We start from the raw sequence: 57671 nt of genomic DNA on the forward strand, positions 1-57671 counted from the left end.
AACGCACTGGTTACAGTATCTGTACCTGCTACTAATGCAACAAAAAAAGTAGGAATAGCTACCCTTAATGCCTGTAATGCTAAACCTGAGAAATGGCACAATTCAATGCCTCTGAAATTTGCTTCTTTGGCAAAATCATCTGCTTTATGTTGTAAGAAAATCGTGATTGTTCGCACAAAAATAGTTAGCACCTGCCCTGCCGCTGCCACTGGAATTGCAATGGCAATGGCTGTGCCTTTATCTTGTCCACCTTTTATCACCAAAATAGCAGCAATCACAGAAGCTAATGCAGCGTCTGGTGCCATTGCAGCCCCTACATTCATCCAACCAAGCGCCAACATCTCAAGTGTTCCACCAATAATCACGCCAGAGGTAATATCTCCTAGCACTAAACCGATCAAGGTACAAGCGACTAATGGGCGATGAGTTTGTCTTTCATCTAATACGCTCCCCATACCGCAAATAGCAGCAACGAGGGTAACGAGGATAATTTCCATAGTTGTCATAAATAAGTCCTCTTAATTAAAATTTTAATGCATCAAGTTTTTGTTTAGTTAATGGCTCTTTTGGACTACTTGCCACCTGCTGCAAGCTAAGCTCAACCCCTAAATCTAATAATTTGTAAAATGCGTCCACATCTTGTTGGTTTACTGTCACTGCTTGTGAAAGCTGTTGATTGCCTTCTTTGTAGGTCATCCCCCCCACATTCACTTTATCCACTTTTACACCACCTTCAATTAAGCGAACAATATCTGTCGGATTAGTAACAAGCCACAGGATATTTTTCCCAGCATATTTAGGGTTGTGGTAAACCTTAATGGCTTTTTCTACAGGAATCACATAGGATTTCAAATGTTCTGGTGCAACTTGCAAGAGCAAATCACGACGGATAGGATCATCAGCAACCTCATCACTCACTGCAAAAATTGCCTCACACTTCACTGATTTTGCCCAAGAAGTTGCCACCTGACCGTGAATTAAGCGACTATCAATACGCAATAATGAAATATTCATATTGCCAGAAAGTGCGGTGCTTTTTTCTGCTGTTTTTGTTGCCTCAGCCGTTACAGCCTGCGGTGATTCAGCCTGTTTTTTCGTTGTTTTTTCAGGCTGGAAGGATCGTACAGCGGCCACGCCCACTTCTTTTGCGGTATTTACCAGTTCATCAAGCGCAACAGAATCTTTAGCATCTAGCACTTCAAGAAGCATTGGTAAATTCACCCCTGTTACAATATCCGTATTTTCTCCACGTGTTGTGGCAACACGGCTTGCCGCGTTATACGGGCTACCACCAAATAAATCCACCAAAAATAAAACAGGTTCATTTTCTGGTAATTGCGCAATAATCGTTTGGTATTTCTCGATTAAATGCTCACCACCCTCACCCGGTAAAAAGGTTACAACGTGGGTATTTTCATCTTCTCCGTAAACCATTGCCGCTGAATTTACCAGTTCTTCTGAAAATTTACCGTGCGTTGCAACAATAATATGGGTCATATAACCTCCAAATTTAATTGAAAAAACGTTTCAGCAAAATAAAAAAAACAATGCAACCGTTTGCAATGCCTTGAAAGTGTAATCCTAATTTTTAGTAGATTAAATGTCTTTTTGCTGGAAATATGATCTACATCACAAAAAGAAACAAAGAAGAAATAAGCTATTTATTGAGCCTTTACTTTTTAATGAGGGATTTTTAGAATGGAAACGCAATTTGTCTGGAAAAGGAGTAATCGCAATGGCATATAAAATGGTTTTCTCGGATATGGACGGCACCTTGCTCAATAGCAAACATCAGATTAGTCCAACAACCTCCCAAGCCATACAAAATATTATGCGAAAAAACATTCCCTTTATTCCTGTATCAGCCCGTCCACCTTATGCCATTTTGCCCTATATGGAGCAGCTTTGTAATGATAATGAGATCATTTGTTATAGTGGCGCATTAATTTTAGATAAAAATCTCACCGCACTTTATTCTATTACCTTAGAAAATACGCTTTTACCCCAGCTAGAACGTATCTTAGACCATAATCCCGCTCTTTCGGTGAGCTATTACTCTCATCTTGATTGGTTTAGCACAAACCTAAACAGCAGTTGGATTAAGCAAGAAAGCGAAATTACCGGGCTAATAGCAAAAGAAAAACCGCAACATTTAAGCAATATACATAAAATACTATTAATGGGAGACGCAGCCTATATTGAGCGAATTGAACCCTTACTCAAACAACAATTTCCACAGCTTGCTATCCACCGTTCTAAGAAAGAATATTTAGAGATAATGAATAAGGCTGCAACCAAGGCCAATGCCATTCAATTTATGGCACAAAGAGCAGCGGTAGATAAAGCTGATATTATTGCATTTGGTGATAATTTTAATGATCTTGATATGCTGCAATATGTAGGATTAGGAATCGCAATGGGAAATTCACCAGATGAAATTAAACGTCTTGCCAAACAAATCACCGCAACCAATGACGAAGACGGTATTGCGTTAAGTCTCAAGCAAATTTTTTCGCTTTCGTCTTAACGCCATAAAATGGCTCTCCATATTAAAGCACAAAAAAATCTAATTCTAACGATAAATTAATATCTTAGATCCCTTTTACACAATGTGATCCAGCTCAATTTTTGCGTCTAATGAAATCACTATAATGGTTTCACAAACAACCTCACATAAGGAAATTATGATGCAAAATACACGTATTGAAATAGATTTATTAGGTGAACGTGAAGTACCCAATGAGGCTTACTGGGGCATTCATACTTTGCGTGCAATGGAAAATTTCAACATTTCAGACAAAACGATTTCTGATGTACCCGAATTTATCCGCGGAATGGTTATGGTGAAAAAAGCCACCGCACTTGCTAATGGTGAGTTAGGTGCGATTCCGAAAAAAATTGCTAATGCCATTGTTAAAGCCTGCGATGAAGTGCTAGAAAATGGACGTTGTATGGATCAATTCCCAACTGATGTATATCAAGGTGGTGCTGGGACTTCTGTCAATATGAATACGAATGAAGTCATTGCCAACCTTGCGTTGGAATTATTAGGGCATAAAAAAGGGGAATACGATATTATCAACCCAATGGATCACGTTAATGCCAGCCAATCCACCAACGATGCCTACCCGACAGGTTTCCGTATTGCGGTATATAACAGCATTATGCACTTGCTGAAAAATATCCGTTATCTACAAAAAGGGTTTGATGCAAAAGCAAAAGCTTTTTCTCATGTACTTAAAATGGGGCGTACTCAGTTACAAGATGCTGTTCCAATGACTGTAGGGCAAGAATTTAAAGCCTTCTCCGTGTTATTGGAAGAAGAAGTACGCAATCTAAAACGCACCGCAAAGTTATTACTTGAAGTCAATCTCGGTGCAACAGCAATCGGCACGGGTTTAAATACACCTGAAGGCTATGCAGAATTAGCAGTGAAATATCTCGCTGAAGTGAGCCAATTACCTTGCGTACCTTCGGAAAACTTGATTGAAGCCACTTCTGACTGTGGGGCTTATGTAATGGTTCACAGTGCTTTAAAACGTACTGCAGTGAAATTATCCAAAGTATGTAATGACTTACGTCTTCTCTCTTCTGGTCCACGAGCAGGTTTAAATGAAATCAATCTACCTGAATTACAAGCGGGTTCATCCATTATGCCAGCGAAAGTAAACCCTGTTGTACCAGAAGTGGTAAACCAAGTCTGTTTTAAAGTGATCGGTAACGATACCACTGTAACCTTCGCTGCCGAAGCAGGCCAATTACAGCTTAATGTAATGGAACCTGTCATTGGTCAAGCAATGTTTGAATCCATTGAGCTTCTTAACAATGCGTGTGTGAACTTACGTGATAAATGTGTGAATGGTATAACTGTCAATGCAGATGTGTGCCAAAACTATGTCTTAAATTCCATTGGCATTGTGACTTATCTCAATCCATTTATTGGTCATCATAATGGGGATATCGTCGGTAAGATTTGTGCTGAGACAGGGAAAAGTGTACGCGAAGTAGTACTAGAACGTGGCTTGCTGACAGAAGCGCAACTTGATGATATTTTATCGCTAGAAAACCTAATGAATCCACGTTATAAAGCAATGCGCTTTACTGAAGAGAAATAAGCGCATTAAATTAAATCATCAAGTGCGGTGAAAAATGACCAAATTTTTCACCGCACTTATTTTTTTAATGAATGAAAAGGTTTGGTTACTAAAAATATCGCTAAGGCAATAATATTTGCCATTTGAAGAACTTTTCAAAATTTCCAATCTGCTTATTTCTTTGAATAAAGGTTTTTTATTATACAAATAAGTCTTTATGTCAAAAGAAATGACGTATAGGTATGCATATTAAGTTGTCTCTATATTGCCTTATTTTGATTGAAAAAAGATAAAGAGAAAATAATAGAAAATTTAGGTAAAGAAAAAGCCCTCTTCTTTAAGAGGGCTTTTTCAAAAATTTGGCGGAGGAAGTGAGATTCGAACTCACGGAGGGCGTAAACCCTCGCCGGTTTTCAAGACCGGTGCCTTCAACCACTCGACCATTCCTCCGTGATTTAAGCGAGGTGAATAATACGAATTTTGCTATACCAAGTCAAGCAGGAAAATAAAAAATTAATTTGATTGCTTTTTTTTACAGCAACTTGTTTAGCACTTAAACAAAAAACCGAGCATTAAAACAATTAATGCTCGGTTTTATTTCTACCAAAAGAAGAATTATTCTTCCGCTACTGCTTTAGTTGGCTCGGAATAAACGTGGCTAATCGCACTATGATGACCAGCCGAACCACGCCCATAAAAATAATAGCGCGACTCTTTCCATTCAACGATTGGGTAAGCCGTATTTTCACTTTCAATCGCTTTCGCTAATGTCATTTGTGCTTTAGTATGCTGAACGGCAGATACCGTACCTAAACGCCCAGTAAATTCATAAGTGCGGTCAGTTTTTTCCTCAATTTTTTCTGATTGAGGTAAATTTTCTACTGCATTTGCCGTTGGCTCCGCACTCGCTGAATTCAAACGTTGTAAAGAGGCTTGTACTTTTTTCTCCACAGATTCATTTGCCGGCTGAGTAACAAATCCCGCTAAGGGTTTAGGCTCGTCAGCACTGCTTTGCACGATTAATTTCGTTGCAGGCGTGATCACTTCTGCTTCTGATTCTGCTTTATTATTTTGTTGTTCAAGCAATTCATCGACAGACAAAAATGCGTTGCCTTTATTATTGGTGAAGGCACTACTATCAATCCACACTTTACCACTTGCTAATTCAGGCGATGCCACGGCGGAAAATAAGGGCATTGGTGATTTTTCTTCACCTTGCGATTGACGGCGACGACGAGGGTTATTCACACGTAAATGGCGTGGTAAACGGCGGCGATTATCACGCTGTTTTTCACCGTTATCTGTATTCACCTCAATATCAACAACAGGGGCGATCACATTTTCTACGGGGTTTAGTTCAACCACATCTTTAGTAGCAGTTTCCACTGCCACTGGATGTGTTTCCACCGTATCTGTCATTTCTGTTATTGGTGCAATAGGGGCTTGAACGTCGGCAACACGCACTTTTTTACGTAAATCACGGCGCTGACGACGTGGCTGAACCTGTTCAACCACTTCCTCAATTACCTTCGTTTCTGCAAGGTTAGTTTGGTAGTTGTCATCAATCTGTGCTTTTTTTGCCTTACGAGAGGAACGGGTTTCTTGGTCTAGCGCTTTATCTTGACGCTTATCTTCCACATTACGCCCGCTTTCATTACGATTACGTCGCGTGTTACGACGGTCTTGATTGCGGCGGCGGTTATTTTTATTGGAACGATTTGTCGTTTTCTTTGTTTCTTTTTCTTCCACAAAGAGCGCTTTAATTTTTGCTAAAATGCGAGAAATAAGTGAAGGTTTATTTTCCTTCTTCGCCACAGGCATTGGTGCCGGCGTTTCTATCGCGAGAGAAACTGCAGCATTTTCCAACACACTTTCTGTGGTTACTGCTGCCGTTTCAATATTACGCGTAACTAAAGATTCTTCTGCAATAAAGCTATCCTCTTTGTCTTGATGCAATTTGGCTAAATTATAACTTAGCTCATTCACATCCTCCCCTTCGCGTACTCGGAACACGCTGAAATGTGGGGTTTCCATTGCTTCATTTGGGGCAACCACAATATCTACATTATGGCGTTTTTCAATGCTACTAATGGCTTTACGTTTTTCATTTAATAGGTAAGATGCAATCTGAACAGGCACAATGGTATGTACCTGTTTGGTATTTTCTTTGATTGCCTCTTCTTCCAATAAACGCAAAATAGATAACGAAAGTGATTCATTATCACGAATTTTCCCCGTACCTTGACAACGTGGACAAATGTGGTGAGAAGATTCCCCTAAAGACGGGCTTAAGCGCTGACGGCTCATTTCCAATAGACCGAAACGAGAAATACGGCTAATTTGGATTCGCGCACGATCTTGGCGTACCGCATCACGTATGCGATTTTCCACTTCACGTTGATGACGAATTGGGGTCATATCAATAAAGTCAATCACAATTAGCCCACCTAAATCGCGCAAGCGTAATTGGCGCGCAATTTCATCTGCGGCTTCAAGATTGGTGTTGAGTGCGGTTTCTTCAATATCACCACCACGGGTTGAACGGGCCGAGTTAATATCGATCGCCGTGAGTGCTTCTGTCACATCAATGACAATAGAGCCGCCCGATGGTAAGCGCACTTCTCGTTGAAATGCAGATTCAATTTGCGATTCAATTTGATAGTGGCTGAATAGTGGCACTTCCCCCTGATAGAGTTTGACACGATTGATAAAATCAGGGCGGACTAACTTAATATGGGCTTTTGCTTTTTCGTAAATTTTTTGGTTATCAATCAAAATTTCGCCAATATCACGGCGTAAGTAATCACGAATCGCACGTACAATCACATCACTTTCTTGGTGAATTAAGAAAGGGGCAGGACGGCTTTCAGAGGCTTGCTTAATGGCTTCCCAGTGGTGTAAAAGCACTTTTAAATCCCACTGTAATTCCTCAGGGGATTTGCCCACACCAGCCGTGCGTACGATTAACCCTACGCCTTCAGGCACATCAAGAGAGCTTAAGGCTTCTTTTAATTCTAAACGTTCTTCCCCTTCAATGCGGCGAGAAATTCCTCCCGCTCTGGGGTTATTTGGCATAATCACCAAATAGCTACCTGCCAAGGAAACGAAGGTGGTCAGCGCAGCGCCTTTATTACCACGTTCTTCTTTGTTTACTTGAACGATGACTTCTTGTCCCTCGTGCAAAATATCACGAATATTTGGACGACCTTGATACACATAATCAGCAGGGAAGTATTCACGGGCAATTTCTTTTAAAGGTAGGAAACCGTGGCGTTCTGCACCGTAATCCACAAAGGCAGCTTCTAGGCTAGGTTCAACGCGGGTGATACGGCCTTTATAGATATTGGCTTTTTTTTGTTCGTGACCCGGATTTTCGATATCCAAGTCAAATAGGCGTTGTCCATCAACGAGGGCAACACGCAACTCCTCTTTTTGGGTTGCGTTAATTAACATTCTTTTCATTCGATTTTCTCTTATATTTTCATTTTAAATTTGTCATAAAAAACCACCGCACTTTGGCTTCGCAATCGACCTCGTGTCTGTCGCAAAATGTCATTCTCTCGACTGTCAGTTGCTGGGTGCATTGATTGCGTTATCGAAACATAATTTTCGATACAAACAAAATGATTGAAATATTATTTTGCAAGCGTGGATGATTTTTATCACTCTTAATTGTCCATTTTTCTGTTATCGCTGTAACAAAATCAAATTGGACAAATTTATTTTATAAAACAACGTCTTATGCCGTTTGCTGCGTTATTTCTAAGGTTATCTCATTTTTCCCAGTAAACTGGCAAAAATTCGCTCTATTATCTAACGATAGGGATTTTTTAGCAAGGTAAATCCGCGTATTTATGCTATAATCCGCTCAATTTAGCAAACGATAAAATGAAACCAATGTTTAACAAAACTGATGAAAAAATTGTAAATCCTCGCGTAACAATGTTGCAGATTAGTGAAGATGAAGCAGGGCAACGCATTGATAACTATCTATTAGCTAAGCTCAAAGGCGTGCCAAAAAGTTTAATCTATCGCATTTTACGCAAGGGTGAAGTGCGGGTGAATAAAGGGCGAATTAAGCCTGAATACAAACTTCAATATGGTGATATTGTACGCGTACCGCCAGTTCGTGTGAGTGAGAAAGCCCAAGCCCCCGTATCAAAAAAACTGAATAAAGTCGCCCAATTAGAGCAACAAATTATTTTTGAAGATGAGGCTTTATTGGTGCTGAATAAACCTTCTGGCATTGCAGTACACGGTGGAAGTGGATTAGATTTTGGCGTGATTGAAGCCTTAAGAGCGTTGCGCCCTGAAGCCCGTTTTTTAGAATTAGTACACCGTTTGGATCGTGATACCTCGGGCATTTTATTAGTGGCGAAAAAGCGTTCTGCGCTACGTCATTTGCACGAGCAACTGCGTAATAAAACCGTGCGTAAAGACTATCTTGCTTTAGTGCGTGGGCAGTGGCAATCTCATTGCAAAGCCATTAAAGCCCCGTTACTGAAAAATGAATTAGCGGGTGGAGAACGAATTGTGCGCGTCAGCGAACAAGGAAAGCCCTCAGAAACCTTATTTAGTATTGAAGAACGCTATGACAACGCCACGTTAGTGAAAGCCTCTCCTGTGACAGGACGAACGCATCAAATTCGTGTGCATACGCAATATGCAGGTCATCCCATTGCCTTGGACAGCAAATATGGGGATAAGCAGTTTGACAGTCAAATGGCGGAATTAGGATTAGAGCGGTTATTTTTACACGCCTACTCGATCCGCCTAGAACACCCAAAAACTCAAGAGACATTAACGATCACCGCACCACTTGAGAATACGCTCAAAGCGATCTTAAAACGCTTACGCCAACAAAAATTTAGCTAAAAATAAGTGCGGTAGAAAAAATTGAAAAATTTCTACCGCACTTTGTTTTAAGCTAATCTCACTTAAGATTTATAAATCATTTTCGGGGGTTCGTTAGCCACGACTGTATTTTCATCAATAACTACTTTTTCAAGGTTTTCGATTGATGGCAAGTCATACATTGTGTCAAGCAACAACCCTTCCACAATAGCGCGTAAACCACGCGCGCCTGTTTTACGTTCAATGGCTTTCTTCGCCATTGCGACTAAGGCTTCGTGAGTGAATTCAAGGGTTACTTCTTCAAAACCAAATAAGGCTTGATATTGCTTAGTGAGTGCGTTTTTCGGCTCGGTGAGAATTTGGATCAAGGCGTCTTCATCCAATTCTGCCAGCGGTGCAATGACAGGCAAACGTCCGATAAATTCTGGAATTAAGCCAAATTTCATTAAATCATCTGGCTCAACTTGGGTGAATAATTCCGTTAGGGTGGCTTTGTTATCCTGCCCTTTCACTTCTGCCCCAAAACCAATACTACTTCCAACGTGAACACGTTTTTCTACGATTTTCTCTAAGCCTGCAAATGCCCCTCCACAAATGAACAAGATTTTAGAGGTATCAAGGCGTAGCATTTCTTGCTGTGGATGTTTACGTCCGCCTTGTGGTGGAATAGACGCAACGGTACCTTCAATTAATTTAAGCAAGGCTTGTTGCACGCCTTCGCCAGATACGTCGCGGGTGATTGAGGCATTTTCTGATTTACGGGTGATTTTATCAATTTCATCAATGTAAATGATGCCTTTTTCTGCTTTTTCGATGTCATAATCACAGTTTTGCAATAATTTTTGCAACACGTTTTCGACATCTTCTCCCACATATCCAGCCTCAGTTAAGGTGGTGGCATCAGCCATTGCAAAAGGCACATTCAAGGTTCTTGCCAAGGTTTCCGCGAGCAACGTTTTGCCGCTTCCTGTTGGTCCAATCAGCAAAATGTTACTTTTACCTAATTCAACTTCATCAGATTTATACCCAACTTGTTGGCGTTTATAATGATTATATACCGCTACCGCAAGCACTTTTTTCGCATAATCTTGCCCGATTACATAATCGTCTAAGTGTGCGCGAATTTGGTGTGGAGTTGGTAATTCCGTGGTTTTATTCGCCTCTGCTTGCTCTTGCTTTTCTGCATCAACAAGCAAATTATGACAAAGCTCAATACATTCATTACAAATTGCGCCGTCTTCTCCTGCGATCAATTTTTGTACTTCACTGCGTTCTTTGCCACACATTGAGCAATGTGGCTGTTTTTCTGTTGTCATCGCTTATTCCGTTTCTCTTTTTACTAGTACTTCATCAATTAAACCGTATAATTTAGCCTGTTCTGCTGACATAAAATTATCACGATCCGTATCTTGTTCTACTTTCTCAAAAGGCTGTCCTGTGTGGAATGCTAATCTTTCATTCAACGTACGCTTAATTTTTAAGATTTCTTGTGCGTGGATGTGAATGTCAGAAGCTTGTCCACGGTATCCGCCTAAAGGTTGGTGAATCATCACGCGGGCATTTGGCAATGCGGCACGTTTCCCCGGTGCGCCCCCAGCTAATAAAAATGCGCCCATTGAGCAAGCTTGTCCAATACATAGGGTACGCACATCTGGTTTAATAAATTGCATAGTGTCATAAATTGCCATTCCTGCCGTCACTACGCCGCCGGGTGAGTTGATATAAAGACTAATATCTTTATCTGGATTTTCTGATTCTAAAAACAGCAGTTGAGCCACGATTAAATTAGCCATATTGTCTTCAACTTGACCGCTTAGAAAAATAATACGCTCTTTTAATAAACGTGAGTAAATATCGTAAGAACGTTCGCCACGTGCGGTTTGTTCAACCACCATAGGAATTAAAGCCATCGTATTCTCCATCGGTTTTCCTTTTGTATCAAAGAGTTATAAAAATTATAGTAAATTGAATTTAACCCATTGCCTTACACTGAATTAAGTTCAATCCACTTGATGTGGTGAATTATATAACAAAAGTGCGGTCATTTTTGTGAAAAAAACGACCGCACTTTGAAATCAATGAGTTACAGCAAATTATGCTTGTGGATTCATTACTTCATCAAATGATGCTGGTTTTTCAGTTACCTGTGCTTTCGCTAATACGGCATCAATTGCTTGATCTTCTAAAACAACGTTACGAATATTGTTCATTAATTCTTTGTTGTTTTTATAATATTCCACCACTTCTGATGGTTGTTCGTAAGCAGATGCAATATCTTGAATCATTGCGTCAGCGCGCGCTTCGTCTGCTTTTAATTCATTTGATGCAATCACTTCAGAAAGTAATAAACCAACTTGAACGCGACGTTTTGCTTGCTCTTCAAATAATTCACGTGGTAATTGTGCCGCTTGTTGCTGATTTCCACCAAAACGTTGTGCCGCTTGCTGACGTAAAACCTCAATCTCTTGCTCAACCGCAGCCGCAGGAACATCAATTGGGTTTTGTTCAATTAACCCTTCAATAACTTGGTTTTTCACGCGTGCTGTTAAGGCGTTTTTCAACTCACGTTGCATATTTTTGGCAATTTCTGTGCGTAAATCTGCCACAGTTTTGGTATTTGGACCAAATTTCGCTACAAATTCATCCGTTAATTCTGGTAATACCATCACTTCTACTTTTTTCAAGGTAATGGCAAATTTTGCCGCTTTACCTTTTAAGTTTTCGGCGTGATATTCTTCTGGGAAGGTAACATCAATATCAAATTGCTCACCCGCTTTATGACCAACAATGCCTTCTTCAAAGCCCGGAATCATTCGACCTTGTCCCATTGCTAATACGAAATCGGTGGCTTTTCCGCCTTCAAATTCTTCACCATTAACGGTACCAACAAAGTCGATTGTGACACGATCATCTGCTTTTGCTGGCTCTTGGGTTTCTTCCCAAGTTGCTTGCTGTTTGCGTAACACATCAACCATTTTATCAATGTCTGCTTCACTGATTTCAACAACCGGTTTTTCTACTTTAATTTGATCTAAACCTTTCAACTCCACTTCTGGATATACTTCAAAGGTTGCTGTGAAAACAAGATCTTTACCCGCTTCAAACTGTTCAACGTTGAAACTTGGACGACCAGCAAGATTTACTTTGCTATCAACAAGTACATTGAAGAAGTGTTTCTGTAATAAATCACCTAATACATCTTGACGCACAGATGCCCCAAAACGTTTTTCAATAATATGTGGGGGAACTTTACCTTTACGGAAACCATCTACGCGTGCATTTTTTGCTACGCGTTTTAATTCTTCACGCACCGCTTGATCTACGGTTTCAGCAGGAACGGTGATAGCGACACGACGCTCAAGACCTTGAGTTGTTTCAATATTAAATGACATTATGTTACCTCAAAATGAATTTGCACTCGGCGAATACTAACACCGAACACGTTAGTAAATAAAAGTTAAAAAGACATCAAATTATAGCGATACAACGCTCGCCCGTCGAGATATTGAGAAATAAAAAACCACAACTGGCTATTTTTTACACTAAAAAAGAAAAGCCTTACAAAATAAGGCTTTTGCGTTAGTGTTATTAAAGTGATTTTGGTAAACGAATTTTCTGTCCCGGAAAGATTTTATCCGCATCTTTGATCACTTCTTTGTTTGCCTCAACAATCGCGGTGTATTTTGCACCATTCCCATAGGTTTTTTCTGCAATTTTCCAAAGGGTATCGCCTTTTTGGATCACATAAAACTCTTCATCAGTAGCTAAATGCTCACCGTTCTCAATCGCTACCCCTTCGACATTCACCGAATTAATGCCTACCACGTTGCCCGCCATTAAAATGGCTTTTTCCAATGCTTCTGCTGATGTGGCATTGCCTTCAATTTTCGCCACCCCCTCTTCGACTTTGACAGAAAGATTTTCCACGCCCGGATTATCTTCTGCAATGTGTTTTTCCACGGCTTCAGAGGCATCTTCTTCTTTTGAGAAAAGTTTTCGACCGATGTCACCAACAAAATCAAATAAACCCATTTTTTGCTCCTTATTTATAAAACATTGAGTTCGGCTGCTAACCTTACCCAATTCACCTTCATAAGTCTATATACCTTCTATAAATAATCTTGATCTTTACATTAATTGAAAATTCTTCGCAAAAAAAGCACCGCACTTTTCTTTCTTTTATACTAAAATAGCCGCCAATTTTAGTTATTAAGGAAAAATTATGCGTTGGCAAGGTCGTAGAGAAAGTTCTAATGTGGAAGACAGAAGAAGTGCAAGGGGCAGTTTCGGCGGTGGTAAAAAAACGGGCGTACTCGGCTTTATTATTTTACTGGTTGGTGCTTATTATGGTGTTGATTTATCAGGGCTTGTTGGCACACCTGATTTTGGCAGCCAAACCCACCAAATGACAGTGAACAGCCAAGAAGAGCAAGAGCTAAACAGCCTTTCTCGCGTGGTATTAGCGGATACAGAAACGGTGTGGGGTAATTATTTCGCGCAAAAAAATCAGCGTTATGCCCCACCTATTATGGTGCTATATAACGGTGCAACATCCACCGCTTGCGGTACAGGGCAATCTGCAATGGGACCATTTTATTGTCCTAACGATCAGCGTGTTTATTTGGATTTGTCGTTTTATCGTGATATGAAACATCAACTCGGGGCGGAAGGAGAATCCGCTTTCGCCTATGTCATCGCACACGAAGTCGGACATCATATCCAAAACTTACTTGGCATTTTGCCGAAAGTACATCGAGCGCAACAAAGCCTTAGCCAAGCGCAAGCGAATCAGCTTTCGGTTAAATTAGAATTACAGGCAGACTGTTTTGCTGGTGTATGGGCTAATCAAGCAGCAAAAACGGGGTTATTTGAAGCAGGTGACTTAGAAAAAGCCTTCCGTGCCGCTGAGGCAGTAGGGGACGATCGCTTACAAAAACGCTCACAAGGCTATGCCGTACCAGACAGCTTTACCCACGGCACCTCAGCTCAGCGTTTAACGTGGTTTAAACGCGGTTTACAAACGGGTGAACCAAGTCAATGTAACACGTTTAATTAATGGGCGAATGAAGAGAGATTAAGTGCGGTAGAAAAATTAAACATTTTACACCGCACTTATGTTTTATAAAAAAATTGCTTATCTTTTGGGATAAGCAATTTTTTAAGCCCTTATTGTGGCAATACCATTGGTACTTCCATTAATAAAATTTCTGTATCAGAATCAGCCACCACATCAAAACTTGCGGTATCCCAAATACCTAAACCATCACGGCTTGATAGCTGTTTTCCAGCAATCGTTGCATTACCTTTTAGTACAAAAGCATACACACCATTGCCTGCTTTATGTAGGTCATAGATTTTGCTTGTACCCTGATCAAATTTTGCAAGAGAGAACCACGCATCTTGGTGAATCCATACGCCTTCATCATCCGCATTTGGTGAAAGAATTTGTTGGAAATCGTTGCGTCTTTCCCCTTCCACAATACGCATTTGCTGATAACGAGGTGCTACATTACGTTGATTAGGAAATACCCAAATTTGCAAAAATTGCACTGGCATATCCGCATTTGGGTTCATTTCTCTATGTGTAATGCCTGTTCCCGCAAACATCACTTGAATATCACCTTGGCGAATAACACCGCCGTTCCCCATACTATCTTTGTGAGCTAAATCACCGCTTAATGGAATGGAAATGATTTCCATATTATCGTGCGGATGCGTGCCAAACCCCATTGCCCCCTCAACATAATCATCATTGATTACACGTAAAGCGCCGAAATGTATGCGATTAGGATCGTAATAATTCGCAAAGCTAAAAGTATGACGGCTTTTTAACCAACCGTGATTAGCATTACCACGGCTATTTGCTGAATGAAATACAGTATTCATATTGAAGCTCCTAATTCTGTTTAATTCACTTATGTTATAAAATGCATTTTACGCCGCTGAATTAGAAGATAAATCGCAATTCTGTGAATACTTCTTTTACCATTGGTAAATAATAAGAGGAAAAGACTCACTTTTACACATAAAATAGTAAAAAAAGTGCGATATTTTCCACCGCACTTTGCTTTTAGCGAAATCAGCTATTTTTCTGCACTTCCTGCAACAATATGGCAAATGCTACCTTTGCTACCATAATGACAAGGCATTAAATAGAAATCCTTGCCACCCTTTTCATAGCTTTTACCTAAGATCAAACTATTACAATTTTTAGCCAGAATAAAATACTGCTCAGCGTTAATTTCTAACTTGTGATACATATCTTTATTGAAAGGGCGTAAATAGCCCACAAGGCAGGCAAGAATCACAAAGTAAAAATAAATCACCACTGCGGTCGGCACGATATTGAGTTGTTTTTTCGCAAGAGATTGCCATAGCATACAAATATTATAACGCGTGAAAAAACGGCATAATAGAAGGCTGATTACAAGCAATCCAGCGACATAAATTAATAAGCTATAAAGCGTAAACACTTTGATCAGCACCGTAATTTCCAAAAATAATGGAAAGGTTAAAATAAAGCAGGTTAATAAGGTGCGAACAAAATTAAAAGGGGATGAAGAGAGCTTATCTTTCAATAAAATCAATAGTCTAATACCTAAAATATAGGTAAGAAGCATAAAAGCAGACACGCCGAGAACGTGAAATAAGCTGCGTGCAATATCTGCTCTGCCCACTTCAACGATATCCCAAGGATAACCATAATACCAAGCTAACCCCCAGTTATAACAATAAGCCACAGACCAGCCTACTAATACTAGAAAGCCGAATAAAATAGAAGAATTGAGTAATTTAGTAAAAGAAATACGTTCGTTCATAACCTCTCTCAAATAGGAATGATTATCAAGCGTTAAAATTTTAAGCTATTTTTTTCATCTTTTAAATTAATTTCACTTTGCTTTGCGAATGGTTGGATCTCTATAAAAAACAAGGCAATTTTTTATTTGTTAAAATAGCGTTAAATCATTGTAAAACAAGCGTATTTTGAGTATTTGATCTAGATCAGCGTTTCCGTCTTTAATGCAAAATTGTTTAAGCACTTATCCCTCCAAGTAGGTATAATTTTTCACAGAAAAAAATTATCAATTTATAAACTTTAGGAGAAATCATTATGAGTAACGTGGTTGAAAACACAAGTAGCCCAGCTCAAGCAGAAGTGAACGCCTTGGTGGAAAAAGGCTTAGTTGCCTTAGAAGAATTCCTCCAGCTCAACCAAGAACAGGTTGATTACATTGTGGCGAAAGCCTCGGTAGCGGCGCTCGATCAGCACGGTGTGCTTGCTATGCACGCTTATGAAGAAACAGGGCGTGGTGTGTTTGAAGACAAAGCAACGAAAAATTTATTTGCCTGTGAGTATGTGGTAAATAATATGCGAAATCTGAAAACCGTTGGGGTGATTAGTGAAGATGATGTAACGGGCATCACTGAAATTGCTGATCCCGTTGGCGTGATATGTGGGATAACACCAACCACAAATCCGACTTCCACCACCATTTTTAAAGCCCTCATTGCCCTTAAAACACGTAACCCAATTATTTTTGCTTTCCACCCTTCTGCACAGCAATCTTCTGCTCACGCTGCGCGTATTGTTTATGATGCGGCAGTGGCGGCTGGTGCGCCTAAAAATTGTGTGCAATGGATAGAAACGCCCTCAATGGAAGGCACATCAGCACTAATGAAACACCCCGGTATTGCCACTATTTTAGCAACAGGTGGGAATGCGATGGTTGAAGCCGCTTATTCTTGTGGTAAACCAGCCCTTGGTGTAGGAGCGGGGAATGTGCCAGCTTATGTCGAAAAAAGTGCTGACCTACAACAAGCCGTACACGATATTGTGATGTCCAAAGCCTTTGATAATGGAATGATTTGTGCCTCTGAACAAGCGGCGATTGTTGATGCTGAAATCTATGATGACTTCATCAAAGAAATGAAATCTTACGGCGTTTACCTTGTCAATAAAAAAGAAAAAGCAATGTTGGAAGAATTTATGTTCGGCGCAAAAGCCAACAGTGCAAACTGTGCAGGGGCAAAATTAAACGCCAATGTGGTGGGTAAACCCGCCTATTGGATCGCGCAACAAGCAGGTTTTGAAGTGCCAGAAAAAACCAATATTCTTTTAGCTGAATGTAAAGAAGTTGGGCCAAAAGAACCGCTCACGCGCGAGAAACTTTCTCCTGTACTTGCTTTACTTAAGTCTCATTCTCGTGAAGAAGGGGTGAAATTAGCTGAGCAAATGGTGGAATTTAACGGATTAGGGCATTCCGCTGCAATTCACACAAAAGATACTGAGCTTGCCAAAGAATTTGGTGAATGCGTAAAAGCCATTCGTGTAATTTGGAACTCACCTTCTACCTTTGGGGGGATTGGTGATGTGTATAACTCCTTCTTGCCATCGTTAACCTTAGGTTGTGGTTCTTACGGTAAAAATTCCGTAGGTAACAACGTAAGTGCGGTGAATTTATTAAATATTAAACGAGTGGGCAGACGGAGAAATAATATGCAATGGTTTAAAGTACCTTCAAAAATCTATTTTGAACGGGATTCAATCCAATATCTACAATCAATGAAAGGTATGGAACGTGTGGTAATTATCACCGACCGCACAATGGTAGATTTAGGCTTTGTAGAAAAAATTGCGAAACAAATCACTGCACGTGGCAACCACGTTACCTATCAATTATTTGCGGACGTTGAGCCAGATCCAAGTATTGAAACTGTACGTCGTGGAGTTGAATTGATCCGTAGCTATAAACCAGACACCATTATTGCCTTAGGTGGTGGCTCATCAATGGATGCAGCAAAAGTAATGTGGTTATTCTATGAACAACCTGAAGTAGATTTCCGTGATCTCGTCCAAAAATTTATGGATATTCGTAAACGCGCCTTTAAATTCCCACAATTAGGACGCAAAGCACGCTTTATCGGTATCCCAACTACTTCAGGAACAGGTTCTGAAGTTACGCCATTTGCCGTGATCACCGAAGGTGATAAAAAATACCCAATCGCCGACTATTCACTCACCCCAACGGTCGCTATTGTCGATCCGGCGCTGGTAATGACCGTACCCGCTCACGTTGCCGCGGATACAGGGTTAGATGTGCTAACTCACGCAACGGAAGCCTATGTTTCGGTACTAGCCAACGATTTTACAGACGGCTTAGCGTTGCAAGCGATTAAATTAGTGTTTGAAAATCTTGAACGTTCCGTAAAAGAAAAAGATCCTGAAGCCAGAGAGAAAATGCACAACGCCTCAACGATGGCAGGAATGGCATTCGCCAATGCGTTCTTAGGAATGAACCACTCTCTTGCCCATAAAATTGGTGGCCGTTTCCATACGCCTCACGGACGCACCAACGCCATTTTAATGCCGCACGTTATCCGTTATAACGGTACACGTCCGCAAAAAGTGGCAACTTGGCCGAAATATAATCATTATAAAGCCGATGTGAAATACCAAGAAATCGCACGTATGCTAGGCTTACCTTGTGCCACGCCAGAAGAAGGCGTGAAATCTTTCGCGCAAGCTTGTTATGATTTAGCAGCTAGCGTGGGCATTCAAATGTCTTTCAAAGAACAGGGTATTGATGAACAAACTTGGCTCGATGCACGTCGCGATGTGGCATTGCTTGCCTTTGAAGATCAATGCTCGCCAGCTAACCCACGCTTGCCATTAGTGGAAGATATGGAAGTGATTTTAACCAATGCCTACTACGGTTACGATCCAAGCCAATATTAATTGACTATAACGCTGATTGACGTAAATCTGTATTAATCAGCAAAATCAATGAAAAAACCACCGCACTTTAAAAGAGCGGTGGTTTTTGTTAGCTTTTTTATTGGAAAATTAGCTGTTGCAGGTTTCACAAGCAGCAGTAAACATCCAAACTAATTTTTCTTGCTCTTTAATGTAATCACTCATTTGTGAAGCTGTACCTTCATCATCAGCATCAGCGGCTAACGCCAAGATTTCACGCTGTTGTTTGAGTAATGTTTTAAAGCCAGATAAGGTACCGCTTAAGCATTCTTGCGCCACGCTTACACCAGTATGTTCTTTAATTAACGATTTTGTTAAATATTCGCTGAAAGCATTGCTTGGGGTGTAGCCTAAAGTAAGGATACGCTCTGCAATTTCATCTACTTTTACCACTAAATCATCATAAATTTCTTCAAATTTTGCGTGTAATTCAAAGAAATTAACCCCTTTGATATTCCAGTGGTAACCGCGCACGTTCATATAAAAGACTTGGTAAGTAGCAAGTAAGTTATTAAGTTCTTGCGCTAATTTTTCTGAAGTGGCTTTGTCTAAACCGATATTTGTTGCCATAGTATGTTCTCCTCTGTTTGATTTCCTATGATGATAACGATAAATACCTTACAAATAAAATGGATATAAATGATAGATTTAATAGCCTAAAACTATTTAATAATAACCTATTGATAGCTTCAAGTTTTCAACCAATTTTCAATTAACCTTTTTCCTTGCGCTGAAATATAAGATTCGGGATGGAATTGTACGCCAAAAATTGGTAAATGGCGATGTTGCATTGCCATTATGATCCCTTCTTCGCAAGTGGCGGTAATGTCTAATTCAGGTGGAAAATTCTGCTTCGATACCGCCCACGAATGATAAAGCCCAATTTGAAATTGGCTCGGCAATCCTAAAAACAAGCCAGAATTTGACCGCACTTTGATCTGCTTTGCCTGCCCGTGTCGCACCTGCGCTAAATTATATAACGTTGCCCCAAAAAACTCACATAAAGTTTGATGTCCAAGACAAACGCCCAAAATAGATTTACTGTGCTGATAGCGTTCCAACATTGCAAACAGTTGTGGATAAGCACGAGGAACATCAGGCCCCGGAGAAATTAAAATGTGGCTGAAATTTTCTACTTCATCAAGGCTTAAATGCTCTACATTTTGCACGGAAAATGGCACGTCAAACTGGCGAATTAAATCCACCAAATTGTAGGTAAAAGAGTCGTGATTATTGATAATTAATAAATTTGTGTTCATCTTATGGATTCACTACAATGATGACATTTTGCTATCTTACTTGATTTATTGTTCCTATGCCATTTGATTACTTTGTGCAACGTGCTAACCACTTAGGCGCTCAACATATTCCTTTTTTCTTTTTGATCGATTTTGAACAGCAACACCCCATTATTTGCCCCCTTGCAGAATGTGCCGAGCAAGGTATTTGGTTTGAGTTTCCAAGCCAAAATAATTTGCCAATGGCAGCCCAATCAAGCCCAGATAAACCTTTTAGATTAGAAAAATTTCCTATTGATTTTGCCACTTATCAGCAAGGTTTTGACATTGTTCAGCAGGCATTGCAACAAGGAAATTCCTATTTACTCAATCTCACTTATGCCACGCCGATTGCAATAAATTATGATCTCAACACGTTGTTTTTTGCCACACAGGCGAAATATAAACTCTTGTTTAAAAAAGAGTTTGTTTGTTTTTCGCCTGAGCCATTTGTGAAAATTGCACATAACCAAATTTTCACTTATCCAATGAAAGGCACGATGAATGCGGATTTGCCTGATGCAGAGAAACAATTAATCAACTCTGAAAAGGAGCAGCGAGAACATTACACCATTGTGGATTTAATGCGTAATGACCTTGCTATGGTAGGGCAAAATGTGCAAGTAACGCGTTTTCGATATTTAGAAAAGATTATTACCGAACGTGGGGCAATTTGGCAGACAAGTTCAGAGATTCGTGCAGATCTTAACACAAACTGGCAGGCGCATATTGGTACAATACTCAGCCAGCTTTTACCCGCAGGATCGATCAGTGGCGCACCAAAAGAAAAAACCGTTGCTACCATTCAACAAGCAGAATTAGGGCAACGGGGTTATTACACGGGCGTGTTTGGCATTTTTAATGGCGAAAGTCTTGAAAGTGCGGTTGCAATTCGTTTTATTTCACAGCAAAACGGACAATACTCTTTCCATAGTGGTGGAGGGATTACGATTCAAAGCAACGCAGAACAAGAATATCAAGAATTATTAGAGAAAATTTATGTGCCACTTAAAGCACAAAAAGGAACGAACTAATGGATTTCCCCCTATTTGAAACCCTGTGCATTGAAAACGGGCAAGTGCAAAATCTGGCTTTACACCAACAACGTTATGCACAAAGTGTGAGCGAATTTTATGCCAACCAACCTTATACAATTTTTTCCCTCGAAAAAATTCTGCAAAAAAACACCGCACTTTGGAAAAACCTCCATAGTCCCATTGTCCGCTGTCGTATTGACTACAATGCCGAGCAGTATCGCCTTCAATGTTTCCCTTATCAGCGCAAAGGCTACCGGCATTTTCAACCCGTGATTTGTGATGAGATTGACTACCATTTGAAATATAGCGACCGTACTATTTTCAACGAATTGCTGAAGCAAAAAGGCAATTGTGATGAAATTATTATTGTTAAACAAGGTAAAATTACTGATTGCACCATTGGCAATCTTATACTCCGACAAGGTGGGCAGTGGTTCACCCCTGATAGCCCTCTTTTAATCGGCACACAACGCACAAAATTGCTACAACAAAATAAAATCAAAGAGCGATCAATTTTTCTCACTGATTTAGCGAAATATGAAGAAATTCGATTAATTAATGCGTTAAATCCGTTTGACGATCTCTGAATACGGTTTATTAAACCATAAATGGCAAAACAAAATGGGTGAACACGTAGGTTCGCCCCTACGTTGAATAAGTAAAGTGCGGTGCTTTTTTATGAGAAAGTTAAATAAATAGATTTCCCTTTCAGTTTTCCATAAGATTGCATAAAATAAAATCATCTTTTTCACTTAAAAGGAAAATAAAATGACAAAAATTATTCATACAGAAAATGCGCCTGCTGCGATTGGTCCTTATGTACAAGCGGTGGATTTAGGCAATTTAGTGCTAACTTCAGGGCAAATTCCAGTTAATCCCGTAACAGGTAAAGTGCCGGTGGATATTGTGGCGCAAGCACGTCAATCTTTAGAAAATGTTAAGGCCATTATTGAACAGGCAGGTTTAACTGTCGCAGATATTGTAAAAACAACGGTTTTCGTTAAAGATTTGAATGATTTTGCGGCAGTCAATGCGGAATATGAAGGTTTCTTTAAGGAAAATAATCATCCAAACTTCCCCGCTCGCTCTTGTGTAGAAGTGGCACGTTTGCCAAAGGATGTTGGCATAGAAATTGAAGCAATTGCCGTAAGGAAATAATCATCGCAAAAATAAGGGCGAATATCATCGCCCTTTTCACTGTTTTCTTATTTTTACATTAAAGCATAGTTAATTAAGCCAAAAGCAATAAACCACATAATGATCCCTGTGGAGAAATCTAATAAACGCCAAGTAATCGGTCTTTGGAAAAAAGGGATCAGCAATCTTGCACCATAACCTACACTGAAAAACCATAATCCAGACGCGGAAATGGTACCAAGCAGAAAAGCGGTTTTATCTTCCGTGGTTAATGTTCCTGCAATACCACCTACGATAACAATGGTATCCAAATAAACGTGAGGATTGAGAAAGGTAAGCGCTAAGGCGATCATCAGTGTTTTTTTCAATGATAAAGCCGCTCCTTGTTCTAATGCCAAGGCGGTATTGTTACGATAGGCGGAAAGAAAAGCGCGTGCACCATAAACGAGTAAAAATAATCCCCCCACCAAAGCTAATGCCACACTGGCGATTTTTTCTTGGCTAATAAAATGCCCCAAGCCAAATACCCCGAGAGAGAAAAGCAAGCAATCACAGAGAAAAAAGAGCGTGCATAGTACTAAAACGTGCTGTTTGAGCAATCCTTGTTTCAGTAAAAATGTGTTTTGTGCGCCAATGGTGGCGATAAGCCCAAAACACATTAAAAAGCCTTGCAGATAAAATTCCATTCCTTACTCCCTATTTATCTAATAACGGCGATTATAAAAGCCTTATGTGAAAATAATCAATCAGAAAGGGGAAATTTCCTTAAACTTTATGCGATTAAGTAGTACACTATCGACACTTATTTTCAGCCTATCTAGAGGGATAAAATGAAACCTTTTTTAATTGCACCTTCCATTTTATCTGCCGATCTCGCTCGCTTAGGTGAAGATGTCGAGAACGTACTAAAGTGCGGTGCAGATTTAATTCATTTTGATGTAATGGATAACCACTATGTACCGAATTTAACCTTTGGCCCTGCAGTGTGTAAAGCCTTGCGAGATTATGGTATCAGTGCGCCCATTGATGTGCATTTAATGGTGAAACCGGTAGATCGTTTAATCCCTGATTTTGCTAAAGCTGGGGCAAATTACATCACCTTTCACCCTGAAGCCACAGAGCATATTGATCGATCGTTACAACTTATCCGTGATAATGGCTGTAAAGCGGGCTTGGTATTTAATCCCGCTACGCCATTAAGCTATTTAGACTATGTTATGGATAAAGTCGATATGATTTTACTGATGTCAGTCAATCCCGGTTTTGGCGGTCAGTCTTTTATTCCTTCTACCCTTGAAAAATTAAAACAAGCACGCCAACGCATTGATGAAAGCGGTTTCGATATTCGTTTGGAAGTCGATGGCGGTGTGAAAGTGAATAACATTGCAGAAATTGCACGCGCAGGCGCAGATACCTTTGTGGCAGGATCAGCCATTTTCGATCAACCCGATTATCAAAAAGTCATTGACCAAATGCGTCAAGAATTAAGTAAGGTAAGCAAATAATGACATCACAATTTAAACTTATTGGTTTCGATTTAGACGGCACGTTGGTGAACAGCCTGCCCGATTTAGCCCTTTCAGTCAATTCAGCTTTAAACGAAGTGAATTTACCCTCAGCACCGGAAGAATTGGTACTCACTTGGATCGGCAATGGTGCTGGCGTATTAATTGCACGAGCGTTAGAATGGGCTGTGGCACAAACAGGCAAAACATTAAGTGCGGTAGAAATTGAGCAAGTAAAAACTCGCTTTAATGTTTATTATGGTGAAAACCTGTGTAATCTCAGCCGCTTATACCCAAATGTGAAAGAAACACTCACCGCATTAAAAGAGCGTGGCTTTATTTTAGCTGTGGTAACAAATAAACCAACCCAGCACGTTCTTCCTGTACTAAAAGCCTTTGGTATTGATCATTTATTTAGCGAAACCTTGGGCGGACAATCTTTACCACAAATAAAACCGCACCCTGCCCCCCTTTATTATTTATGCGGTAAATTTGGCTTATACCCAAAACAAATGTTATTTGTAGGGGATTCAAAAAATGACATTATCGCTGCCACTTCTGCAGGTTGCCCAGTGGTAGGATTAACTTACGGCTACAATTATAATATTCCTATTGCAGAAGCCCACCCTGATTGGGTGTTTGATGACTTCGCACAAATTCTGCAAATTGTTTAATGTGATTCAAAAAGGATATAACAATGACCAAACCTATCGTATTTAGCGGCGTTCAGCCCTCTGGTGAATTAACCATCGGTAACTACCTAGGCGCATTACGCCAATGGGTAAAAATGCAAGAAGATTATGAATGCTTATTTTGTATCGTGGATCAACACGCAATCACCGTACGTCAAGATCCACAAAAATTACATTCAGCAACCCTTGATGTGCTGGCATTATATTTAGCCTGTGGTATTGATCCTGAAAAAAGCACCATTTTTATTCAATCGCACGTTCCAGAACACGCCCAACTTGCGTGGGTGCTAAATTGCTATACCTATTTTGGCGAAATGGGACGAATGACGCAGTTTAAAGATAAATCAGCACGCCACGCTGAAAATGTCAACGTTGGCTTATTTACCTATCCAGTTTTAATGGCAGCAGATATTTTACTTTACCAAACCAACCAAGTACCAGTAGGGGAAGATCAAAAGCAACATTTAGAAATCACCCGTGATATTGCCCAACGTTTCAACGCACTTTATGGTGAACATTTTGCTATTCCAGAAGTGTTTATTCCAAAAGCGGGCGCGCGCGTGATGTCGTTACTTGAGCCTGAGAAAAAAATGTCTAAATCAGACGAAAATCGCAATAACGTGATTGGGCTGTTAGAAGATCCAAAATCAGTGGTGAAAAAAATCAAACGTGCGGTTACCGATTCTGATGAGCCACCTGTCATTCGCTATGACGTAAAAAATAAAGCTGGGGTATCCAACTTATTAGATATTTTGGCAGGCATTACAGGCAAAAGTATTGCTGAATTAGAAGCAGAGTTTGAAGGCAAAATGTATGGTCATTTAAAAACTGCCGTCGCCGATGAAGTATCTGCAATGCTCACACAATTACAAGAACGCTATCACCACTTCCGCAATGATGAAGCCTTATTGCATAAAATCGCCGCAGAAGGGGCGGAAAAAGCGCAAGCACGTGCGAAAGCTACATTAGACGCAGTCTATAAAGCCATCGGCTTCGTTGCGCGTTAATTCACTTTTAACATTAAATTAGGCGAAAAACTCGCCTAATTTTCACCGCACTTTCTTTTACAATGAACTATTATTGTGTAATGTCATCTAAATAAACACTTCATTTAATAAATATTCAAAGGAATTTTAATGAAACGACTCAAAGTGCTTTTGCTTAGCTTGTTTGCTTTGCCTAATGCGTGGGCAAATTTAGATACCAATATCAAATATAGCTCAAATTATTTAATGCCTGCCTATGTGCATTTTAACGCCAACGGATCGCAATATCACGTTGATGCTAAGATCAATATTCCGCTGTATAACATTGAATTTAAATCCGTTGGGATGCAAAGTAAAACGGATTTCAAAATGACCAATTACCAAGATGTACGTAACGGTAAACCTTATGCAAAAACGATTATCAAAGGCAATGAAATTGCTTATGGTAAAGTGAAAAATGGTTTGAAAAGCGAGCCACTTGAAATGCCAACCTTTGATTTATTCACGGTAGCATTCCAGCTTAGCTATTACGACAAATTACCGAAAAATTTCCAAATTACTAACGGCAAAAAATTATATCCGATGAAAAATGTCTTCGTAAAACAAAGCGAACGACAAGTAAAAATTCAAAATCAATCACAAACAGAAATCACTTATCAATTCCGCACTGGCGAAAAATCTTTTGTGGTAAAAAAATATCGTGGTGAGCAATTCCCTCGTTATATTTCTTATGATAAAGATGGCGACCATTATGAATTAACATTTAGTGAGTTTGTGAAATAAGGCTTATTTTATTTCATACTAAAAAGGCAGTGTTCAATTAAAGATTGATACACTGCCTTTTCTCTTATATGCGGTTTAAAAATTTAATAAAAAACTACCGCACTTTTATTCTGAGCCAATTACCATTGATAGCTATACCCTAGATTGAGCTGTACATTCTCTCTATAGCGACTCCCCATTTCATTTTTCAATGAAACATCAAAAGAACCAAATACAGTTTTCAATGCAGCGCCTAATTCAAGTTGGGCGCGGTTACCAAATGATTGAATATTAGCTTTGGACTGATTGATCACAATATCATTTGAACCAAAATCATTTAGCCAATAAACACCCGCGTAAGGTTTTAGACTAACCGATGAAAGCGCAAAATTTCCCATAAATTGAGCGCCCAATTTGCTACGGTAAGTTGTGTTGCCATTGAATTTGGTTGCCGATATGCTCGCTTGTGGTACAACATTCCAATTAGTAAACATCGGTAATTTAATACCTGTACCAAGGCGTAAGCTATGAGCATTGAAGCTTTGTTTATCAACTTCATCACCACTTAAGCGTAAGCGGTTGTAGCTGTAATCAGTATCAAGGAATAAGCCATTTTGCCACTGCATTCCTCCATAAACCCCTATATGATTACCTTTAATTTTCGCACTGCCATAATCTTTCTTGAAATCAATTTTTCCTTGACCAAGCCCCGTATAAAGCCCTGCATAGTAAGAAGTCTCTTGATTGACAAAATGCACATCATAACCTACGGTCAGCAAATGATTGCGCTGTTTAAAGCCTGATGTATTAGCTAAAAGTGTTTGATAAGAATCCACTTCACTCCAATTATTGCTATTTTGTACCCAGAACCCTGTTAGGCGCTCAGTGTTATGTAAGAAACTAACACGGTTGCTAACAATTTCCCCTTGAGTATATAAATAAGCTCTTGCCGCTTGTTGAATTGAAATCACATTATTGGCATATTGACTAAATGTTCTTTCTCCCTCATCGCTCGGTTGCGGTTGCGGTTGCGGTTGCGGTTGCGGTTGCGGTTGCGGTTGCGGTTGCGGTTGCGGTTGCGGTTGCGGTTGCGGTTGCGGTTGCGGTTGCGGTTGCGGTTGCGGTTGCGGTTCTTCAGTATTGGTTGATTTGCCTTTATGCGCCAATACCCAATTATTATTATCTTTCGCTAATTCATAGCGATAAATTCCAGCATCGACATAAGGTTTATCTTTTAAACTGAATACGCCATCACCTGAATTGGTTTTAACCAGAATAACTTTGCCATTTTCTTTTTTGGGTTCATTGCGAGAATTTCGCACTTGTAAACGATGATTACCTGTTACACTGCCTTTCACAATAATTTGATCAGCGTTTTCAGAAGCTAAATCTGAATTTAAAATAAATTCACCGTTGCCAGATAAATCTTTATTAATTGTTAAAGTGTGGAATGCGGAATCAGGCTCAAACTCAACTGTCGAATTATTCACACTGAGATTATCTAGCGTGCTATCACCTTTAAATTTCCACTGGCTATTACCATTTAAAGTTAAATCCACCGTACCGTGTTCGTAATTAGGGTTAATATAACTCACACCTTGCAATTTCGCGCCTTGATCGGCTTGGATTTTTAGAGATAAATTGTTGGTAATTTCAGGCGCATCAGGTTCTTCTTCTCTAGTCATATCAATAATATGCTGATCATTAATATTAATTAATTGCTCCGTTTTAATTTCACCGCCATTAATTTGAAGATCAATGACATCTTTTCTTGCATTCTCAGTAATATAATGAAAGAAAGTACCAGCTGAAATAGTATTATCTTTAAAGGTTATTTTAGAAACTAATTGCTTAGCTTCATCTCCTCTTGTTGGACCCTCTAACTTAAGAACGTTGCTTTTATTATTTAAAGATATTTGGCTATTAGTTAAATTTAAAGTAATTTGGTTTTCAACTTCTTTTGCAAGATCAAACGCAAACTGTCCATCTTGATTTCCTGTTATTGATAACTTATTTCCTTCAAAATTTATTCCCCCGAAGTTTGATATGGCATTTGTTTGCGCTGCATTCATCAGAATAGCCAAATTATCTATTTTTAGCGTAGAATTATTCGCACTAATCCCTTCACTACCATAACTATTTAATAGAATTTTTCCTCCATTAACAATGAGCTTTTCAGCCTCCTGCAAATGAATTGCCGTACCACCATATGCCTCAGGCGTACCATTAAGTTGTTCAATACTTGAACCTATCGTCAATGTCACTCCCTGTTCAATGACACCGCGATCTCCCTTGTATAAGGATAAAATAACACCGGACTCGTTAGCATAACGCTCTAAAATCGCAGAAACACCGTCTTTAAGGGTAATCTGATTATGTAATGCGTTAGGATCAATAGAAAATAATACACCTGCAAATTCTTTTCCATTTTCCCTTATTCGATTGGTAGTTACGCCTCTGTTTTTATAGTTTCCTCCAAAAACAGTAAGATTAACCGCTTCCTGTGTATCTGTTGGGAAATTGCCTGATGATAATAATTTACGCTCTCCACTTATCTCAAATGAAGGCTCGTAAATAAAATATTGGTTACTTCCTATATTCGTATCAATATTACACCCATATTGATTAGAACAAGTTAAATCGATCGCATTCGCTTGCGAGTAACAGGCAACTAATATCGCCCCTAAAGTGAGTTTTGGTGAAAATCTTTGCATTGGATTATCCTTAGCTTATGATGAAAAAATAATCGTGTTTAGATAAATATCTCTTCGTATCGTACCACAAAAAATATAGCTCTAAAAAATAACAATCTATAAAACTCCCATATAAGAAGTGCGGTGAAAAACCACCGCACTTTTTCCAAGAAGAAATGTTAATGCTAATCTTCCTCTTTCTCCCATTCTAAGGCACGTTTGACTGCTTTTTTCCAGCCTTTATAACGTTTTGCTCGTTTAGCTTCATCGTCATCAGGTAGGAAAGTACGTTCCACATCGGCTTTATCACGTAGCTCGTCTAAATCTTTCCAAAATCCTGTGGCAAGTCCGGCAAGATATGCTGCACCTAATGCAGTAACCTCTTTCACGACAGGACGTTCAACAGGGGTGTTAAGAATATCGGCTTGGAATTGCATGAGAAAATTATTGGCTGTGGCACCGCCATCCACTCGCAAGGATTTCAGTTTTTCCCCTGAATCAGATTGCATTGCTTCCAATACATCACGAGTTTGATAAGCGATAGACTCAAGTGTTGCACGAACAATGTGATTGCGATTTGCGCCACGAGATAAGCCCAAAATTGCACCACGAGCATAAGGATCCCAGTAAGGTGCGCCCAAGCCTGTAAAGGCAGGAACTACATAGACACCGTTACAATCTGGCACTTTCTGTGCGAAATATTCGCTGTCGAAACTATCGTGAACAATTTTAAGTTCATCACGCAACCATTGAATTGATGCGCCCCCCATAAAAATTGATCCTTCTAAGGCATATTCTGGCTCACCTTTGGCATTACAAGCAATGGTGGTGAGTAAGCCATTTTGTGATTGAACGGCTTTATCCCCCGTGTGCATTAACATAAAGCAGCCAGTACCATAGGTATTTTTGGCTTGCCCTGCGTGAACACAAAGATGTCCATAAAGCGCCGCTTGCTGGTCGCCTGCAATACCCGCCACGGGAATACGCACGCCACCTTTTCCGCCGATATTGGTTTGCCCGTAGATTTCTGAAGAATTACGTACTTCGGGGAGCATTGATTTTGGAATATCCAAAATGTCGAGCATTTTGTCATCCCATTGTTTGGTATGAATGTTAAACAGCATTGTGCGAGAGGCATTGGTGTAATCCGTAACGTGAACACGTCCTTGGGTGAGTTTCCACACAAGCCAAGTATCTACCGTACCAAAAAGTAATTCGCCACGTTCAGCTTTTTCTCTTGCACCTTCGACATTATCCAAAATCCACTTAACTTTTGTTCCTGAGAAATAAGGATCGACGACAAGCCCCGTGGTTTTGCGAATATAATCTTCATAGCCTTCTTGTTTTAATTTATCGGTAATCTCAGCGGTACGTCGGCATTGCCATACAATCGCATTGTAAACGGGTTTTCCCGTCTCTTTTTCCCATACAATGGTTGTTTCACGTTGGTTTGTAATCCCTATTGCAGCAATGCTATCAGAAGAAATCCCTGCTTTGGCAACAACTTCATTTAACGTTGAACTTTGTGTTGCCCAAATTTCCATTGGATTATGTTCTACCCAGCCTGCTTGAGGATAAATTTGGGTAAATTCACGTTGAGCAATTTCAACCACATTAGCATTATGATCGAGCAATACCGCTCGGGAACTTGTTGTACCTTGATCTAAAGCGATGATGTATTTTTTTTCTGCCATAATTCAGTCCTCTTTTATTTATGAGATGAGTAAAATGTCGCACCAATCTTACTATCCGAAACCTTTTTTGAGCTAAAACGAAAGAATTACTAAAAATAAAAAATAATCGAAAACGCTCAAATTTAAAATAATCAATATGTAAAAATTTGATCTGTTTCACAAAATATTTCTCCCTCTACTTCTTATGAGTTATTTTTTATATTTCAATATTAATCAATAAATTAAAAATGTGATCAAGCTAACAAATTAGATAAAAAGTCGCTAAATCCTTATAAAAAGTATTGCTTTAAACACATTTCTATTAATAATGAAATACGCACCAATAATATTCAAAAATGCCTTTTTGGTTCTAAACGAAAGAAAATCACAGAGCAAACGAAAAGATGAAAAGGAGTGCATTATGAATGCTTATCTGGCGGAATTTATTGGTACCGCATTACTGATTTTAATGGGTAATGGCGTGGTTGCTAATGTATGCTTAAATAAAACCAAAGGACAAAGTTCAGGATGGATTGTCATTACCACCGCTTGGGCCTTTGCTGTTTATGTGGCAGTCGTTGTAACAGGGCCTTACAGTGGTGCGCATCTTAACCCTGCCGTAACCCTTGGCTTGGCAGTTATTGGGAGTTTCGATCCATCAATGATTTTCGGCTATATTGTGGCACAAATCGCAGGAGGAATGTTCGGCGCATTACTCGTTTATACGTTCTATAAAGATCATTTCACCGCAACGGAAGATCAAGGTGCAAAACGTGCGTGTTTCTGCACAGAACCGGCTATACGCAACTATGCTAGCAATTTTATCAGTGAAGTAATTGGCACCTTTGTTTTATTATTTGTGATTTTCTATCTCTCCGGTGCAAGCCTTGATTTTCCAGAAGGCACCACAACGCCTATCGGATTAGGCTCTCTCGGCGCATTACCCGTCGCTATTTTAGTATGGGCAATTGGTTTAAGTTTAGGTGGTACAACAGGTTATGCGATCAACCCTGCACGAGATCTCGGGCCTCGCTTAACCCTTGGATTATTAGGTAAAACCTTAAACACATCAGCAGATTGGCAATATAGCTGGGTACCTGTATTAGGTCCAATTACAGGAGCAGTGTTAGCTGGGGTAGTTTACAACGTATTAATGTAAGATTTTAAAAAGCGTTCAACTTGCTGATATTTGAACGCTTTTTTATAGTAGCTCGCCCTATTCTGATTCTTCAATATCAATCACTTCCACCCACGCGCCATTTTTCACCAACCAACGAATATTAAAATCATACAATCGCATTCCATAAATTCGCTCAGAGGTACTCGCTTGGTGATACGCAGGACGGGGATCTTGTTGTAGCACTTCGCTAATGAAACGCTGAAAATTTGGGTATTTTGCACTGCACTTGACTAATTGCGTTTGCGCTTTGGGTGAGAAAACAACCTGTAATTTTGCTTCTGGGGGGTGTTGGGCAAAGCTTGATTTTGCATTCTGTTCACTGTCGGCATAGGCAAGATAAGGTTTAATGTCAAAAATTGGCGTGCCATCAACTAAATCAATAGCACCTAAATGAAGTAATACTTGCCCCTTATTTATTTCTATCCCCGTTAATTCAACTTTAGACAAACCAAGTGGATTTGGGCGATGTGTCGCGCGTGAAGCAAATACGCCTATGCGTTGATTACCGCCAAGGCGTGGTGGACGAACTGTCGGCTGCCATTTGCCTACGGGGACTTTATCAAACTGGAAAATAAGCCATAAATGAGAAAAGTGTTCTAAACCACGTACTGCCTCAGGTTGGTTATAAGGCGGTAGTAAGCGGATTGTGCCAACCCCATCTTGCACTAAATTAGGTTGGCGTGGCACGGAAAATTTCTCTTTATAAGGGCTATGAATGATTCCGATAGGGGAAAGGGTTAAATTAAGTTGCGACATATTTTCCTTAAACAGTTAAAATGGCGAAGATAAATGAGTACAATAGCCAATTCTTTGGAATATTTTACGCCAAAATTAGAATTTAGAAAGATAGTGAAAAATATGGATAAACAAGTCATTAAAATGTGGGTGGAAACAGCAAGACCGAAAACCCTACCTTTAGCCGCTGCCTCAATTGTTATGGGGACAGCGCTTGCCTACTGGGATCATAAATTTAGCTGGCAAATCAGTCTATTATGTTTGATTACCACCTTGTTGTTACAAATTCTTTCTAACTTTGCCAATGATTATGGCGATCACCAAAAAGGCAGTGATACCGCAGAGCGTATCGGACCATTGCGTGGTATTCAACACGGCGTGATTAGTGCAAAGCAACTGAAAAAAGGATTAATTGCCCTCATTTTAGCCAGTTTATTTTTCGGCTTTCTGTTAATTGCCATAGCTTATCAAAGTTATGCTGATCTCTTGGCCTTTTCCCTGTTAGGTGGTCTTGCCATTATTGCAGCGATTACTTATACCGTAGGTGCAAAGCCCTATGGTTATATGGGATTAGGCGATATTTCCGTGTTGTTATTTTTTGGGATTTTGGGGGTATGTGGGACCTATTATTTGCAAACTCACCAACTAAATTTGATGATTTTTTTACCCGCACTTGCAACTGGATTATTTGCTACCGCCGTTTTGAATATCAATAACTTACGAGATATAGAACAAGACAAAAAGGCGGGTAAAAATACCTTAGCCGTACGATTAGGTGCAAAAAAAGGGCGGATTTATCATTGCCTTTTATTAGCCACAGGCGCCATCTGTTATCTGCTTTTTGCCTTAGCCAATTTCCACCAATTAGTGAGTTTTATTTTCCTTATTGCCTATCCATTACTAATAAAACACGCTGCCTTCGTTTATCATAGTAAAGACCCATTATTATTGCGCCCGATGCTTGGGCAAATGTCAATGCTCGCCCTTTTAACTAACTTACTTTTTAGTTTCGGCTTGCTAGTGGGCTAGCAATAGGCATATACTAGAACAATCATTTTCAGCGTATAACAGGTGAACTTATGTGTATTGATACTTCTACTCTCTGCGATATTTATTTAGATCAAGTTGATGTTGTAGAACCGATTTTTTCTAACTTCGGTGGCTTAACTTCCTTTTACGGCAAAATTACCACCGTAAAATGCTTTGAAAGCAATGGCTTAATTGGCGAAATTTTGGAAGAAAACGGTGAAGGTCGCGTGTTATTAGTGGACGGCGGTGGTGCAGTGCGTCAAGCCTTGATTGATGCTGAACTTGCTCAACTTGCCGTAGATAATGGCTGGGAAGGGATTATCGTTTACGGTGCGGTTCGTCAAATTCAACAGTTAGAAAATTTAGATATCGGTATTCAAGCCCTTGCCCCAATTCCTGTGGGGGCAAGTGACGATACACAGGGCGAGGTTGATGTCCCTGTGAATTTTGGTGGAGTGACGTTTTATCCTGAAGATTATGTGTATGCAGATTTAACGGGCATTATCCTTTCGCAAGAGCCTTTAGCGTTGGACGATTCCGAAGAAGAATAATTCGATTAAGATAATGGCAAGTTTTTCTTGTCATTATTTTTCTACTCTAGCTTTTTTCATCTTTTTGCTTGATTACTACTTTTTACTGTTTATTCAGCTATTTTTCTGACCTGCTTCACAAAACCACAATTTTTTTATTGCTTTTTATTAACAACTTGATAACGTTAGCTTGTCTTTATGGCTAACCCCAAAAGGTTAGCACCAATAACGCACATAAAGAGGAATAACTATGAATACAACATCAACCCAAACGACATCACATCGTAATGGCATTATTTTGATTGCCGATATGGTGCTTTTCTTTGCTTTATTAAATTTTCTTCCTTTTGATCCCAAAGCAAATAAAGGCTTGGCAATGTTAGCGTTTATTGCGGTATTATGGCTAACCGAAGCCTTACACGTAACAATTACTGCACTTTTAGTTCCCCTACTTGCTATTATGCTAGATTTGGTCACCACCAAACAGGCTTTGGTTGCTTTTGCCGATCCAAATATTTTTCTCTTCTTTGGTGGATTTGCATTAGCCACCGCACTTCATCAGCAAAATATTGATCGAATGATCGCCAATAAAATTATGGCATTGGCTGGCGGTCGCTTATTAGTTGCAGTGCTTTATCTCTTTACTATTACCGCATTTTTATCAATGTGGATGAGTAACACCGCAACCGCCGCAATGATGCTGCCTCTCGCAATGGGGATTTTAAGCCAAATGGATAAAGAACGTGAGCATAACACCTATGTATTCGTATTATTAGGTATTGCGTATAGTGCCAGTATCGGTGGTATGGGAACGCTCGTGGGTAGCCCGCCGAATAACATTGTCGCAACACAACTTAAACTGACCTTCTCAGATTGGTTGAGTTACGGTATTCCTGTGATGCTCCTATTAATGCCAATTATGATTGGTACGTTATATATGGTATTCCGCCCAAAACTCAATCTACATTTCAAACAAGATTTTGAAAAAATTGAATTTAATTCTAAACGTATTATTACGCTAGTGATTTTCATCTTAATTGCGCTATGTTGGGTATTTAGCAGCAAAATTAATCCTATACTTTCTTCATTACTTGGTTTAGAGAAAAAAATTGTGAGTTTTGACAGCGTCATTGCTCTGCTTGCAGCGGTAATTATTTGTGCCACAGGTGTCGCCTCTTGGAAACAGTTACAAAATAACACCGATTGGGGCGTGTTAATGCTGTTCGGAGGTGGTTTAACCCTCAGTTCCGTGTTGCGTGATTCAGGTGCAAGCCGTATTTTAGCTGATGGTATTGTTTTCTTAATTGAAGGAGGGCATTTCTATCTTATCGGCTTGTTGGTCGCTGCGTTTATCATCTTCTTAACAGAATTTACCTCAAATACGGCAAGTGCGGCCCTATTAGTGCCAATTTTTATCTCTATCGCACAATCATTAGGTATGCCAGAATTAGGCTTAGCCCTTATTATTGGTTTAGGCGCATCCTGTGCCTTTATGCTACCAGTTGCCACACCACCAAATGCCATTGTGTTTGGTACAGGCGAAGTAAAACAACGCGAAATGATCCGAGCGGGTATCTTGCTCAATCTTATTAGCGTATTTGTTATTGGCACATTAGCCTATTTGTTATGGTTCTAAAATGATGCTATTTAAGATGAACGCCAGCTTTTAGCTTTGTTTTCTTCACAAAAGCATTTTCTAATAAAAATAGCGGAGAAATCCGCTATTTTTTGTTATCCTAAGGGACATTCATCTTATTTTTCGGACAAGGTTATGACTTCCCAAAACAATACCCACAAAAAATTGCCAGAAAATGCACCGCACTTTGCACAAGCTGACACGCAACAAATTCAGACTGATAATGAACAAGAAACCACCCATTTTGGTTACCAAACTGTGGCAAAAGCAGAAAAACAAAAGCTGGTAGCCAACGTGTTCCACTCAGTGGCAGGCAAATATGATTTAATGAATGACTTGCTTTCTTTTGGTATTCATCGTGTTTGGAAACGCTTTACGATTGATTGCAGTGGCGTGCGAAAAGGGCAAAAAGTGCTAGATTTAGCAGGGGGAACAGGAGATTTCAGCGCGAAATTTTCTCGCCTTGTCGGTGAAAGTGGACAAGTCATTTTGGCAGATATTAATTCTTCAATGCTAAATGTGGGACGAGAAAAATTGCGTAATCTTGGCGTAGTGGGCAACATCAATTATGTACAAGCTAATGCAGAAACCTTGCCCTTTGCCGATAACACCTTTGATTGCGTAATTATTAGTTTTGGCTTACGTAATGTCACAGATAAGGACAAAGCATTACGTTCAATGTTCCGCGTATTAAAACCCGGTGGGCGCTTGTTAGTGTTGGAATTTTCTAAACCGATTTTAGATCCACTAAGCAAAATCTATAATTTTTATTCTTTCAATATTTTACCGAAAATCGGTGAAGTGGTGGTGAATGATGGCGATAGTTACCGCTATTTAGCTGAATCTATCCGAATGCACCCCAAACAAGAGGATCTCAAAACGATGATGGAACAAGCCGGCTTTGAGCAAGTCAGTTACTACAACCTCAGCGCAGGCATTGTTGCCTTGCATCGAGGCTATAAATTTTAAGCGAGTCAAAAAATGAACTTCTTGCAACAATTAATGCTGCCTCAGTGGCTCAACGGTGCGTTAGAATCCTTACTAAATTATTTACTCAAACGCACGGCACATAGCGAAATTTATTTGCGTAAACTTAACGGTAAAGTCCTTAAAATTAATTTGCAACAAATTGATTTTCCAATTTATTTTGTTTTTTCACCACAACGGATTGATCTCCTCAACCAATATGAAGATGAAGTTGATTGTACAGTCAGTTTGAAAGCCCAAATGCTAATGAAAATGCCAAACAAACAGCAATTATCTTCTTATCTCAATGATCAATCCATTTTATTGCAAGGTGATTTACAAGTATTGCAGGATTTTACCGCACTCTTAGAATTTCTAGAAAAAGATCCAGCTGAATTACTTTCGCCTTTTGTGGGGGATGTGGTGGCACAAAGTGCGGTGAATTTTTTACGCAATTTTGGGCAAATGGCAACAACAAAATTACGGCAAAGCCAGCAATATTGGGGTGAACGTCTAACCGAAGAATGGGAAGTCATCTCTCCCAGTTTGGCCATTGATGATTTTAATCAGCAAGTAAAAATGCTAGAAAAACGCACCGCACTTTTAGAACAGAAACTCATACAACTTGAAACAATATTAAATTAATCTAATGACTTTTAACGATTTCAAACGCTTATACAAAATTATCCGTACATTTTTAATTTATGGGATAGATGACGCCCTGCCTCATAATGCCTACACTCGTCCCTTGCGTTGTTGGCGTAAAACCTTATTTTGGTTACGTAATCAGCATAAAGAGCTGGCATTCGGCTTGCGTTTACGTCTTGCTTTACAAGAACTTGGGCCTGTGTGGATCAAACTTGGGCAAATGCTTTCAACCAGACGAGATTTATTCCCCCCTGATATTGCTGATGAATTAGCCTTATTGCAAGATCAAGTTGAACCTTTTGACGGGAAATTAGCACGAGAACAAATTGAACAAGCCTTTGGGGATAAACTAGAAACGTGGTTTGAAGATTTTGACGAAACTGCCCTTGCTTCGGCTTCTATCGCTCAAGTTCATACCGCAAGATTTAATACTACTCAACCGCTTGCGGGCAAAGAAGTGGTACTCAAAGTGCTACGCCCCAATATCCAGCCACAAATTGAGGCTGATTTAAGCTGGATGTACAAATTAGCCAGCTGGATCCCCCGTTTATCCAGTGAAGGGTATCGTTTACGCGCGGTGGAAGTGATTCGTGAATATGAAAAAACCTTGCGTGATGAATTAGATTTGCGTATTGAAATGGCTAATGCAATCAAATTGAAAGCCAATTTTACAGATAGCCCAATGCTCTATATTCCAGAAATGTATCAACAATTTTGTTACCGTAATGTCATCACAATGGAGCGAATTTACGGTATTCCTGTTTCTGATGTAGAGACACTAAAAGCCAATGGCACAAATATGAAATTACTCGCAGAACGTGGCGTACAAGTATTCTTTACCCAAGTATTCCGTGATAGTTTTTTCCACGCCGATATGCACCCGGGAAATATTTTTGTTAATCCACAGCATCCTGAAAATCCGCAATATATTGGCATTGATTGCGGTATTGTTGGACGCTTAAACGATAATGATAAACGCTATTTGGCAGAAAGTTTTGTTGCCTTTTTTAATCGTGATTATCGTCGCGTTGCGCAAATGCACGTTGATGCAGGTTGGACACCACAGGATACGAATATTGATGCCTTTGAACAAGCGTTCCAAGAAGTGTGTGAACCGATTTTTGCTAAACCGCTATCGGAAATTTCCTTTGCTCAAGTTTTGCTCAATTTATTTAATGTCGCACGCGAATTTAATATGCAAGTGCAACCTCAACTCGTCTTATTACAAAAAACCTTACTGTATATTGAAGGCTTAGGACGACAGCTTTATCCACAACTTGATTTATGGGATACGGCAAAACCGTTTCTACAAAACTGGCTAGATGAGCAAATGGGAATGAAGGCAATGGCGAAAAACCTAAAAGCGACTTTGCCTTATATTGTTGAGCATTTACCACAGTTTCCCGCCACCTTAATGGATGCACTAAAACAACAAAACCACATTCATCAACAACTGAATGCCATTAATAAAAAATTAGCGCAACAACAACGTTGGCAGAAAAAAGCATTAGCGGTGATAATGGGGACAGTCCTTTTCTTCGGAACATTATGGCAATTTTCTGCCTTACCTTTATGGGTAAATATTACTTTATTGACGGGTGGAGGGCTATTTTGGCTCATTGCCTTGATAATGCCATAACCTCAATTCGCGCGCAAAATTGGGTGATAAATCAATAAAATGTGAAATAATGTAAATTGTCTATTGTTCAAGATGAATAAAAAAGTTATATTTTCACACAATTTTATTAAATTAGTTATAGGAGTAAAAAATGGGTTTAGGTGGCGTAAGCATTTGGCAATTACTCATTGTTTTGTTAATTGTATTAGTTTTCTTCGGTACAAAAAAATTGCGTAACGTGGGTTCAGATTTAGGCACTGCAGTGAAAGGCTTTAAAAATGCAATGAAAGACGATGAAACACCCGCAGAGCCGAAAAAAATTGCCGATGACGCACAACAAGCAAAAACAGAAACTGTAAAAGACAAAGAACAGGCATAATCCGTGTTTGATATTGGTTTTTCTGAATTACTGTTAATTTCCATTGTGGGCTTAGTGGTACTAGGCCCTAAACGTCTCCCTATTGCCATTCGTACAGTTATGGGCTGGGTGAGTACGATCCGTGGACTTGCCGCAAATGTACAAAATGAGTTAAGCCAAGAGCTGAAATTACAAGAGTTGCAAGAAAGTATCAAAAAAGCTGAACATCTCAATTTAAAACAACTTTCTCCTGAATTAAGCCAAACTGTGGAAGATCTCAAAGCCTCAGCGGAAAAAATTAAAGCAAATTTAGAGGAAAAAGCGGCAAGCACACAAACAACTTTTGAACAACAAGTTCAAGAGCTAAAAAGTTCGGTGCAAAATTCTGATGAAAAACACGCAACTGATACCTTATCTAATGAAAGTGAACTTTCTCCTGCTGATATTGCAGAATTAGCCGAACAAGATGAATCTCAGCTTGAACTGACCAGTGCCTATTATCCTGAAGATGATAGCTTGGCAGAAGTCAGCTCTTCACCTGAATCTAAATCAGAAAAAGCATAAAGGCGTTCTATGAGTATTGAAGAAACCCAACCTCTGATCAGTCATTTATTGGAACTTCGCGATCGCTTATTACGTTGCGTTCTTGTTGTCGCAGTAATTTTCTTAGGCTTAGTCTATTTTGCCAATGATATTTACAATTTTGTTGCCTCCCCCTTATTAAGCGTGATGCCATCAGGGGCAAGTATGATAGCAACCAATATTGCAACGCCTTTTTTTACCCCACTAAAATTAACGGGTGTTGTGGCATTATTTATTGCTGTTCCCTTTTTGCTATATCAGATTTGGGCATTTATTGCCCCCGCACTTTATCAACACGAAAAACGCCTTATTTATCCGCTCTTATTTTCAAGTACCGTGCTGTTTTATTTAGGCGTAGCTTTCGCTTATTATGTGGTGTTTCCCTTAGTGTTTGGCTTTCTCACCAAAACCGCCCCAGCCGGCGTTGCCATTGCCACAGACATTAGTAGCTATTTAGATTTCGTGCTGACGCTTTTTTTAGCTTTTGGGGTTTGTTTTGAAGTACCTGTTGCGATTATTTTACTCTGCTGGTCTGGTGTAACAACAATTGAAAACCTAAAGAAAAAACGTCCTTATATTATTGTCGCCGCATTTATTATTGGTATGCTACTAACTCCCCCTGATATTTTTTCACAAACCTTACTTGCGATTCCAATGTGCTTATTATTTGAAGTAGGATTACTTTTTGCACGTTTTTATCGTCCAAAAGAAAATACTGACAATCCAAATGAAGAAAACGAACAAGAAATAATTAAATAGCATAGGGGCAAACGCCCCTTTAATTTTGGAGAATACAATGACTACACAAATTTTCACGAGTTTCCCAGCACGCCGTTTACGACGTATGCGCAAACAGGATTTTAGTCGCCGCTTAATGGCAGAAAATAAACTCAGCGTAGATGACCTCATTTATCCTGTATTTATTATAGAGGGTGAAAATTATCGTGAACCTGTGCCATCTATGCCAAAAGTGGAGCGTTTAACTTTAGATCAATTGCTGATCGAAGCAGGATTATTAGTGAAATATGGGGTACCGGTTATCGCCTTATTTCCAGTGATTGATCAAAGTAAAAAATCGCTTATGGCAGAAGAAGCCTATAACCCGAATGGCTTAGTACAGCGTGCAGTAAAATCACTTAAAGCTACTTATCCTAAATTAGGGGTATTAACGGATGTCGCGCTTGACCCTTACACGGTACACGGACAAGATGGCATCATCGATAATGATGGCTATGTGTTAAACGACCTCACCACTGAAGTGCTAGTGAAACAAGCCCTTTCCCACGCAGAAGCTGGCGCAGATATTGTCGCACCAAGTGATATGATGGATGGAAGAATTGGCAAAATTCGCACCGCACTTGAAGAAAAAGGTTTTATCAATACACAAATTATGGCGTATTCCGCTAAATATGCCTCAAATTATTACGGTCCATTCCGTGATGCGGTAGGCTCATCGAGTAACCTCAAAGGCGGCGATAAGAAAACCTACCAACTCGATCCTGCCAACAGTGATGAAGGACTACAAGAAGTGGCGCTAGATATTCAAGAAGGGGCAGATATGGTTATGGTAAAACCCGGAATGCCTTATTTGGATATGGTTTACCGTGTTAAACAACACTTTGGGGTACCCACCTTTGCTTACCAAGTATCAGGCGAATATGCAATGCATATGGCAGCAATTCAAAATGGTTGGTTGAAAGAAAAAGAATGTATTATGGAAAGCCTGCTTTGTTTTAAACGCGCAGGTGCTGACGGCATTCTTACCTACTTTGCCAAACAAGTAGCTGAATGGCTTTATTTAGAAAATCAGAATAAATAAAGTATCAAAGTAAATAAAAGCGTACAAATTTACACCTATACCCGCTCTTTTTAGTTTTTATTTAGAGCGGGTACTTTCTTAGCATCGCTAAATGACATTAATTGTACGCATAAAACACAGTGCGTCATTTTAGTTATCAAGCTATATCAATTATTATAGAGAGAATTTTCCTCTTACCCAGTTAAACTGGTTAATTACGGACATATCGCGCATTGTTATAGCCAGACAAAATCCAAAATGAAACTCTCCAAACAGCCTCTTGAAATTTATTAAGGCCAATATTTGTCAATCTCATTACGAATAGCTTTTGCGGTAACTTGACCTTTTTCCCCCACTAATGCTCTGCCAGCAATAAAGGCTTTTGCATTTTTGATCCCTTTAAACAAATGAATATCCTCTGGCACAATTCCTCCTGTAATAGAAAGTTGTAATCCCAGTGCTTCAAGAGATTTCATTTTTTCAATGTCTTCATCTGTCCAACCTTTGCCAGCTAACTCTGCATCACGAGAACGGTGATAAATCGCTTGAGTCACACCAAGCTCAACCCATTGTTTGGCATCTTCAAGTGTCCAGTTACCATAAATCTCAATTTGAATTTCTTTTTTCACTTTAAGATCTGGATGAGCCTGATTAAATTCATCCGCCACTTTTTTACACGCGGCTTTGGTTGCGGGATGAGCGGCAGCCGAAACCGTTAGCCAATCAGCCCCCGCTTCAAAAGACATTTTTGCTAAAATAGCTCCGCCGTCCGTTGTTTTAAGATCACAAACGAGAATGTGATTAGGATGTAAGGCTCGTAATGTACTAACGGCTTTCATTCCCTCAGCACAAGCGAGAATGGTACCAATTTCAATAATATCCACTAAGGCTTCAGCTTGTTTAGCATCCGCAACAGCTTTTTCTAATGAAAGAGAATCTAATGCGATTTGTAGTAAGGGTTTTGACATAATTTCTTCCTTCTTATAACAGTTAATTTGATAATGCTTGATCAATAATAAGATAGACGTCTTCGGCACTCTGGCATTGAAGTATTTTTTCTAGATCAACACCCGTTTCACTATTTGGATCATCATCTTCTAACACTTGGGTAATTTCCATAATCCCTTGCATATGCTGATTAGAATCACTGCCTGCTAACGTAATTAATACTTTAATAGGTTCTTCTTCTCCTTCAAATTGCACGGGGGTATCTAAAGTGACTAACGCAAAGGCGGTGCGATTTACGCCATCTTCGGGTCTTGCGTGTGGCATAGCTAGCCCCGGTGATAGAATAATATAAGGTCCCATTTGTTTGATCATATTGATAATAGAATCATAGTAACGAGGCGTTATTGCACCTGATGCAACAAGCATATCTGTCCCAAGTTTAATCGCCTCTTCCCAATTTTCTACTTTTTGATGTAACTTGATTGAATTATTTTCAATTAATGATTGTTTTAACATATAAAAAACCTCGCGAAATTCTTACCGCACTTATTATAGCGTGCGGTAAGAGGACTATTACTGATATTTCTTAATTAACGCTTTTAACTCTTCACCGAAGGAATTTGGATTTAACATATTTTGTACCCCAAGCACTGAAACTCGCTCACCACCCTGAATTTCATCGGCAAGATGCTTAGAACACACAATGATATCTACACCATCTAATTTTCCTTTGTAATCAGTTACCGCGCAAGAATCCATAATATTGGCGATCCCGTGTTTGTCTAAATAGCCTTTAATTTTCATTTTCATCATCATTGATGAACCTTGACCTGAACCACATACCGCCAAAATACGTACTGGATTTTCGCCCATAGGGCTTTCTGCTTGTACTTCTGCAACCAAATCTTGTGCTACGCTGTCATCATTACCATAGCCGTCCATTTGTTCTAATGTTTTCCCTGCCGCAGCCGCTGCCGCTTCATCAGCACGTAATTTACGGGAAGCAAAGAACATATAAACCATTGCAAGTGCTAAAATAATGAAGAAGAACCCCGGCACACTGACAATCCCTTGTAAAATTGGTGGGAAAAATAATGCCCAGTCAGCCATTCCCATCCAACCATTAAATTCGGCGCCTTGTGTTGCCAGAAGCTGAATCACCCACGCCGATCCCATTACTTCAATGATTCCCATTGCAAAACAAATTTTCATCACAGCTTTCCAGCCACCAAATTGGTTTGCAAAAACGCCGATTGTGGCATTAGAGAAAAACATTGGAATAAAACCCGGAATGATTAAGATTGGTGAATTGAACCCAAGTAATAACCCAACTGCGACAAATTGCCCAATTGCCCCCCATATAAAACCGAATACCATCGCATTTGGAGAAAAGGCATAAATTGCCGCACAGTCAATGGCAAGTACGGAATTAGGAATTAGCCGCTCTGAAATACCTTTGAATGCTTCAGAAAGCTCTGCAACAAACATTCTTACGCCAGTAACAATAATTTGAATGGCAACCGCAAATTTTAATCCCATTTCTAGAATATACATAAACCAATGGGTTTTTCCTGCCATCGCTTGCAAATTATCTAATCCAAAAGAAAGCAAGATAATGCCGAAAAATACGGTCATTACTAATGCAGTTGCAGAAATACTATCGTGGAAAATATGCAACCATTTTGGTAATTTCATATTATCAACACTGTCATTTTTATCGCCTAATTTGGGCGCTAACTTTGTTGCAACCCAAGAAGCAATTTGTTGTTGATGTCCAATAGAAAAGCCCGCACCACCTGTCACCGCTTGCGTCGGTTTATACATAATATTAGAAGAAATTCCCCAATATAATGCCATTAGCACGGAGGTATAAATCACCGTTTCCCACATTGAAGCACCAATAATCATATAAAATACGGCAACTAACCCCGCCTGCTGAAACATAATATGCCCTGTAAGCATAATTGTCCGAATACCCGTAAAGCGCCTAAACACCACTAATAAAATGTTTAAAAATAATGCGCCAATAACAGCGTAGCCAACCCAACCATAATTGTCTGCCATTGTTTGAATGGTGGCTTGCATACTGGTATAGGGATCAATCACCGCGCCTGTCAAATGGTGAAATTTGGATAATCCTGCAATCACAGGCTTAAAGTTTGTCACTAAGAAACCTGATCCCGCTTGAACGATCATAAATCCAACAATCGTTTTAATTGTTCCTTTAATAATCGTTGTCGTGTCTTTTTTCAGTAAGATATAGCCTAAACAGGCGACAATCCCAAGTAAAAAGGGAGCTTTAGATAAAACCTGCGTATTAAAGATCCCAAAATAGTGCATAATTGTTTCCATAATATTTACTACCTCAGATTGAATTTATCATTGATAATAATGTTCACTTTCAAACAGCAAAAGTAAAATCATCACTATAATACGCAAAAACAATCAAATAAAAAGATTATTTTTGATTATTTGTGAGTAAGATCACAAATTAAAATTCTTTCCAAACAATCAAACCTCTATTTACATTTAGTAATGAGCCTAGCTAAAATCCCTTTAAATCAAAGTAAAATATGATATAGATCACAAAACAGACAAAATATCCTTTCATTTATAAAAATGATTTATTATGATTAAAAAAGATTTATTTTGACTACTAATTACAAAAAAGTAAGGAGCAAACAATGCCAAATGTAAATGAAATAACACGAGAAAGTTGGATCCTTTCTACCTTCCCTGAGTGGGGAACTTGGTTAAATGAAGAAATAGAACAGGAAGTTGTACCCGAAGGAAATTTTGCAATGTGGTGGCTAGGTTGCGTTGGCGTATGGATAAAAACCCCCGGTGGTGCAAATTTATGTATGGATCTTTGGTGTAGCCGTGGAAAATCCACCAAAAAAGTGAAAGATATGGTACGTGGCCACCAGATGGCTAATATGGCAGGCGTTCGTAAATTACAACCTAATTTACGTGCAGCACCAATGGTCATTGATCCGTTTGCAATCAATGAAGTCGATTTTATTTTAGCCTCTCACTACCATAGCGACCATATCGACGTGAATGTTGCCGCTGCCATTGTCAATAATCCTAAACTTGATCACGTAAAATTTGTTGGTCCTTGGCACTGTACCGAATTATGGAAAAAATGGGGAGTTCCTGAAGATCGCCTCATTACCGTAAAACCGGGTGATGTCGTTAAAATCAAAGACGTAGAAATCCACGCATTAGATTCTTTTGATCGAACCTGTTTAGTTACCCTACCAGTGGAAGGTGCAGAAGAGCAAGGTGGAGAACTCAAAGGGCTATGCCCAAGCGATGAAGAAATGGGACGTAAAGCGGTCAATTATGTGTTCAAAACCCCCGGCGGAACTATCTATCACGGCGCAGATTCCCACTTTTCAATTCAATTTGCAAAACACGGAAAAGAATTTGATATTGATGTTGCATTGAATAATTATGGTGAAAACCCTGTTGGTATCGCGGATAAAATGACCTCCATTGATCTTCTTAGAATGGCGGAAAGTTTACGTTGTAAAGTCATTATTCCTGTTCATCACGATATTTGGACAAATTTTATGGCAAGTACTGATGAAATTATTGCCTTATGGAAAATGCGTAAAGAACGGCTTCAATATAAGTTTCACCCATTCATCTGGGAAGTGGGGGGTAAATATATTTATCCACGTGATAAAGATCTTATTGAATATCATCATCCACGTGGTTTCGATGATTGCTTTGAACAAGAACCTAATATTCCATTCAAGGCAATGCTTTAATTAATCTCAAGGCGAAAGAGAAAATCCCTCTTTTGCCTTGATTTCCCTATGGGCATATTCATCATTCTAAAAAATGTTATTGCCGGTAAATTATTTCGGCTTGCTCCCTTGCTGTAATTAAATGATAACAAAGAAATTAAAGAAAAATTCGCTCACACAAAATGATTACATCTGATTTAAGATGATTTAAAATCATTTAGGAATGCGCGTATAATAATTTAATTTACAATGTTGTACTTTTTTAGGGGGAAAAATGAACGAAACTTATCGCCATAAGTTATTGTTGGAACGACTAGCCGAAAATCATCTGCTTTCTACCGCAGAAATTATTGATTTATTAAATATTTCACCGGCAACTGCACGCAGAGATATTAATAAATTACATCAACAAGGAAAATTACGAAAAATTAGAAATGGTGCGGAAGCCTTAACCACCTTTCACTTAACCAGTGAAAAAAGCAGTATCAATCATTTTGACGAGAAACAACGTATTGCTCAAGCAGCCGCAAGATTATGCAAAGACAATGAAAGCGTCATTATTACTTGTGGCTCAACAATGCAAATGCTAGGACGCTATTTGTGTGGCAGAAAAGTACAGATTATTACCAACTATATCCCTTTAGTTAATGATCTTATTAAGCAAAATCATTCAGATCTTGTCATTATGGGAGGACAATATAATCAAGAAAAAGCCATCACGCTCTCACTTAATCAACACAATGAAACAAATTATTCCGCAAATATTATGTTTACAAGTGGGCGAGGATTTACCGTTGATGGGCTTTTTAAAACAGATATGATTATCGCACATTCGGAGCAGCAACTTTCTTCTAAAGCAGAAAAATATGTTGTGTTATTAGACAGTTCAAAATTAGGTAAACAAGTAGGAATGCTATTTACCCAATTAGAAAATATTGATCTCCTTATTACAGGGAAAGAAGCCGATCCCCAAGTCATTGAGCAACTTACCGCAAGAGGGCTTGAAGTACGTCTAGTATAAGTGCGGTAAAAATTACGTAACTTTTTATTAGGACGAAACAATGAGAAAACACAAACTCGGCATTTATGAAAAGGCCCTACCCAAAAACATCAGTTGGCAAGATAGACTTTCCATCGCCAAAGCCTGTGGCTTTGATTTTGTCGAAATCTCCATTGATGAAACAGATGAACGATTGAGCCGATTAGATTGGAGCAAGGCACAACGCCTTGAACTGGTGCAAGCCATTATCAATACGGGCGTAACCATTCCCTCAATGTGCCTTTCAGCCCATCGCCGCTTTCCTTTTGGCAGCCACGATGAAACCATTCGCCAAAAAGCCTATGAGATTATGGAAAAAGCCATTCAGTTGGCGGTAGATGTGGGTATCCGCACCATTCAATTAGCGGGTTATGATGTGTATTACGAAGAACAAGACGAAAGCACGTTAGCACGCTTTCAACAAGGAATGGAATGGGCGGTTGAGTTAGCGGCAAGCAATCAAGTCACACTTGCAATGGAAATTATGGATACCCCCTTTATGAGTTCCATTACCCGCTGGAAAAAATGGGATAACCTCATTCGCTCCCCTTGGTTTACTGTCTATCCTGACCTCGGCAATCTTTCTGCGTGGAATGATAATGTGGTCGAGGAATTACAATTAGGCATCGACAAAATTTCCGCGATTCATTTGAAAGACACCTATAAAGTTACCGAAACCTGCAAAGGGCAATTCCGCGATGTCCCCTTTGGCAAAGGCTACGTAGATTTTGTCACCTGCTTTAAAACCCTTGCCGAGCTAAATTATCGCGGGGCGTTTCTCATTGAAATGTGGACAGAAAAAGCTGATGAACCGATTGAAGAAATCATCAACGCACGCCGTTTTATTGAACAACAAATGCAACAAGGAGGATTCCAATGCTAGCCGAATTACGCGAAAAAGTGTTACACGCCAATCTTGCCCTACCAAAACATCATTTGGTGACCTTTACGTGGGGAAATGTCAGCGAAATAGACCGCACTTCAGGGCTGGTCGCCATTAAGCCATCAGGGGTGGACTATGACAAGATGACGGCAGAGGATATTGTGATTGTCGATGTGCATACAGGGGAACGCGTGTGGGGAAATAAAAAACCGTCTTCAGATACCCCAACTCATCTAGCCCTGTATCGTCAATTTCCTGATATTGGTGGAATCGTACATACCCACTCACGGCACGCCACCATTTGGGCGCAAGCTGGGTTAGATTTAATTGCCGCCGGCACAACCCACGCGGATTATTTTTATGGCAGCATTCCTTGTACGCGAAAAATGACTGACGAAGAAATTAACGGGAATTACGAGCTTGAAACCGGCAATGTGATTGTGGAAACCTTCCGCCAGCGCAAGATTAATGCGAAAGATGTGCCAGCCGTATTAGTCCATTCACACGGACCTTTTGCGTGGGGAAGCGATGCAGAAAATGCGGTGCATAACGCAGTTGTGTTAGAAGAAATTGGCTATATGAATTTATTTAGCCATCAGTTAAATGCAAATTTAACCTCAATGCAACCCGTGTTATTGGATAAACATTATTTGCGTAAACACGGCAAAAATGCGTATTATGGACAGTAGTTATTTATATGTCTAAAGGATAAAAAAATGGATTATAAACTCGTCGCCTTCGATCTCGATGGCACATTATTAAATTCTCAAGGTCAAATTTTATCGCAAAATAAAGACGCGATAAAAAAACTTCAGCAGCAAGGCATTAAAGTATTACTGGTAACAGGGCGACATCATACGGCAGTCATTCCATATTATGTAGAACTGGGTTTAACCACGCCAATTATTTGTTGCAATGGTACCTATGTTTATGATGTGCAAAATGATGAGGTGTTAGCGGCCAATCCGCTTTCACAACAGCAAGCACAACAAATTTATGATACGGCTGCCAAACATCATTGTCATTTGTTAATGTATTCACGCAATGCAATGAATTATGCCGAGCTAAATCCCCATATGGAAAAATTTCTTAAATGGGTCGCAAGTTGTCCTGAGAGTGTACGTCCTTTGGTACGAAAAGTAGAAAGCATTCAAACCGTAATCGATCACGATAAACCAATCTGGAAATGCGTGATTAGCGCACAAAATAAAGAAATTATGAACCAAGTCGTGGCAGAGTTGCCTATTGAACAATTTAGTTGTGAATGGTCTTGGGTCGATCGTGTAGATATCGCCAACGCTGGTAATACTAAAGGAGCGAGATTATTAGAGGTCTTAAAGCAGTGGAACATTGCACCACAGCAGGTGATTGCTTTCGGCGATAACCACAATGACACCAGTATGCTCACCGCAGTAGGACTGGGAGTGGCAATGGGGAATGCGGAAGAAGAAGTAAAACATCAAGCCAAACTGACGACCACAAGTAATGATGAACCGGGCATTGCACAAGTATTAGCCGAACATTTCAAACACTAAAACAAAACCGCTGATCCTCCTCAGCGGTTTCCTTTTATTCACAGCTTGCTAGCATTAACTCAAACCAATCTTGCATTGTATGACTCATTGCAGTCAAATCCAGTTGTGTTAATTCTTGCTCACTTAGCACCCGTTGCCAGTATTTATCTTCTTTCGCATTGTGATAATCATTGCCATAAATACTTTCACGCAATATGGCAAAACACTTTTGTTGAATTGTTCTGGAATCATTTTTGCCTTTTTCATTATTTAGCGCGTTAAAATATTTCTCCAGATTTTCCGTTAGCACTAAGCAAGGAGATTGCTGAGCTTGAACATAAGCCTCAAGGTAGCATTGTAATTGGGTAAGTGCGGTGCTTTTTGGCAAAATTTTAAACCGCACTTGCGCATTTTTAGCATAGCTATGAGAGGGCGCTACATTTTCTTGCGTAGCACATTGCAGTAAATAATAGATCCAATTTTCAATCAGATCTTTATCACGGATTTTCCCTCCTACCCGCCAAGTAACGCGTTCCATTGTGTCGTTAGCAAGGGGATAAAGCTGATTTATTACTCCCGTTAAACGTAGGGTTTGAGTTGGCAAGGTGAAATCCAATTCTGCCACCACACTTTGGCTTTCTTGCTTTAAATATGCCGCGACATCTTTTTTCAGACCAAGAATCGCTTGGCTAAGTTGTTGTGCTTCCACTTGGGCAAAACCGCCTCTTGGCATTACCCCTTTAATTTGTAACTTGTGGAAAAACTGGCTAAACTCATCATCGTTCAGATACAGCAATTGCTGATTAATGGTGTAGCGTTCCAAATTATCGAAATCAAAATTTTCTGTATCCTTTAATGCGTTTTCTTCATTTTTCAAATAAATACCTAAAATCTGTTCCAAGAAAAATTTTATCGGGTGCTGAACAAAAGCAATAAGTTGGCTTAATTCGACATTCTGCACAATATGTCCATTATTCAATGGCTGAATAAAACCTTGCTCTTGCGATGTGATTTTGTTCACTAATGGCAACCATTTATGCGCAAAAGTGCGGTGCTTTTTAGTGAAATTTTTCTCGCTAAAAGCAGTCATTGGATGGTGAATCACCAATTTTTTACGCCAATATTCATTTGGGTCTGCACACGCATCCTCCTCAGGCAAAGGCAAGTTTTCTGCCACATAATCGAGTAATTGATTAACAAGCACGGAAGGTTCTTTTGGTGCATCATCAATCATTGAATGCCCGACATAGCTAAGATAGAAATAATCCTGTGCGGAAACCAATGCTTCAAGGAAAAGATAACGATCATCATCTCGCTTGAAACGATCCCCCTTTTGTTGATTATATTGCATTAGATCAAAGCTATTTGGCGTAGTTTGCCGTGGATATTCCCCTTCATTCATTCCAAGCAAACACACTACACGAAATGGAATGGAGCGCATTGGCAATAAGGTGCAGAAATTCATTTTTCCTGCTAAAAAACGTAAATTATGTGGATTTTCTTGCAAATAGTGGCTCATCACCTCAGCGACAACTTCTGCACCAAGTGATTGATTAAATTGCACATTGATTAAGGGTTCCACAAAAGTTTCAATACAATCTTTGAGATACCATTGGGTTTCTTGGCTCGTTTCGTCAAATTGGAAAAACGTTTCAACAAGCTGGAATAAGGCTTGCTGCCATTGCTCAACGGAATGCTCGCCGCAAAGTGTACGGTACCATTGGTAAAGTTGCTCGATAAATTCTGCCAAATAGGCGGCCAATTGCCCTTTTAGACCATAGCTATTATCAAAACCAAGGCTGTCTTGCCAAATGCCGTTTTCTTCTCGCATTGCGTAGCCCAACAGCATTCGTTCAAGCCCAGCTTTCCACGCATTATAATTTTCTTGTACGCCATCCCGATATTTCTCCAAACCAAAACGAATACCAGAATGCGCCACCCAGTGATGGATATAGGGCAGGTCTTCCAATTCAATATGGAAACGTGTGCGAATGCTTGGAATATCGAGAAAATCCAACACTTCTTGCGCAGTAAAAAGGCTCTCTTTCAAGTTTAGCAATTTGATAAACGCGGAGACAATGACATCATTTTCCGACAATTTATTATCTGAAATCGAAAAGGGAAGATAAGGTTTCCCTTGCTCAAAAACGGCACGAATGTAAGGCGTATATTTATCAATATCCGCCACCATTATGACCACATCTTTTGGTGTAAGCGTTGTATCTTGATTAAATAAGTGCAATAAATAATCTTGCAATGCCTCGACCTCGCGCATTGCGCTATAACAAGCGTGAATTGAAAAAGAAAGATCTTGCGGTTCAAAATGCAGTGGCGCAATACCTGTCGGGGTAAGCGTTAAAATGCGTTGCTGAATTTGGTGTAACAATCCCTCTTTCGACAATTCTACATAAGCATTAATTTCGTTACTTTGCAAATCTGTGAGCAAATAAAGAAAATCTCGCCCTTGTTTTCCCCAAGAAGAAAGTAACGGGTTTCCCACTTGCAACAATTCTTGTTCGGCGGTGTATTCGTGCTGTTTTTGTTCTAGCTGGGCAATTTGCTGATGAGAAAATAATGGGCTAGCCTGTTGGCTTTGGTGATCAATGCGGGATCGCTGTTGTAATTTTCGCCAATATTGGCTATCTACAATATCTCCCCAATACTCACGACAAGGATTAGTGAAGAATAAATGCACATCACAAAATGCACTAATGCCGTTAAGAATTTCTAGGTACACTTTTGGCAACGCTGAGATCCCAAAAACAAAAATGCGTTTAGGCAGTTTCACAGGCATTTTCTGTTGCAATAGCTGGAGAAATTGTTGGTGTAAATGCGCTCGGTGCCAAACGTCTTCATTGCCATTTTGCTGTTGAATTTCCGCCACTAAAGCACGCCATAAAATGCCTTGCCATTCGATATGCTGTGCAATTTGAGTCACCAACTGGGGTTTATCTGTACTTTTCTGCGTAGCAATTTGTTGAGCGATCGTGCGATCTTCCTTTTTTTCCCACGCACTGATCCAATCTGGACGATACACCAAATATTGATCAAATAAATCTGCGATTTTTTCCGCTAATTGATATAACTTTTGTTGTGCCGATTGAGGTGCCGTATTCAGATAATCACGTAATGGTGCAAAGGCAGGTTGGGATAAATATTGTGGGATCAATCGCATCAAACGCCATACAATCTGCTCTTTAGCAAATTGATTTTGCTGTGTAATATTAAACAAATTATCGCGATAAAGTTGCCAAATAAAGGTGGCTGGCATAGGAAATTGCAAGTTCGCTGAAATCCCTTGCTTTTCGGCAATTTGCCATTGTAACCACTGCGCCATTCCCGGGCTTTGCACTAAAATAATTTCCGATTGTAGCGGATCATTCAATGGCATTGTCTTGATTAAATGCAACAGAATATCTTTTTGTGTTTCAAGCAAATTGGAATAATAAACGGTTAGCACAGAATTTCCTTTTATAAATTGGTTTCCCCTGTGGGATAACGCACAGTTACCTTATTTTCGTGACAATTAAGATGAAAAATAAGCTGATTTTGCTCAATGTGAGTTTGACAGCTCAGCCCCATAAACAGACGTTGTTGCTGATTATGTGCAATAGAAATGGCTTGTAAATCTTGATAAATTTTCACCGCACTTTGCCGTTGATAAGCGAGCCATTGATTAATGGACAGAAAAATACCACTAAATAGCGTTAAAGTCATCAGCAAAGCAAGCAAATTCATTCCTTGATATTTTAACGGCCTATAAAGACTCAAAATCATACCAGCTCCTTTTTGCTAAGCGCCAAAAGCGATATGCCTGAACCACGTCTTGCAGCGTTTGCTTGTTGTAAACCAATTTCACATTCTCCCCTTGATATAACTGTCCTTGCGTAATCACCGCACCGCGCAGTTCCCCTTTACCTGATAAGATTAAATCACCTTCGGCGACAACGACGGCATAAATATTGCCATTGATCTCCCAATGCTTTTCTTGCTCGGAAAACCAGTAGAGTGGATAGTTGCCAATATTCCCTTGCGATAAAAACCTTGCAAACAGCGGCGTGATCGCAGGATCAAAATAATGTGAAAATTCCCCCGCATTGATGCCGCGACTTGGCATTCTTTGAAATAGGCTCACTCGCTCACACCAAGCAAAATGGGAAGAAGAATCAGAAGTGCGGTGATTTTTCAGCGTATTTTTAAATTCAAGACGATAAACAGAATGGCTATAATCTAAAGGTAATTTTTCACATTCTTGATCCAAATTTTGTCTGCTGATTGGCAACAGTACGGCATCATTTTGTACATAAAATTTTTGCTGTGCGTTCATTGCGCGATAAAAATGCAGTTCCTCTTGGTTAAACCACATTGTAATCATCAAGAATGAGCTAAGCAGTAATAATAACGTCAGGGTAACCATACCTTTTTGCGCGTTCATTCTGTACCGCCTTGATTAAGCAAGGGAATCACTACTTGGCTTTCATATTCAATATGCGGTTGTTGCGTCAATTGCCCTTTTAAATATGCCGTAAGCAATACGGGTTCTTTTAGCCATTGCAAAGAAAAATCCGTTATTGCTATTTTATGGTCATCAAATAAATCTACCCAACCGCCTCTCTCACAAGCTGGCTGTTGCAAGTAGCCTTGGCACTCTTCTTTTGCACATTTTTGCTTAACGGTATTTTTATAAGTCAAACGTGTTTCTAGCATTTTATGTTTTAAACGATAACCGAATAACTCACGCTCAATTTCTTTTGTCCGATTTTTGCCATTTTCACGACATAGCCCCTTGGTATAAGTGGAACCAATACAGCCTGAATTATCCAAATCATAGAAAAATAACACACAGCTATTCGGTTTTTCCCCTGCAGATTGGCTAAGTACTAAGCTTGTGCCTCGTTCATCTTGCTCAAACAAGGCGAAATTGTCCACTTTACGTTTTTCAACTGCGGCACGAAATCCGGTTCGGCGTAAATCTTTGCTAATTAACTGCAACGTTCTTTCTATCTCTGCTTGTAAAAACAGACGCGCATTCATTTGCTGAATTTGCCATTGACTATGTTGATAAAATTTCACCATGCCAATCAGTAATAAGCTGGATATTCCCAACGCTGACATTAAACCGAATAAACTTTGTCCTTTTAAATAACCTTTCATCTAAGGTTCTCCGCAAGCACTGAGTGAATTTACTGGTTTGAGTTTCAGACTACCCACATTAAAAAAAGAAAATAAGGTTTTTACCTGCCCAGCTTGCAATAAAAAACAATCAGATTGAATCGTATTACGGATACCGCTGATTCTTGCCATCTCTTGTGGAAAATAATGTTTACTGCTAATCATTGTTTTTGTTGGAAACAATGGTTGATAAATATTCGCCATTAGTTCTTCTGCACATAAGTGCGGTTGTAAACAATTGCATATTTTTTTACTTTTAACTTGTGCAACAATGCACCATTTCTGGCTTACTAACTCTCGATTCGCCACTAAAAACCATACTTGATTAGAATTTTCTACTCGCCGTTGAATTGTACGCAAAAATAAATATAAGCGTTGTTGTTCTTTGCCTAGCAGCCATTGCTCCTGATGCTGTTGCCATACAGGTAAAGCCATAAGCAATAACAAACTAGAAATCAATAACACGATAAGCGATTCTAATAAGGTGAAACCTTTCATTTTATCCATAATAAAAACGCTGATTTTTTCAACCGCACTTTGTTTATCTTATATTTTTTCAACAATATTTCTTTGTAAGAATTGTTTTCGTTACATTGCTTTTAATGCACTAGGCAAAGCCTAACAAACACGGTGCTTTTTTAATAGGGAATGAGCAAATTTTTGGAATCAAGATCGCAAAAATAATGAGAAAATAAAATGAAGGATAAACGGTCTAATCAATAAAACATAACAAGGAAAAAAATGATTTTTTAATTTAATAGGGAAATTGACGATTGGTGGGTCGTGAAGGATTCGAACCTTCGACCAACGGATTAAAAGTCCGCTGCTCTACCGACTGAGCTAACGACCCTAAGTACATTTAGGTAGTTATATTTGATTGGTGGGTCGTGAAGGATTCGAACCTTCGACCAACGGATTAAAAGTCCGCTGCTCTACCGACTGAGCTAACGACCCTAAATATATTTAGGCAGTTACGTTTGATTGGTGGGTCGTGAAGGATTCGAACCTTCGACCAACGGATTAAAAGTCCGCTGCTCTACCGACTGAGCTAACGACCCGAATAGGTATCATTGCGTAACGGAGGCTTATGATACTGTTTTTATTTTAATAATCAATAAAAATTTTTAAATTTTTGTTTGTTTGAACGAATAACCAACAAATCGAAACAAAAGAGCTATAGTGAATAGCAGAAAATAAAAAAGCCAAGCATAAGACTTGGCTTTTTTATTATAAATAATATTAGTATGCTAATACAGCACGACGGTTTTTCGCATAAGCTGCTTCAGTGTGGCCTAACTCAGCTGGTTTTTCTTCACCGTAAGAAACAGTTGAAACTTGACCTGCTTGAACACCTTTAGCAGATAAATAGTTTGCTACTGCGTCAGCACGACGTTGACCTAATGCAATGTTATACTCTGGTGTACCACGTTCGTCAGTGTTACCTTCAACTAATACTTTAGATGCTGGCGTTGCTGTTAAATATGCCGCGTGAGCATCTAAGATTTGTTGATATTCACCTTCGATGTTGTATTTATCGAATGCGAAGTAAACGGTGTTATAACGTTGTTGTAAATCTTGAACTGAGTAACCGCCAAAAGTTTGGGCAGTTGTTTCTGCAGCACTTTCATTTTTTGAAGAGCTACAAGCTGCTAATACAGCTACTGAGCCAGCTACAACTAATAATTTTGCAAAGTTTTTCATTAACTTTCTCCTAGTTTTTAGTTAAATATGGGGACCAAGCTGGAAATTTAACTTGCCCATCACTTCCCGGTAGGCGTGCTTTAAAACGCCCATCAGCAGAAACTAATTGTAGCACCTTTCCTAACCCTTGTGTAGAGCTATAAATAATCATAATTCCGTTTGGAGAGATGCTTGGACTTTCATCTAAGAAAGTCGAACTTAACATTTCGGTTTCACCTGTCGCAAGATCTTTTTTCATAATATGATCTGCGGCAATCATAATTAATGTACTGCCATCAGCAGAAATTTGTCCACTATAGGTGCGTCCTCCTGAGCTTAATAAGGTCGCGCCGCCACCATTTGCACTCATTTGATACACTTGTGGGGAACCGGCTCTATCAGAGGTAAAAATGATAGATTGTCCATTAGGCGACCACGCAGGTTCGGTGTTATTCCCTGAACCACTAGTTAATTGTGAAACACTACCGCTGGCTAAATTCATCACATAGATATTTAAAACGCCATCTTTTGATGAAGCAAAGGCTAATCTTGAACCATCAGGAGAAAACGCAGGAGCGCCATTATGTCCTTTAAATGAAGCTACTACACGGCGTGCGCCTGAACGTAAATCTTGCACAACAAGTTGAGATTTACGATTTTCAAAAGAAACATAAGCGAGCTTATTCCCATCGGGTGACCAAGCAGGCGACATCAATGGCTGTGAACTTTGGGTAACAATAAATTGATTATGTCCATCATAATCGGCAACACGTACTTGATAAGGTTTAGAACCGCCATTTTTTTGTACAACATAAGCAATTTTGGTTCTAAATGCACCACGAATACCCGTCAGTTTTTCAAAGACTTCATCGCTTACAGTATGTGCGCCTAAACGAATTGCACTGGCTGGAACAGCATATTGATTTTGTGCTAATACAGCCCCGGCATTACCTGATGCGCCAATCGTATCAACAAGTTGATAAGCAATGCTATATCCATTGCCATTTGGCGTAACTTGCCCAACAACAATGGCATCAATGCCTAAAGATGACCACGCATCAGGAGTAACCTCTGAGGCAGAAGTGGGTTGTTGTGGCATTCTTGATGCTGGAATTGGATTGAATTTGCCACTGTTG

53 protein-coding genes and 4 tRNA genes (2 of these 57 only partly in view) are annotated in these 57671 nt (G+C 39.5%); 28 read left to right on the top strand and 29 right to left on the bottom strand.

Translation table 11 applies throughout. From position 1 onward, the window contains the following. Positions 1 to 506, bottom strand: partial view of a PTS mannose/fructose/sorbose transporter subunit IIC gene (locus L5B90_RS04290; protein WP_265762233.1) — the 5' portion only. Its footprint begins 292 nt before the window's first position; the window shows 506 of its 798 coding nt (coding positions 1–506); it begins with the start codon at positions 504 to 506; its stop codon lies off the left edge, out of view. Between the two features lie 16 nt (positions 507 to 522). Then, positions 523 to 1497, bottom strand: coding sequence for a mannose/fructose/sorbose PTS transporter subunit IIB (locus L5B90_RS04295; RefSeq protein ID WP_265762234.1), 975 nt, complete (start codon positions 1495 to 1497; stop codon positions 523 to 525). 238 nt (positions 1498 to 1735) lie between these two features. Between L5B90_RS04295 and L5B90_RS04300 the strand changes: the two genes are divergently transcribed. Together L5B90_RS04300 and aspA are read left to right on the top strand one after the other, a co-directional pair. After that, positions 1736 to 2527 carry a Cof-type HAD-IIB family hydrolase gene (locus tag L5B90_RS04300; RefSeq protein ID WP_265762235.1) on the top strand — a complete coding sequence of 264 codons (792 nt, stop codon included), beginning with the start codon at positions 1736 to 1738 and terminating at the stop codon, positions 2525 to 2527. Positions 2528 to 2687: 160 nt separating this feature from the next. Continuing rightward, on the top strand, positions 2688 to 4115 hold the full coding sequence (aspA, locus tag L5B90_RS04305) for an aspartate ammonia-lyase (protein ID WP_250364536.1): 1428 nt from the start codon (positions 2688 to 2690) through the stop codon (positions 4113 to 4115). A 339-nt stretch (positions 4116 to 4454) separates the two neighbouring features. Here the strand turns inward: aspA and L5B90_RS04310 are convergent. Beyond that, positions 4455 to 4544, bottom strand: a tRNA-Ser gene (locus L5B90_RS04310). Positions 4545 to 4709: 165 nt separating this feature from the next. Beyond that, positions 4710 to 7556, bottom strand: coding sequence for a ribonuclease E (gene rne / locus L5B90_RS04315; protein ID WP_265762236.1), 2847 nt, complete (start codon positions 7554 to 7556; stop codon positions 4710 to 4712). A gap of 435 nt (positions 7557 to 7991) precedes the next feature. Between rne and rluC the strand changes: the two genes are divergently transcribed. Then, entirely contained in the window at positions 7992 to 8969 is a 978-nt protein-coding gene (rluC, locus tag L5B90_RS04320; protein WP_265762237.1) for a 23S rRNA pseudouridine(955/2504/2580) synthase RluC, read from the top strand. 62 nt (positions 8970 to 9031) lie between these two features. Here rluC and clpX read toward each other — a convergent pair whose 3' ends face one another. The 4 genes from clpX to lysM all read right to left on the bottom strand — a co-directional run bounded on the left by clpX (position 9032) and on the right by lysM (position 12980). Beyond that, positions 9032 to 10264 carry an ATP-dependent protease ATP-binding subunit ClpX gene (gene clpX, locus L5B90_RS04325; RefSeq protein WP_250350841.1) on the bottom strand — a complete coding sequence of 411 codons (1233 nt, stop codon included), beginning with the start codon at positions 10262 to 10264 and terminating at the stop codon, positions 9032 to 9034. A gap of 3 nt (positions 10265 to 10267) precedes the next feature. Continuing rightward, positions 10268 to 10870: an ATP-dependent Clp endopeptidase proteolytic subunit ClpP gene (gene clpP, locus L5B90_RS04330; protein WP_265748358.1), complete on the bottom strand. Its 603-nt coding sequence runs from the start codon at positions 10868 to 10870 to the stop codon at positions 10268 to 10270. Between the two features lie 171 nt (positions 10871 to 11041). Beyond that, a complete protein-coding gene (gene tig, locus L5B90_RS04335; protein ID WP_250364158.1) occupies positions 11042 to 12340 on the bottom strand; it encodes a trigger factor in 1299 nt (432 codons plus the stop codon). 196 nt (positions 12341 to 12536) lie between these two features. Then, positions 12537 to 12980, bottom strand: a complete 444-nt coding sequence (lysM, locus tag L5B90_RS04340) for a peptidoglycan-binding protein LysM (protein WP_250364157.1) — start codon at positions 12978 to 12980, stop codon at positions 12537 to 12539. Positions 12981 to 13170: 190 nt separating this feature from the next. Here lysM and ypfJ point away from each other — a divergent pair, with 190 nt between their 5' ends. Further along, on the top strand, positions 13171 to 14004 hold the full coding sequence (gene ypfJ, locus L5B90_RS04345) for a KPN_02809 family neutral zinc metallopeptidase (protein WP_265762238.1): 834 nt from the start codon (positions 13171 to 13173) through the stop codon (positions 14002 to 14004). Between the two features lie 110 nt (positions 14005 to 14114). Here ypfJ and L5B90_RS04350 read toward each other — a convergent pair whose 3' ends face one another. Further along, the gene (locus tag L5B90_RS04350) at positions 14115 to 14834 is read right to left on the bottom strand and encodes a pirin family protein (RefSeq protein ID WP_265762239.1); all 720 of its coding nucleotides are present in this window, start codon (positions 14832 to 14834) and stop codon (positions 14115 to 14117) included. 197 nt (positions 14835 to 15031) lie between these two features. Next, entirely contained in the window at positions 15032 to 15766 is a 735-nt protein-coding gene (locus tag L5B90_RS04355; RefSeq protein ID WP_265762241.1) for a hypothetical protein, read from the bottom strand. A 293-nt stretch (positions 15767 to 16059) separates the two neighbouring features. Here L5B90_RS04355 and adhE point away from each other — a divergent pair, with 293 nt between their 5' ends. After that, positions 16060 to 18684 carry a bifunctional acetaldehyde-CoA/alcohol dehydrogenase gene (adhE, locus tag L5B90_RS04360; RefSeq protein WP_265762243.1) on the top strand — a complete coding sequence of 875 codons (2625 nt, stop codon included), beginning with the start codon at positions 16060 to 16062 and terminating at the stop codon, positions 18682 to 18684. Positions 18685 to 18792: 108 nt separating this feature from the next. Here the strand turns inward: adhE and L5B90_RS04365 are convergent, their stop codons facing one another. Next, positions 18793 to 19272, bottom strand: a complete 480-nt coding sequence (locus L5B90_RS04365; RefSeq protein WP_265762244.1) for a Dps family protein — start codon at positions 19270 to 19272, stop codon at positions 18793 to 18795. A gap of 119 nt (positions 19273 to 19391) precedes the next feature. After that, complete coding sequence (locus L5B90_RS04370; protein WP_250364152.1) at positions 19392 to 19961, bottom strand: anthranilate synthase component II; 570 nt, start codon at positions 19959 to 19961, stop codon at positions 19392 to 19394. A 56-nt stretch (positions 19962 to 20017) separates the two neighbouring features. On the opposite strand from L5B90_RS04370, the gene L5B90_RS04375 reads away from it, so the two are divergent. The 3 genes from L5B90_RS04375 to L5B90_RS04385 all read left to right on the top strand — a co-directional run bounded on the left by L5B90_RS04375 (position 20018) and on the right by L5B90_RS04385 (position 22174). Further along, positions 20018 to 21013, top strand: coding sequence for an aminodeoxychorismate synthase component I (locus L5B90_RS04375; RefSeq protein WP_265762245.1), 996 nt, complete (start codon positions 20018 to 20020; stop codon positions 21011 to 21013). Further along, positions 21013 to 21603 (top strand): aminotransferase class IV family protein, encoded by a 591-nt coding sequence (locus L5B90_RS04380; protein WP_265762246.1) that lies wholly within the window; start codon positions 21013 to 21015, stop codon positions 21601 to 21603. The genes L5B90_RS04375 and L5B90_RS04380 overlap by 1 nt, the downstream gene beginning before the upstream one ends. Before the next feature lie 181 nt (positions 21604 to 21784). After that, complete coding sequence (locus L5B90_RS04385; RefSeq protein ID WP_265762247.1) at positions 21785 to 22174, top strand: RidA family protein; 390 nt, start codon at positions 21785 to 21787, stop codon at positions 22172 to 22174. A gap of 53 nt (positions 22175 to 22227) precedes the next feature. Here L5B90_RS04385 and L5B90_RS04390 read toward each other — a convergent pair whose 3' ends face one another. After that, positions 22228 to 22839, bottom strand: coding sequence for a LysE/ArgO family amino acid transporter (locus L5B90_RS04390; RefSeq protein ID WP_250350854.1), 612 nt, complete (start codon positions 22837 to 22839; stop codon positions 22228 to 22230). A 144-nt stretch (positions 22840 to 22983) separates the two neighbouring features. On the opposite strand from L5B90_RS04390, the gene rpe reads away from it, so the two are divergent. The 4 genes from rpe (at position 22984) to L5B90_RS04410 (ending at position 26119) form a co-directional block, all read left to right on the top strand. After that, positions 22984 to 23658, top strand: a complete 675-nt coding sequence (gene rpe, locus L5B90_RS04395; RefSeq protein WP_265754347.1) for a ribulose-phosphate 3-epimerase — start codon at positions 22984 to 22986, stop codon at positions 23656 to 23658. Further along, the gene (locus tag L5B90_RS04400; protein WP_265762249.1) at positions 23658 to 24332 is read left to right on the top strand and encodes a phosphoglycolate phosphatase; all 675 of its coding nucleotides are present in this window, start codon (positions 23658 to 23660) and stop codon (positions 24330 to 24332) included. Before rpe ends, L5B90_RS04400 begins: the two co-directional genes overlap by 1 nt. A gap of 23 nt (positions 24333 to 24355) precedes the next feature. Continuing rightward, positions 24356 to 25357 carry a tryptophan--tRNA ligase gene (trpS, locus tag L5B90_RS04405; protein ID WP_250350857.1) on the top strand — a complete coding sequence of 334 codons (1002 nt, stop codon included), beginning with the start codon at positions 24356 to 24358 and terminating at the stop codon, positions 25355 to 25357. A 129-nt stretch (positions 25358 to 25486) separates the two neighbouring features. Continuing rightward, positions 25487 to 26119, top strand: coding sequence for a hypothetical protein (locus tag L5B90_RS04410; RefSeq protein WP_250364145.1), 633 nt, complete (start codon positions 25487 to 25489; stop codon positions 26117 to 26119). A 119-nt stretch (positions 26120 to 26238) separates the two neighbouring features. Here L5B90_RS04410 and L5B90_RS04415 read toward each other — a convergent pair whose 3' ends face one another. Further along, positions 26239 to 28812, bottom strand: a complete 2574-nt coding sequence (locus tag L5B90_RS04415; protein WP_265762250.1) for an autotransporter outer membrane beta-barrel domain-containing protein — start codon at positions 28810 to 28812, stop codon at positions 26239 to 26241. Positions 28813 to 28976: 164 nt separating this feature from the next. Continuing rightward, positions 28977 to 30485, bottom strand: a complete 1509-nt coding sequence (glpK, locus tag L5B90_RS04420) for a glycerol kinase GlpK (protein WP_250364143.1) — start codon at positions 30483 to 30485, stop codon at positions 28977 to 28979. 400 nt (positions 30486 to 30885) lie between these two features. Between glpK and L5B90_RS04425 the strand changes: the two genes are divergently transcribed. After that, on the top strand, positions 30886 to 31623 hold the full coding sequence (locus L5B90_RS04425; protein ID WP_250350861.1) for an MIP/aquaporin family protein: 738 nt from the start codon (positions 30886 to 30888) through the stop codon (positions 31621 to 31623). 57 nt (positions 31624 to 31680) lie between these two features. On the opposite strand, the gene tsaA is transcribed toward L5B90_RS04425, so the two are convergent. Then, positions 31681 to 32400, bottom strand: coding sequence for a tRNA (N6-threonylcarbamoyladenosine(37)-N6)-methyltransferase TrmO (gene tsaA / locus L5B90_RS04430; protein ID WP_265762251.1), 720 nt, complete (start codon positions 32398 to 32400; stop codon positions 31681 to 31683). A gap of 102 nt (positions 32401 to 32502) precedes the next feature. On the opposite strand from tsaA, the gene L5B90_RS04435 reads away from it, so the two are divergent. The 10 genes from L5B90_RS04435 to hemB all read left to right on the top strand — a co-directional run bounded on the left by L5B90_RS04435 (position 32503) and on the right by hemB (position 41565). Then, positions 32503 to 33408 (top strand): 1,4-dihydroxy-2-naphthoate polyprenyltransferase, encoded by a 906-nt coding sequence (locus L5B90_RS04435; protein WP_250364535.1) that lies wholly within the window; start codon positions 32503 to 32505, stop codon positions 33406 to 33408. A gap of 50 nt (positions 33409 to 33458) precedes the next feature. Continuing rightward, entirely contained in the window at positions 33459 to 33959 is a 501-nt protein-coding gene (rraA, locus tag L5B90_RS04440; protein WP_250350863.1) for a ribonuclease E activity regulator RraA, read from the top strand. Between the two features lie 229 nt (positions 33960 to 34188). Beyond that, positions 34189 to 35574 carry a DASS family sodium-coupled anion symporter gene (locus L5B90_RS04445; protein WP_250364141.1) on the top strand — a complete coding sequence of 462 codons (1386 nt, stop codon included), beginning with the start codon at positions 34189 to 34191 and terminating at the stop codon, positions 35572 to 35574. A 135-nt stretch (positions 35575 to 35709) separates the two neighbouring features. Next, complete coding sequence (ubiE, locus tag L5B90_RS04450; RefSeq protein WP_250364140.1) at positions 35710 to 36543, top strand: bifunctional demethylmenaquinone methyltransferase/2-methoxy-6-polyprenyl-1,4-benzoquinol methylase UbiE; 834 nt, start codon at positions 35710 to 35712, stop codon at positions 36541 to 36543. 12 nt (positions 36544 to 36555) lie between these two features. Next, positions 36556 to 37185 carry a ubiquinone biosynthesis accessory factor UbiJ gene (locus L5B90_RS04455; RefSeq protein ID WP_250350866.1) on the top strand — a complete coding sequence of 210 codons (630 nt, stop codon included), beginning with the start codon at positions 36556 to 36558 and terminating at the stop codon, positions 37183 to 37185. Positions 37186 to 37189: 4 nt separating this feature from the next. Beyond that, positions 37190 to 38827 carry a ubiquinone biosynthesis regulatory protein kinase UbiB gene (gene ubiB, locus L5B90_RS04460; RefSeq protein ID WP_265762252.1) on the top strand — a complete coding sequence of 546 codons (1638 nt, stop codon included), beginning with the start codon at positions 37190 to 37192 and terminating at the stop codon, positions 38825 to 38827. 130 nt (positions 38828 to 38957) lie between these two features. Beyond that, a complete protein-coding gene (gene tatA, locus L5B90_RS04465; RefSeq protein ID WP_250350868.1) occupies positions 38958 to 39185 on the top strand; it encodes a Sec-independent protein translocase subunit TatA in 228 nt (75 codons plus the stop codon). A 3-nt stretch (positions 39186 to 39188) separates the two neighbouring features. After that, on the top strand, positions 39189 to 39728 hold the full coding sequence (gene tatB, locus L5B90_RS04470) for a Sec-independent protein translocase protein TatB (protein WP_265762253.1): 540 nt from the start codon (positions 39189 to 39191) through the stop codon (positions 39726 to 39728). Positions 39729 to 39737: 9 nt separating this feature from the next. After that, the gene (tatC, locus tag L5B90_RS04475; protein ID WP_265762254.1) at positions 39738 to 40505 is read left to right on the top strand and encodes a twin-arginine translocase subunit TatC; all 768 of its coding nucleotides are present in this window, start codon (positions 39738 to 39740) and stop codon (positions 40503 to 40505) included. A gap of 37 nt (positions 40506 to 40542) precedes the next feature. After that, positions 40543 to 41565 carry a porphobilinogen synthase gene (hemB, locus tag L5B90_RS04480; RefSeq protein WP_265762255.1) on the top strand — a complete coding sequence of 341 codons (1023 nt, stop codon included), beginning with the start codon at positions 40543 to 40545 and terminating at the stop codon, positions 41563 to 41565. 269 nt (positions 41566 to 41834) lie between these two features. Here hemB and L5B90_RS04485 read toward each other — a convergent pair whose 3' ends face one another. Genes L5B90_RS04485 through L5B90_RS04495 form a run of 3 tightly spaced genes read right to left on the bottom strand, consistent with a single transcriptional unit; the run spans position 41835 to position 44844 of the window. Beyond that, positions 41835 to 42512, bottom strand: coding sequence for a 3-keto-L-gulonate-6-phosphate decarboxylase UlaD (locus L5B90_RS04485; protein ID WP_250350872.1), 678 nt, complete (start codon positions 42510 to 42512; stop codon positions 41835 to 41837). Between the two features lie 22 nt (positions 42513 to 42534). After that, complete coding sequence (locus tag L5B90_RS04490; RefSeq protein WP_265762256.1) at positions 42535 to 43008, bottom strand: PTS sugar transporter subunit IIA; 474 nt, start codon at positions 43006 to 43008, stop codon at positions 42535 to 42537. A gap of 57 nt (positions 43009 to 43065) precedes the next feature. Then, positions 43066 to 44844: a PTS ascorbate-specific subunit IIBC gene (locus tag L5B90_RS04495; protein WP_250350874.1), complete on the bottom strand. Its 1779-nt coding sequence runs from the start codon at positions 44842 to 44844 to the stop codon at positions 43066 to 43068. A gap of 332 nt (positions 44845 to 45176) precedes the next feature. Between L5B90_RS04495 and ulaG the strand changes: the two genes are divergently transcribed. The 5 genes from ulaG to L5B90_RS04520 all read left to right on the top strand — a co-directional run bounded on the left by ulaG (position 45177) and on the right by L5B90_RS04520 (position 49704). Beyond that, complete coding sequence (gene ulaG, locus L5B90_RS04500) at positions 45177 to 46268, top strand: L-ascorbate 6-phosphate lactonase (protein WP_250350875.1); 1092 nt, start codon at positions 45177 to 45179, stop codon at positions 46266 to 46268. Between the two features lie 253 nt (positions 46269 to 46521). After that, entirely contained in the window at positions 46522 to 47268 is a 747-nt protein-coding gene (ulaR, locus tag L5B90_RS04505; RefSeq protein ID WP_265762257.1) for an HTH-type transcriptional regulator UlaR, read from the top strand. Between the two features lie 40 nt (positions 47269 to 47308). Then, positions 47309 to 48169, top strand: coding sequence for an L-ribulose-5-phosphate 3-epimerase (locus L5B90_RS04510; protein WP_265762258.1), 861 nt, complete (start codon positions 47309 to 47311; stop codon positions 48167 to 48169). Further along, on the top strand, positions 48163 to 48858 hold the full coding sequence (gene araD, locus L5B90_RS04515) for an L-ribulose-5-phosphate 4-epimerase (protein WP_250363909.1): 696 nt from the start codon (positions 48163 to 48165) through the stop codon (positions 48856 to 48858). Before L5B90_RS04510 ends, araD begins: the two co-directional genes overlap by 7 nt. A 27-nt stretch (positions 48859 to 48885) precedes the next feature. Then, positions 48886 to 49704, top strand: a complete 819-nt coding sequence (locus L5B90_RS04520; RefSeq protein WP_265762259.1) for a pyridoxal phosphatase — start codon at positions 48886 to 48888, stop codon at positions 49702 to 49704. A gap of 34 nt (positions 49705 to 49738) precedes the next feature. On the opposite strand, the gene recC is transcribed toward L5B90_RS04520, so the two are convergent. The 10 genes from recC to tolB form a co-directional block, all read right to left on the bottom strand. Further along, the gene (gene recC / locus L5B90_RS04525; protein ID WP_265762260.1) at positions 49739 to 53143 is read right to left on the bottom strand and encodes an exodeoxyribonuclease V subunit gamma; all 3405 of its coding nucleotides are present in this window, start codon (positions 53141 to 53143) and stop codon (positions 49739 to 49741) included. An 11-nt stretch (positions 53144 to 53154) separates the two neighbouring features. Further along, positions 53155 to 53460, bottom strand: coding sequence for a DUF5374 domain-containing protein (locus L5B90_RS04530; RefSeq protein ID WP_250350881.1), 306 nt, complete (start codon positions 53458 to 53460; stop codon positions 53155 to 53157). Then, positions 53441 to 54118: a DUF2572 family protein gene (locus L5B90_RS04535; protein ID WP_250350882.1), complete on the bottom strand. Its 678-nt coding sequence runs from the start codon at positions 54116 to 54118 to the stop codon at positions 53441 to 53443. Before L5B90_RS04535 ends, L5B90_RS04530 begins: the two co-directional genes overlap by 20 nt. Next, positions 54115 to 54837, bottom strand: a complete 723-nt coding sequence (locus L5B90_RS04540; protein WP_265762261.1) for a PulJ/GspJ family protein — start codon at positions 54835 to 54837, stop codon at positions 54115 to 54117. Before L5B90_RS04540 ends, L5B90_RS04535 begins: the two co-directional genes overlap by 4 nt. Continuing rightward, positions 54838 to 55362 (bottom strand): prepilin-type N-terminal cleavage/methylation domain-containing protein, encoded by a 525-nt coding sequence (locus L5B90_RS04545; RefSeq protein WP_265762262.1) that lies wholly within the window; start codon positions 55360 to 55362, stop codon positions 54838 to 54840. Between the two features lie 267 nt (positions 55363 to 55629). Beyond that, positions 55630 to 55705 (bottom strand) — tRNA-Lys (locus L5B90_RS04550). Between the two features lie 28 nt (positions 55706 to 55733). Continuing rightward, positions 55734 to 55809 (bottom strand) — tRNA-Lys (locus L5B90_RS04555). 28 nt (positions 55810 to 55837) lie between these two features. Continuing rightward, positions 55838 to 55913, bottom strand: a tRNA-Lys gene (locus L5B90_RS04560). Between the two features lie 181 nt (positions 55914 to 56094). Beyond that, positions 56095 to 56556 carry a peptidoglycan-associated lipoprotein Pal gene (pal, locus tag L5B90_RS04565; protein WP_250350885.1) on the bottom strand — a complete coding sequence of 154 codons (462 nt, stop codon included), beginning with the start codon at positions 56554 to 56556 and terminating at the stop codon, positions 56095 to 56097. A gap of 10 nt (positions 56557 to 56566) precedes the next feature. Further along, positions 56567 to 57671 carry the 3' portion of a Tol-Pal system beta propeller repeat protein TolB gene (gene tolB, locus L5B90_RS04570; RefSeq protein WP_265762263.1) on the bottom strand. It continues 203 nt past the right edge of the window, so 1105 of the gene's 1308 nt are visible here — the last part of the coding sequence; its start codon lies beyond the right edge, outside the window; its stop codon occupies positions 56567 to 56569.

This window comes from Avibacterium sp. 20-129 (assembly GCF_026226845.1).
Lineage (GTDB): Bacteria > Pseudomonadota > Gammaproteobacteria > Enterobacterales > Pasteurellaceae > Avibacterium.

What these genes read in the sequence shown, in the direction of transcription:
- L5B90_RS04355 (WP_265762241.1), bottom strand. Translation starts at nt 15,766, where the DNA reads ATGAACGAACGTATTTCTTTTACTAAATTACTCAATTCTTCTATTTTA.
- ubiE (WP_250364140.1), top strand. Translation starts at nt 35,710, where the DNA reads ATGACTTCCCAAAACAATACCCACAAAAAATTGCCAGAAAATGCACCG.
- glpK (WP_250364143.1), bottom strand. Translation starts at nt 30,485, where the DNA reads ATGGCAGAAAAAAAATACATCATCGCTTTAGATCAAGGTACAACAAGT.
- ypfJ (WP_265762238.1), top strand. Translation starts at nt 13,171, where the DNA reads ATGCGTTGGCAAGGTCGTAGAGAAAGTTCTAATGTGGAAGACAGAAGA.
- L5B90_RS04455 (WP_250350866.1), top strand. Translation starts at nt 36,556, where the DNA reads ATGAACTTCTTGCAACAATTAATGCTGCCTCAGTGGCTCAACGGTGCG.
- lysM (WP_250364157.1), bottom strand. Translation starts at nt 12,980, where the DNA reads ATGGGTTTATTTGATTTTGTTGGTGACATCGGTCGAAAACTTTTCTCA.
- L5B90_RS04375 (WP_265762245.1), top strand. Translation starts at nt 20,018, where the DNA reads ATGCCATTTGATTACTTTGTGCAACGTGCTAACCACTTAGGCGCTCAA.
- L5B90_RS04510 (WP_265762258.1), top strand. Translation starts at nt 47,309, where the DNA reads ATGAGAAAACACAAACTCGGCATTTATGAAAAGGCCCTACCCAAAAAC.
- hemB (WP_265762255.1), top strand. Translation starts at nt 40,543, where the DNA reads ATGACTACACAAATTTTCACGAGTTTCCCAGCACGCCGTTTACGACGT.
- adhE (WP_265762243.1), top strand. Translation starts at nt 16,060, where the DNA reads ATGAGTAACGTGGTTGAAAACACAAGTAGCCCAGCTCAAGCAGAAGTG.
- L5B90_RS04485 (WP_250350872.1), bottom strand. Translation starts at nt 42,512, where the DNA reads ATGTCAAAACCCTTACTACAAATCGCATTAGATTCTCTTTCATTAGAA.
- L5B90_RS04540 (WP_265762261.1), bottom strand. Translation starts at nt 54,837, where the DNA reads ATGAAAGGTTATTTAAAAGGACAAAGTTTATTCGGTTTAATGTCAGCG.
- L5B90_RS04400 (WP_265762249.1), top strand. Translation starts at nt 23,658, where the DNA reads ATGACATCACAATTTAAACTTATTGGTTTCGATTTAGACGGCACGTTG.
- rraA (WP_250350863.1), top strand. Translation starts at nt 33,459, where the DNA reads ATGTGTATTGATACTTCTACTCTCTGCGATATTTATTTAGATCAAGTT.
- L5B90_RS04410 (WP_250364145.1), top strand. Translation starts at nt 25,487, where the DNA reads ATGAAACGACTCAAAGTGCTTTTGCTTAGCTTGTTTGCTTTGCCTAAT.
- L5B90_RS04530 (WP_250350881.1), bottom strand. Translation starts at nt 53,460, where the DNA reads ATGATTTTGAGTCTTTATAGGCCGTTAAAATATCAAGGAATGAATTTG.
- L5B90_RS04445 (WP_250364141.1), top strand. Translation starts at nt 34,189, where the DNA reads ATGAATACAACATCAACCCAAACGACATCACATCGTAATGGCATTATT.
- ulaR (WP_265762257.1), top strand. Translation starts at nt 46,522, where the DNA reads ATGAACGAAACTTATCGCCATAAGTTATTGTTGGAACGACTAGCCGAA.
- L5B90_RS04390 (WP_250350854.1), bottom strand. Translation starts at nt 22,839, where the DNA reads ATGGAATTTTATCTGCAAGGCTTTTTAATGTGTTTTGGGCTTATCGCC.
- tatA (WP_250350868.1), top strand. Translation starts at nt 38,958, where the DNA reads ATGGGTTTAGGTGGCGTAAGCATTTGGCAATTACTCATTGTTTTGTTA.
- L5B90_RS04520 (WP_265762259.1), top strand. Translation starts at nt 48,886, where the DNA reads ATGGATTATAAACTCGTCGCCTTCGATCTCGATGGCACATTATTAAAT.
- L5B90_RS04380 (WP_265762246.1), top strand. Translation starts at nt 21,013, where the DNA reads ATGGATTTCCCCCTATTTGAAACCCTGTGCATTGAAAACGGGCAAGTG.
- L5B90_RS04370 (WP_250364152.1), bottom strand. Translation starts at nt 19,961, where the DNA reads ATGAACACAAATTTATTAATTATCAATAATCACGACTCTTTTACCTAC.
- rne (WP_265762236.1), bottom strand. Translation starts at nt 7,556, where the DNA reads ATGAAAAGAATGTTAATTAACGCAACCCAAAAAGAGGAGTTGCGTGTT.
- pal (WP_250350885.1), bottom strand. Translation starts at nt 56,556, where the DNA reads ATGAAAAACTTTGCAAAATTATTAGTTGTAGCTGGCTCAGTAGCTGTA.
- tsaA (WP_265762251.1), bottom strand. Translation starts at nt 32,400, where the DNA reads ATGTCGCAACTTAATTTAACCCTTTCCCCTATCGGAATCATTCATAGC.
- araD (WP_250363909.1), top strand. Translation starts at nt 48,163, where the DNA reads ATGCTAGCCGAATTACGCGAAAAAGTGTTACACGCCAATCTTGCCCTA.
- L5B90_RS04385 (WP_265762247.1), top strand. Translation starts at nt 21,785, where the DNA reads ATGACAAAAATTATTCATACAGAAAATGCGCCTGCTGCGATTGGTCCT.
- clpP (WP_265748358.1), bottom strand. Translation starts at nt 10,870, where the DNA reads ATGGAGAATACGATGGCTTTAATTCCTATGGTGGTTGAACAAACCGCA.
- L5B90_RS04295 (WP_265762234.1), bottom strand. Translation starts at nt 1,497, where the DNA reads ATGACCCATATTATTGTTGCAACGCACGGTAAATTTTCAGAAGAACTG.
- L5B90_RS04490 (WP_265762256.1), bottom strand. Translation starts at nt 43,008, where the DNA reads ATGTTAAAACAATCATTAATTGAAAATAATTCAATCAAGTTACATCAA.
- L5B90_RS04300 (WP_265762235.1), top strand. Translation starts at nt 1,736, where the DNA reads ATGGCATATAAAATGGTTTTCTCGGATATGGACGGCACCTTGCTCAAT.
- ulaG (WP_250350875.1), top strand. Translation starts at nt 45,177, where the DNA reads ATGCCAAATGTAAATGAAATAACACGAGAAAGTTGGATCCTTTCTACC.
- L5B90_RS04425 (WP_250350861.1), top strand. Translation starts at nt 30,886, where the DNA reads ATGAATGCTTATCTGGCGGAATTTATTGGTACCGCATTACTGATTTTA.
- tig (WP_250364158.1), bottom strand. Translation starts at nt 12,340, where the DNA reads ATGTCATTTAATATTGAAACAACTCAAGGTCTTGAGCGTCGTGTCGCT.
- clpX (WP_250350841.1), bottom strand. Translation starts at nt 10,264, where the DNA reads ATGACAACAGAAAAACAGCCACATTGCTCAATGTGTGGCAAAGAACGC.
- rluC (WP_265762237.1), top strand. Translation starts at nt 7,992, where the DNA reads ATGTTTAACAAAACTGATGAAAAAATTGTAAATCCTCGCGTAACAATG.
- L5B90_RS04350 (WP_265762239.1), bottom strand. Translation starts at nt 14,834, where the DNA reads ATGAATACTGTATTTCATTCAGCAAATAGCCGTGGTAATGCTAATCAC.
- ubiB (WP_265762252.1), top strand. Translation starts at nt 37,190, where the DNA reads ATGACTTTTAACGATTTCAAACGCTTATACAAAATTATCCGTACATTT.
- tatC (WP_265762254.1), top strand. Translation starts at nt 39,738, where the DNA reads ATGAGTATTGAAGAAACCCAACCTCTGATCAGTCATTTATTGGAACTT.
- L5B90_RS04535 (WP_250350882.1), bottom strand. Translation starts at nt 54,118, where the DNA reads ATGAACGCGCAAAAAGGTATGGTTACCCTGACGTTATTATTACTGCTT.
- L5B90_RS04495 (WP_250350874.1), bottom strand. Translation starts at nt 44,844, where the DNA reads ATGGAAACAATTATGCACTATTTTGGGATCTTTAATACGCAGGTTTTA.
- L5B90_RS04415 (WP_265762250.1), bottom strand. Translation starts at nt 28,812, where the DNA reads ATGCAAAGATTTTCACCAAAACTCACTTTAGGGGCGATATTAGTTGCC.
- L5B90_RS04435 (WP_250364535.1), top strand. Translation starts at nt 32,503, where the DNA reads ATGGATAAACAAGTCATTAAAATGTGGGTGGAAACAGCAAGACCGAAA.
- rpe (WP_265754347.1), top strand. Translation starts at nt 22,984, where the DNA reads ATGAAACCTTTTTTAATTGCACCTTCCATTTTATCTGCCGATCTCGCT.
- L5B90_RS04365 (WP_265762244.1), bottom strand. Translation starts at nt 19,272, where the DNA reads ATGGCAACAAATATCGGTTTAGACAAAGCCACTTCAGAAAAATTAGCG.
- L5B90_RS04545 (WP_265762262.1), bottom strand. Translation starts at nt 55,362, where the DNA reads ATGGATAAAATGAAAGGTTTCACCTTATTAGAATCGCTTATCGTGTTA.
- aspA (WP_250364536.1), top strand. Translation starts at nt 2,688, where the DNA reads ATGCAAAATACACGTATTGAAATAGATTTATTAGGTGAACGTGAAGTA.
- trpS (WP_250350857.1), top strand. Translation starts at nt 24,356, where the DNA reads ATGACCAAACCTATCGTATTTAGCGGCGTTCAGCCCTCTGGTGAATTA.